The sequence below is a fragment of the Pseudomonas sp. IT-232MI5 genome (assembly GCF_949767845.1).
Classification (GTDB): Bacteria; Pseudomonadota; Gammaproteobacteria; order Pseudomonadales; family Pseudomonadaceae; genus Aquipseudomonas.
In genome coordinates this window covers 504,317-561,987 of sequence record NZ_CATKQE010000022.1, presented here as the reverse complement: position 1 = coordinate 561,987, position 57,671 = coordinate 504,317, and the positions used below count along the sequence as shown (strand labels likewise).

General features: G+C 60.2%; 45 protein-coding genes and 5 tRNA genes (2 of these 50 running past the window's edge). 31 read left to right on the top strand and 19 right to left on the bottom strand.

Annotation, left to right across the window (positions count from 1 at the left end; genetic code table 11):
* A protein-coding gene (locus tag ACM6JQ_RS15935; RefSeq protein ID WP_414894163.1) for a non-ribosomal peptide synthase/polyketide synthase crosses the window boundary here: on the top strand, positions 1–2,587 show its end. The gene continues 9,734 nt to the left of window position 1, outside the view; only the last 2,587 of its 12,321 coding nucleotides appear in the window; its start codon lies off the left edge, out of view; it ends in the stop codon at positions 2,585–2,587.
* 75 nt (positions 2,588–2,662) lie between these two features.
* On the top strand, positions 2,663–3,619 hold the full coding sequence (locus ACM6JQ_RS15930) for an alpha/beta hydrolase (protein WP_414894162.1): 957 nt from the start codon (positions 2,663–2,665) through the stop codon (positions 3,617–3,619).
* A gap of 1,055 nt (positions 3,620–4,674) precedes the next feature.
* Here the strand turns inward: ACM6JQ_RS15930 and ACM6JQ_RS15925 are convergent.
* From ACM6JQ_RS15925 to pvdM, 5 genes are all read right to left on the bottom strand, one after another.
* Entirely contained in the window at positions 4,675–7,155 is a 2,481-nt protein-coding gene (locus tag ACM6JQ_RS15925) for a TonB-dependent siderophore receptor (protein WP_007913351.1), read from the bottom strand.
* A gap of 114 nt (positions 7,156–7,269) precedes the next feature.
* A complete protein-coding gene (locus ACM6JQ_RS15920) occupies positions 7,270–8,919 on the bottom strand; it encodes a cyclic peptide export ABC transporter (protein WP_095111780.1) in 1,650 nt (549 codons plus the stop codon).
* A gap of 109 nt (positions 8,920–9,028) precedes the next feature.
* Positions 9,029–9,916 carry a formylglycine-generating enzyme family protein gene (locus ACM6JQ_RS15915; protein ID WP_007913354.1) on the bottom strand — a complete coding sequence of 296 codons (888 nt, stop codon included), beginning with the start codon at positions 9,914–9,916 and terminating at the stop codon, positions 9,029–9,031.
* Between the two features lie 37 nt (positions 9,917–9,953).
* Entirely contained in the window at positions 9,954–11,240 is a 1,287-nt protein-coding gene (locus ACM6JQ_RS15910; protein WP_095111779.1) for an aminotransferase class V-fold PLP-dependent enzyme, read from the bottom strand.
* Complete coding sequence (pvdM, locus tag ACM6JQ_RS15905; protein WP_095111778.1) at positions 11,237–12,607, bottom strand: pyoverdine-tailoring dipeptidase-like protein PvdM; 1,371 nt, start codon at positions 12,605–12,607, stop codon at positions 11,237–11,239. The genes ACM6JQ_RS15910 and pvdM overlap by 4 nt, the downstream gene beginning before the upstream one ends.
* Positions 12,608–12,814: 207 nt before the next feature.
* Between pvdM and ACM6JQ_RS15900 the strand changes: the two genes are divergently transcribed.
* Entirely contained in the window at positions 12,815–14,440 is a 1,626-nt protein-coding gene (locus ACM6JQ_RS15900; RefSeq protein WP_095111777.1) for a PvdJ/PvdD/PvdP-like protein, read from the top strand.
* A 181-nt stretch (positions 14,441–14,621) separates the two neighbouring features.
* On the opposite strand, the gene ACM6JQ_RS15895 is transcribed toward ACM6JQ_RS15900, so the two are convergent.
* From ACM6JQ_RS15895 to ACM6JQ_RS15885, 3 genes are read right to left on the bottom strand one after another with little or no spacing between them, the layout of a single operon-like run.
* Positions 14,622–16,016 (bottom strand): efflux transporter outer membrane subunit, encoded by a 1,395-nt coding sequence (locus ACM6JQ_RS15895; RefSeq protein ID WP_414894161.1) that lies wholly within the window; start codon positions 16,014–16,016, stop codon positions 14,622–14,624.
* Positions 16,017–16,023: 7 nt separating this feature from the next.
* Complete coding sequence (locus ACM6JQ_RS15890; RefSeq protein ID WP_414894160.1) at positions 16,024–17,997, bottom strand: MacB family efflux pump subunit; 1,974 nt, start codon at positions 17,995–17,997, stop codon at positions 16,024–16,026.
* Positions 17,998–19,161 (bottom strand): efflux RND transporter periplasmic adaptor subunit, encoded by a 1,164-nt coding sequence (locus ACM6JQ_RS15885; RefSeq protein ID WP_095111774.1) that lies wholly within the window; start codon positions 19,159–19,161, stop codon positions 17,998–18,000.
* A 321-nt stretch (positions 19,162–19,482) separates the two neighbouring features.
* Between ACM6JQ_RS15885 and ACM6JQ_RS15880 the strand changes: the two genes are divergently transcribed.
* The 7 genes from ACM6JQ_RS15880 (at position 19,483) to ACM6JQ_RS15850 (ending at position 30,205) form a co-directional block, all read left to right on the top strand.
* Positions 19,483–19,965 (top strand): sigma-70 family RNA polymerase sigma factor, encoded by a 483-nt coding sequence (locus ACM6JQ_RS15880; RefSeq protein WP_042704912.1) that lies wholly within the window; start codon positions 19,483–19,485, stop codon positions 19,963–19,965.
* Positions 19,966–20,096: 131 nt separating this feature from the next.
* Positions 20,097–21,431: a lysine N(6)-hydroxylase/L-ornithine N(5)-oxygenase family protein gene (locus ACM6JQ_RS15875; RefSeq protein ID WP_414894159.1), complete on the top strand. Its 1,335-nt coding sequence runs from the start codon at positions 20,097–20,099 to the stop codon at positions 21,429–21,431.
* A 577-nt stretch (positions 21,432–22,008) separates the two neighbouring features.
* Positions 22,009–24,708, top strand: coding sequence for a magnesium-translocating P-type ATPase (gene mgtA / locus ACM6JQ_RS15870; RefSeq protein ID WP_414894158.1), 2,700 nt, complete (start codon positions 22,009–22,011; stop codon positions 24,706–24,708).
* Between the two features lie 172 nt (positions 24,709–24,880).
* Entirely contained in the window at positions 24,881–25,597 is a 717-nt protein-coding gene (locus ACM6JQ_RS15865) for an MgtC/SapB family protein (protein WP_007913384.1), read from the top strand.
* A gap of 173 nt (positions 25,598–25,770) precedes the next feature.
* The gene (locus ACM6JQ_RS15860; protein WP_414894156.1) at positions 25,771–26,214 is read left to right on the top strand and encodes a chemotaxis protein CheY; all 444 of its coding nucleotides are present in this window, start codon (positions 25,771–25,773) and stop codon (positions 26,212–26,214) included.
* Between the two features lie 135 nt (positions 26,215–26,349).
* The gene (locus ACM6JQ_RS15855) at positions 26,350–26,976 is read left to right on the top strand and encodes a response regulator transcription factor (RefSeq protein WP_007913386.1); all 627 of its coding nucleotides are present in this window, start codon (positions 26,350–26,352) and stop codon (positions 26,974–26,976) included.
* 10 nt (positions 26,977–26,986) lie between these two features.
* Positions 26,987–30,205, top strand: a complete 3,219-nt coding sequence (locus tag ACM6JQ_RS15850) for a transporter substrate-binding domain-containing protein (protein WP_414894155.1) — start codon at positions 26,987–26,989, stop codon at positions 30,203–30,205.
* Positions 30,206–30,216: 11 nt separating this feature from the next.
* Here ACM6JQ_RS15850 and dkgB read toward each other — a convergent pair whose 3' ends face one another.
* Both dkgB and ACM6JQ_RS15840 read right to left on the bottom strand, forming a co-directional pair.
* Positions 30,217–31,020 carry a 2,5-didehydrogluconate reductase DkgB gene (dkgB, locus tag ACM6JQ_RS15845; protein ID WP_123374799.1) on the bottom strand — a complete coding sequence of 268 codons (804 nt, stop codon included), beginning with the start codon at positions 31,018–31,020 and terminating at the stop codon, positions 30,217–30,219.
* Positions 31,021–31,182: 162 nt separating this feature from the next.
* Complete coding sequence (locus ACM6JQ_RS15840) at positions 31,183–32,091, bottom strand: LysR substrate-binding domain-containing protein (protein WP_007913389.1); 909 nt, start codon at positions 32,089–32,091, stop codon at positions 31,183–31,185.
* Between the two features lie 104 nt (positions 32,092–32,195).
* Here ACM6JQ_RS15840 and ACM6JQ_RS15835 point away from each other — a divergent pair, with 104 nt between their 5' ends.
* The 4 genes from ACM6JQ_RS15835 to ACM6JQ_RS15820 all read left to right on the top strand — a co-directional run bounded on the left by ACM6JQ_RS15835 (position 32,196) and on the right by ACM6JQ_RS15820 (position 36,176).
* Complete coding sequence (locus ACM6JQ_RS15835; RefSeq protein WP_414894154.1) at positions 32,196–33,062, top strand: pirin family protein; 867 nt, start codon at positions 32,196–32,198, stop codon at positions 33,060–33,062.
* A gap of 86 nt (positions 33,063–33,148) precedes the next feature.
* The gene (locus ACM6JQ_RS15830) at positions 33,149–33,832 is read left to right on the top strand and encodes an isochorismatase family protein (RefSeq protein WP_038363568.1); all 684 of its coding nucleotides are present in this window, start codon (positions 33,149–33,151) and stop codon (positions 33,830–33,832) included.
* A 56-nt stretch (positions 33,833–33,888) separates the two neighbouring features.
* On the top strand, positions 33,889–34,515 hold the full coding sequence (gene ycaC / locus ACM6JQ_RS15825; RefSeq protein WP_414894153.1) for an isochorismate family cysteine hydrolase YcaC: 627 nt from the start codon (positions 33,889–33,891) through the stop codon (positions 34,513–34,515).
* A gap of 218 nt (positions 34,516–34,733) precedes the next feature.
* Positions 34,734–36,176 (top strand): mechanosensitive ion channel domain-containing protein, encoded by a 1,443-nt coding sequence (locus ACM6JQ_RS15820; protein WP_414894152.1) that lies wholly within the window; start codon positions 34,734–34,736, stop codon positions 36,174–36,176.
* Between the two features lie 3 nt (positions 36,177–36,179).
* Here ACM6JQ_RS15820 and ACM6JQ_RS15815 read toward each other — a convergent pair whose 3' ends face one another.
* Positions 36,180–36,761 (bottom strand): GNAT family N-acetyltransferase, encoded by a 582-nt coding sequence (locus ACM6JQ_RS15815; protein WP_007913394.1) that lies wholly within the window; start codon positions 36,759–36,761, stop codon positions 36,180–36,182.
* A gap of 129 nt (positions 36,762–36,890) precedes the next feature.
* On the opposite strand from ACM6JQ_RS15815, the gene xth reads away from it, so the two are divergent.
* Positions 36,891–37,685 carry an exodeoxyribonuclease III gene (gene xth / locus ACM6JQ_RS15810; RefSeq protein WP_007913395.1) on the top strand — a complete coding sequence of 265 codons (795 nt, stop codon included), beginning with the start codon at positions 36,891–36,893 and terminating at the stop codon, positions 37,683–37,685.
* A 101-nt stretch (positions 37,686–37,786) separates the two neighbouring features.
* Complete coding sequence (locus ACM6JQ_RS15805; protein ID WP_095111764.1) at positions 37,787–38,629, top strand: arylamine N-acetyltransferase family protein; 843 nt, start codon at positions 37,787–37,789, stop codon at positions 38,627–38,629.
* Here ACM6JQ_RS15805 and ACM6JQ_RS15800 read toward each other — a convergent pair.
* Genes ACM6JQ_RS15800 through ACM6JQ_RS15790 form a run of 3 tightly spaced genes read right to left on the bottom strand, consistent with a single transcriptional unit; the run spans position 38,611 to position 40,335 of the window.
* Complete coding sequence (locus ACM6JQ_RS15800; RefSeq protein ID WP_007913400.1) at positions 38,611–39,042, bottom strand: DUF4952 domain-containing protein; 432 nt, start codon at positions 39,040–39,042, stop codon at positions 38,611–38,613. The genes ACM6JQ_RS15805 and ACM6JQ_RS15800 overlap by 19 nt on opposite strands.
* Positions 39,043–39,792, bottom strand: coding sequence for a hypothetical protein (locus ACM6JQ_RS15795; protein ID WP_123374806.1), 750 nt, complete (start codon positions 39,790–39,792; stop codon positions 39,043–39,045).
* A gap of 48 nt (positions 39,793–39,840) precedes the next feature.
* Positions 39,841–40,335 carry a PAAR domain-containing protein gene (locus tag ACM6JQ_RS15790; protein ID WP_414894151.1) on the bottom strand — a complete coding sequence of 165 codons (495 nt, stop codon included), beginning with the start codon at positions 40,333–40,335 and terminating at the stop codon, positions 39,841–39,843.
* Positions 40,336–40,545: 210 nt separating this feature from the next.
* Here ACM6JQ_RS15790 and ACM6JQ_RS15785 point away from each other — a divergent pair, with 210 nt between their 5' ends.
* Positions 40,546–42,069 (top strand): nucleobase:cation symporter-2 family protein, encoded by a 1,524-nt coding sequence (locus ACM6JQ_RS15785; protein ID WP_034152785.1) that lies wholly within the window; start codon positions 40,546–40,548, stop codon positions 42,067–42,069.
* 229 nt (positions 42,070–42,298) lie between these two features.
* Here ACM6JQ_RS15785 and ACM6JQ_RS15780 read toward each other — a convergent pair.
* A tRNA-Asn gene (locus ACM6JQ_RS15780) sits at positions 42,299–42,374 on the bottom strand.
* Between the two features lie 220 nt (positions 42,375–42,594).
* Here ACM6JQ_RS15780 and ACM6JQ_RS15775 point away from each other — a divergent pair.
* Positions 42,595–42,825, top strand: a complete 231-nt coding sequence (locus tag ACM6JQ_RS15775; protein WP_007913405.1) for a hypothetical protein — start codon at positions 42,595–42,597, stop codon at positions 42,823–42,825.
* On the opposite strand, the gene ACM6JQ_RS15770 is transcribed toward ACM6JQ_RS15775, so the two are convergent.
* Both ACM6JQ_RS15770 and ACM6JQ_RS15765 read right to left on the bottom strand, forming a co-directional pair.
* The gene (locus ACM6JQ_RS15770) at positions 42,822–43,022 is read right to left on the bottom strand and encodes a hypothetical protein (protein ID WP_007913406.1); all 201 of its coding nucleotides are present in this window, start codon (positions 43,020–43,022) and stop codon (positions 42,822–42,824) included. The two genes, ACM6JQ_RS15775 and ACM6JQ_RS15770, sit on opposite strands and share 4 nt — an antisense overlap.
* Positions 43,023–43,247: 225 nt before the next feature.
* Positions 43,248–44,444, bottom strand: a complete 1,197-nt coding sequence (locus ACM6JQ_RS15765) for an amino acid aminotransferase (RefSeq protein ID WP_007913409.1) — start codon at positions 44,442–44,444, stop codon at positions 43,248–43,250.
* Between the two features lie 337 nt (positions 44,445–44,781).
* Here ACM6JQ_RS15765 and uvrB point away from each other — a divergent pair, with 337 nt between their 5' ends.
* Entirely contained in the window at positions 44,782–46,797 is a 2,016-nt protein-coding gene (gene uvrB / locus ACM6JQ_RS15760) for an excinuclease ABC subunit UvrB (RefSeq protein ID WP_007913411.1), read from the top strand.
* Between the two features lie 116 nt (positions 46,798–46,913).
* Here uvrB and ACM6JQ_RS15755 read toward each other — a convergent pair whose 3' ends face one another.
* Together ACM6JQ_RS15755 and ACM6JQ_RS15750 are read right to left on the bottom strand one after the other, a co-directional pair.
* Positions 46,914–48,404, bottom strand: coding sequence for an MDR family MFS transporter (locus ACM6JQ_RS15755; RefSeq protein ID WP_176472276.1), 1,491 nt, complete (start codon positions 48,402–48,404; stop codon positions 46,914–46,916).
* A 49-nt stretch (positions 48,405–48,453) separates the two neighbouring features.
* Positions 48,454–49,503 (bottom strand): HlyD family secretion protein, encoded by a 1,050-nt coding sequence (locus tag ACM6JQ_RS15750; protein ID WP_095111759.1) that lies wholly within the window; start codon positions 49,501–49,503, stop codon positions 48,454–48,456.
* A gap of 228 nt (positions 49,504–49,731) precedes the next feature.
* On the opposite strand from ACM6JQ_RS15750, the gene gltX reads away from it, so the two are divergent.
* From gltX to ACM6JQ_RS15690, 12 genes are all read left to right on the top strand, one after another.
* Entirely contained in the window at positions 49,732–51,213 is a 1,482-nt protein-coding gene (gene gltX / locus ACM6JQ_RS15745) for a glutamate--tRNA ligase (RefSeq protein WP_007913414.1), read from the top strand.
* A gap of 256 nt (positions 51,214–51,469) precedes the next feature.
* Positions 51,470–51,545, top strand: a tRNA-Ala gene (locus ACM6JQ_RS15740).
* A 79-nt stretch (positions 51,546–51,624) separates the two neighbouring features.
* A tRNA-Glu gene (locus tag ACM6JQ_RS15735) sits at positions 51,625–51,700 on the top strand.
* Between the two features lie 53 nt (positions 51,701–51,753).
* Positions 51,754–51,829, top strand: a tRNA-Ala gene (locus tag ACM6JQ_RS15730).
* 78 nt (positions 51,830–51,907) lie between these two features.
* A tRNA-Glu gene (locus ACM6JQ_RS15725) sits at positions 51,908–51,983 on the top strand.
* A gap of 182 nt (positions 51,984–52,165) precedes the next feature.
* The gene (locus tag ACM6JQ_RS15720) at positions 52,166–52,705 is read left to right on the top strand and encodes a TetR/AcrR family transcriptional regulator (RefSeq protein WP_007913421.1); all 540 of its coding nucleotides are present in this window, start codon (positions 52,166–52,168) and stop codon (positions 52,703–52,705) included.
* Between the two features lie 30 nt (positions 52,706–52,735).
* On the top strand, positions 52,736–53,569 hold the full coding sequence (locus tag ACM6JQ_RS15715) for an alpha/beta fold hydrolase (protein ID WP_007913423.1): 834 nt from the start codon (positions 52,736–52,738) through the stop codon (positions 53,567–53,569).
* 46 nt (positions 53,570–53,615) lie between these two features.
* A complete protein-coding gene (locus ACM6JQ_RS15710) occupies positions 53,616–54,065 on the top strand; it encodes an acyl-CoA thioesterase (protein ID WP_007913424.1) in 450 nt (149 codons plus the stop codon).
* Positions 54,066–54,221: 156 nt separating this feature from the next.
* Positions 54,222–55,181 (top strand): tRNA dihydrouridine synthase, encoded by a 960-nt coding sequence (locus ACM6JQ_RS15705; protein WP_414894150.1) that lies wholly within the window; start codon positions 54,222–54,224, stop codon positions 55,179–55,181.
* Positions 55,182–55,302: 121 nt separating this feature from the next.
* Positions 55,303–55,749 (top strand): Hsp20 family protein, encoded by a 447-nt coding sequence (locus tag ACM6JQ_RS15700; protein ID WP_007913433.1) that lies wholly within the window; start codon positions 55,303–55,305, stop codon positions 55,747–55,749.
* Between the two features lie 188 nt (positions 55,750–55,937).
* Positions 55,938–56,633 (top strand): DUF1266 domain-containing protein, encoded by a 696-nt coding sequence (locus ACM6JQ_RS15695; protein WP_095111758.1) that lies wholly within the window; start codon positions 55,938–55,940, stop codon positions 56,631–56,633.
* On the top strand, positions 56,630–57,671 hold the beginning of the coding sequence (locus tag ACM6JQ_RS15690) for a DUF805 domain-containing protein (RefSeq protein ID WP_414894149.1). The gene runs 1,661 nt beyond the window's last position; only the first 1,042 of its 2,703 coding nucleotides appear in the window; it begins with the start codon at positions 56,630–56,632; the stop codon falls past the right edge of the window. Before ACM6JQ_RS15695 ends, ACM6JQ_RS15690 begins: the two co-directional genes overlap by 4 nt.

The following is a 57,671-nucleotide window of genomic DNA, read 5'->3' as shown; positions in this document are numbered from 1 at the left end:
TCAGGCCATCGCCGAGTTGTATGAAATGGACGCCAGCAGTTGCGAACTGCACTTCATGTCGTTCGCCTTCGACGGTGCTCATGAGCGCTGGTTGAGCACCCTGTACAGCGGCGGTCGTCTGGTGATTCGCGACGGTTGCCTGTGGACACCGGAGCAGACCTATCAGGCGCTGCATGATTACGGCATCACCATTGCCTGCTTCCCGCCGGCCTATCTCAAGCAGCTGGCCGAGTACGCCGCGGCCAGCGGTATCGCGCCGCCACCAGTGCGCATCTACTGCTTCGGCGGTGATGCGGTGCCGGATCAGACCTTCGAGCAGGTCAAGGCTGCGCTGCGTCCGCAGTACTTCACCAACGGCTACGGGCCGACCGAAACCGTGGTCACGCCGATGCTCTGGAAAGTCCCGGTCAGCCAGCATTGCGAAGCCGCGTATGCGCCGATCGGCCGTGCGGTGGGCGCACGCTCGCTGTACGTGCTGGACGAGGATATGAACCCGCTGCCGCCAGGCTTTGCCGGCGAGTTGTACATCGGCGGCTATGGCGTCGCCCGGGGTTATCACGGCCGTCCGGAGCTGACTTGCGAGCGCTTCGTGCCCAACCCGTTCGCGGCGGGTGAACGCCTGTATCGCAGCGGCGACCTGGTGCGTTTGCGTGCCGACGGTGTGGTCGATTACGTCGGCCGTATCGACCATCAGGTCAAGGTCCGCGGCTTCCGCATCGAACTGGGCGAAGTCGAGGCCAGTCTGCGCCAGTTGCCGTCGGTCACCGACGCACTGGTGATCGCCCGCGACAATGCTTCCGGCAAGCAACTGATCGGTTATGTGGTCACTGCGACCGGCGAAGACATTGGCGATGAACTCAAGGCGGGTCTGCGCACCTCGTTGCCGGAATACATGGTGCCGGCGCAGATCGTTTGCCTGAGTGCTTTCCCGGTAACGCCTAACGGCAAGCTGGATCGCAAGGCGCTGCCGGAACCGGAATTCAAAACCGAAGAATACGCCGCCCCGCGCAATGAGCAGGAAAGCCTGCTCGCGGACATCTGGGCGCAGGTGCTGCAAGTCGAACAAGTGGGCATCAGCGATAATTTCTTTGAACTGGGCGGCGACTCGATTCTGAGTTTGCAGGTGATCTCCCGCGTCAGAAACCATCCGACGTTGCAGATGGATCTCAAGCTGCGCGACCTGATGCGTTATCAAACCATCGCCGGCATCGTCGAGCAGGAAGCGGCGAAGGAGGGCACGCCAAAACCGCAGGCGGACGTCACGCACGTCGCCGCCGAGGGTTTGTTCAATCTTCTGCCGATTCAGGAGTGGTTCTTTGCCGAAGGCATGGCCGAGGCGCATCACTACAACCAGTCATTGCTGTTGAGTGCGCGCCAGCCGCTGGACCTCGATGCACTGGAGCAGGCACTGGGCTGGATCGCGCAACATCACGACTCGCTGCGCCTGCGGTTCTCCCACGAAGGCGGGCGCTGGTTGCAGCGTTACTGTGACCTTAGTGAACAGGGCGAAGCGTTGCTCTGGCGCCGCGAGGCGGACAACAGCGAACAGGTCGAAGCCTTGGCCAACCTCGCCCAGCGCAGCCTGAAACTCGACGACGGGCCGGTCTGGCGGGTGATGCATGTTGCCTTGCCGGATGGCCAGGCGCGCCTGCTGGTGGTGATTCACCACTTGGTGGTCGACACCGTGTCGTGGCGAATTTTGCTCGACGATTTGAAAGTGGCATACGAGGCCTGCGTGCAGGGGCTCGAACCGAAACTGCCGATTCGCACCAGCAGTTACCGATCGTTCGCCGAGGCCTTGCAGGCGCAGGCGCCGGTGATTGCGGAGCAGGAACTGGCGTACTGGCGGGAGCAACTGGATCAGCCGGGCGTCGACCTGCCTTGCGACAACCTGCGTGGCAAAAACCTCGTGCGTCAGCAGGCGCAGGCGCGACTGAAACTGTCTCGCGAGCACACTGAACAACTGCTCAAACAGGCTCCGGCGGTATACGGCACGCAGATCAACGACCTGCTGTTGTCGGCGCTCAGTCGTGCCCTGTGCCGCTGGAGTCAACAACCGTCGGCGCTGATTCTGCTCGAAGGCCATGGTCGTGAAGACCTGTTCGAGTCCATCGACCTGAGCCGCAGCCTGGGCTGGTTCACTAGCATGTTCCCGGTGCGTTTGCGCCCCGACAGCGACGACATCGGCCAGTCGATCGTCAATGTGCAGGCACAGTTGGCAGCGGTACCGCAGAAGGGCATCGGCTATGGCGTATTGCGTCATCTGGCTGGGGCTGAGGTGGCGCGGCAACTGGCCGAACTGCCGCAAGCACGGGTTACGTTCAACTACCTGGGGCAGTTTGACCAGAGTTTCGACGAGCAGGCACTGCTGGTGCCAGCGCTGGAAGAAACCGGCGACAACTACAGCCTGAAAGCCAATCTGGGCAACTGGCTGGAAATTGTCGGCCAGGTCTATGACGGTCAGTTGGCCTTGCGTTGCATCTACAGCAGCCAGCGTTATCGCGCCGGCACGATGGATGCCTTGATGGACGATTTCCAGCGTGAGCTGGAGGCGTTGGTCGAGCATTGCATGGCACGCGTGGGCTGATCGCCACGCGCTCAGTCATCTCCGGGGGCGCTGCCGAGGTGCGCCCCTTTTTTTGCCGATACAAGGATTTTAGCGATGTCGTTACACCCTGATCTGGAAGCCTTTCTCGACCTGGCCCAAGACAGCCAGGACGCCGGCCTGCCGGCCATGCACCAAATGACCCCGAGCGAAGCCCGCGCGACTTTCGAGCAGACCACTGCGCAATTGCGCTGGCCGGCGCCGCAAGACCTGATGGTCAGCGAAATCGACACGTCGGCACGTGATGGTGCGCCGTTGGCACTGCGTCTGTATCGCCCCAATGCTGGGGCCTCGCCGATGCCGGTGCTGGTGTATTTCCATGGTGGTGGTTTTGTTGTCGGCAGCCTCGATTCGCACGACGGTGTGTGCCGCGAGTTTTGCCAGCGCACGCCGTGTGCGGTGTTGTCGGTCGGCTATCGACTGGCCCCGGAGCATCGTTTTCCAACGGCGCTGGAGGATGGCGAAGACGCTTTGTCATGGTTGGCGGAAAACGCCGTAAGTCTTGGCCTTGATGCCTCGCGCGTGGCGTTTGGTGGCGACAGCGCCGGTGCCACGTTGGCCACGGTGCTGGCGCTGCAGGCGGTGGTGCAACCGCACACTGTGGCCATCGCACCCAAGGCACAGTTGTTGTGCTATCCGGTGACCGATGCATCGCGCGTGCACGATTCGCGGTTGTTGTTCAGTGAGGGTTATCTGTTGGAGAACGATACGCTTGACTGGTTTTATCAGCATTACGCTCGCAGTCCGCAAGACTATCTGGATTGGCGCTTTTCGCCGTTGTTGGCGGAGGATCTGCGCGGTGTGGCGCCGGCGATTGTGTTGTTGGCGGGCTTCGATCCATTGTTTGATGAGGGGCAGGCTTATGCTGACAAACTGCGTGGGCAGGGGGTGAGTGTCGAGGTTGAGCACTGTCCGGGGCTGACGCATGATTTGCTGCGGATGGCTTCGGTGATGCCTGATGTTTTGCGGGTGCATGAACGCCTGAGCCGGGCGTTGGCGGGGGTGTTGGGGTGATTGGGGGGTGTTTGGGTTTTGGGTGAATATCCGTTGCTGCGGTAACGGCGGCTTAGGGTTCCGCCCTTACGGCGGGTCACCTTTTCCAAACGCCGAAAAGGTAACCCAAAAGGCTTGCTCCTACGTGCGGCCCGCTCGCTGAGGCTCGGGGTTCCTTCGCTCCGGTATCGATCCGGGCGCAGCGCCTACGGTTTGCTTCGCTGCACCTCCTCTCGCTGTGTTTGGCTGCGCCAAACGGTCGCTGCGCTCCCACGCCCGGATCAATCCCTCCACTCAGCCTTCCGACGTCGCCTTACAGATCAAGAGCAGGCGAGCTGACACTCGGCCTATTGAGTGGTGAAGAGCGGGTGTTTGGCTTTGGTTTTTTGGTGGATTCGCCCCTCATCGGAACGCCGCCCGCCCAGCCCTCTCCCGAGGGAGAGGGAGCCGATTTGTGGGCTTCTCAAAATCTGAGTTCGACTCGGTATTTCACGTCGATCTAGCTCTCCCAAACACTTCGGTCAGTCCCCTCTTTCTGGAGGGTGAGGGGCTGATTGGTTTGCTTTTTAGAGCCTGAGTTCAAAGCGGTATCGCAAGTCGGCGGAGTTCGCCCAATCACCTCGATCAGTCCCCTCTCCCTCTGGGAGAGGGCTAGGGTGAGGGGCTTTTGATGTGGCTTTTGATCTTGCTCTGGCTTTGGCTTTTGATTTTTTGTCCCTTCGGCAGGCCGAGCGGAGGTGTTCATCCGGGGGTAGGCGCGCAGCGCCGTGCGGCGCAGCCGCATACATCGAGAGGAGGTGCAGCGAAGCAAACCGTAGGCGATGCCCCCGGATGGACACCGTAGCGAGGGAACACTGAGCCTCAGCGAAGTGCCGTACGCCGGGGCAAAGCCTTTTGGGTTACCTTTTCGGCGTTTGGAAAAGGTGACTCGCTGTAAGAGCGAAACCGCCAGCGGCACCACCCGCAGCAACGGATATGCCCCCAAAACCCAAGGAGCATGGTCGGCCCCAAGGCCGCCAAGACTAACAGGCGAAAAAAAGCCCCGCCAAAGCGGGGCTCTCTCACATCACACCCAATCAGAAGTCAGCCTTGACCGACATCACGAAGTTACGCGGATCACCATAGAAGTTACCGAACCCTTCGGTACCAATGGTCGAGTAGTAACGCTTGTCAAACAGGTTGTTCCCGTTAAGCGCCACCGACCAGGTGTCATCGATACGGTAGCCAATGCGACCGTTCCAGACCGCATAACCGGCGCCATCAATGTTGTCACCGCCCAAAGGCGAAGTCCGGTAGTTGCCCGTCTGCGCGTTGACACCCGCACCGATTGTCACGCGATCCAGTGGCCCGCTCAGGCTGTAGTCACCCCACACACGCAGCAAGTGGCGCGGCACATAGGAGTTGTAAACCACGCCATCCTGAGTGGCGTCGGCATCTTCCAGCACCTTGGTCTGGGTGTAGGTGTAACCGGCGAGCAATTGCAGGCGGTCAATCACTTCACCGCTGACTTCAGCTTCGAAGCCTTGCGCGCGAACCTTGCCGGAGTTGATCGAGCAAGAACTGTCCTCGCAACGCGGGTCATCCTGGGCGGCATCTTTCTGAATGGTGCGGAACAGGTTGAAGGAGCTGTTCAGACGACCGTCGAACCACTCGCCTTTGATCCCCAGTTCGTAGCTCTGCCCGACCAATGGCTTGAGGGTGCTGCCATCAATGGTCTTGTAGGCGCCTTGCGGGGTGAAGATGTCGGTGTAGCTGGCGTAGGCAGTCAGGTTGTCATTGAGGTCGAACAGCACACCGGCGAACGGCGTAACCTGGCCGGTTTCGGTGGATTTGGTATCGACCTGGGTGCCTTCGCCACGGAAGTACTGCACCGAATCGGTATCGGACTTGTACCAGCTGACACGGCTGCCCAGGACCAGGGTCAGCGGATCAGCCAGTTTCAGGCGGGCGATCGAGTAGGCGCCGTATTGCTTGATGTGCATGTCCACCGGGCCGCCACGGGAGGCGTTGGCCAGGTAGTAGCTTTCGTCCGGTTGCGGGATGTGGTGGTTGGGGTCGAGCACGTTCTGCCGTTGTGGCAGCGCGGCGACGGCGTAGAAGTCATCCTTGTGCGAACGGCTGGCGTTGGCGCCGATGGTCAGTTCGTGTTGCTGACCGAAGGCGTCGAATTTGCCGTCGACATAGGCATCGAAGCCGTAATCGCGCTGGTCGTAGTCGTAAATGCTGCCCAGCATCAGGGTGTTCGATGCGGTGGCACCGACCGGTACCGCGCCGCTCGGGAAGGCGTATTCCATGTCCTGGGTGTTACGCGAGTACACCCCGGCGACTTTCAGCGACCAGTCGTCGTTGAACTGGTGTTTCAGGTCGGCGAAGTAGGTGGCGCGTTTGCTGCGCTGGTTGTTCCACGCGGTGTTCAGGCAGGTGGAGCGCTTGAGGTGCAGGTCGGAGCCGTCGGCGTAACGCGGCAGGCCGCCCCAGCACGGGGTGGCATCAACATCTTCCCAGGCGAAGCCCAGACCCAGGGTGGTATCGGGGCTGAGGTCGAAGTCCAGGGCGCCGTAGTAGATCTGATCCTTGCGGCTGGCCACGTCGTAGAAATATTGACGGGTCTGTTCGGTGACCACGGCGCGACCACGGATGGTCCCGGAGTCGTTCAGCGGGCCGCCGGTGTCGACCTGGCCACGATAGTTGTCCCAGGTGCCTGCCGACAGCGACAGTTGCGTGTGCGCAGTGTCCTGGCCGCGTTTGCGCACGAAGTTGACGCCACCGGCGGTGCCGCCTGCGCCTTTCATCATGCCGGCCGCGCCACGCAGGACTTCCACGCGGTCATAGATGGCCATGTCGCTGTTGAAGCTGTCGGCCTGCACGTAGCTGCTGCCGATATCCAGCGGCACGCCGTCGTACTGGTACTGGCCAGTCATACGGAAGCCGCGAGAGTAGAAATATTTGCCGCCCATGGGCGAGTCATACACGGTGATGCCCGGGGTCTTTTCCATCACCTGTTCGATGGTGTTGAGGTTCTGATCATCGAGCATCTTGCGGGTCATCACCGTGACCGACTGCGGGGTTTCCTTCAGCGAGTGCACGCCCTTGCCAATGGTCACGCCACCGGTGGTGTAGGAGTTGCTGCCCTCGGTGGTGGCGCCCAGGCGGCTGGCGTTGACGTTGGTCGGGGCCAGTTCCATCGCGCTGCCGGTGGCCGGGCCGAGGACGGTCACGGTGTTGCCGTCACGCTGGTAGCGGATGCCGGTGCCGTTGAGCATCGCCTTGAGTGACTCATCGTCCTGGTAGCGGCCGTTGAGTGCGCTGGAGCGCAAACCTTGCAGGCTTTCCGGGCTGTAGATGATTTGCAGGCTGGTCTGCTGGCCAAGGGTTTGCAGCGCCTGCGCCAGTGGTTGCGACGGGATGTTCAGGGTCCATTCCTGGGCCTGGACATACGGCGCTGCCGTGAGTGTCAGTGCCAGACCAAGGCCGGTGCCGGCCAGTCGAGTGCGTGTCGCGCCGTGCACCAGCAGGGCTCGAGTCAGAGGGCGAAGCATGAAACGGGATGCGGACATGAGGTTAAGACCTTGGCAGGTATAGTTGTTAATGGTTCTTATTCATCTCATTAAGACGAGGAAGCCGCGGCAAACCGGAAAATTATTTTTCCGGCCTGGCCGCGGCCGCGTCGATCAAGCGGTTTGCAGTTCGCTCTTGACCCTGCCGGCCTCCATGCGCACCAGTTGATCGGCGACGTCGAAGTAACGGTCATCGTGGGAAATGACGATGATGGTCTTGCCCAGACGTTTGAGGTCTGGCAACAACTCTGTGTAGAAAATACGCCGGAACGTCGGGTCCTGATCGGCCGCCCATTCATCGAACACCAGCACCGGCCGCTCTTCGAGCCAGGCATTGACCAGTGCCAGACGCTTGCGCTGGCCGGTGGACAAATCGGTGGTGCTGAACGCACCGTCGCGCACGCTGACCTTGTGCGCGATCTCCAGACGTTCGAGGTAGCGAGTCGCGTCCTGCGGGACTTCGCGGTCGCCCTGAATCAGATCGTCGAACAGGTAATAGTCGGCAAAAATCGTCGTGAAATTCTGCCGGTAGTCATCGCGGTTGAGCGCGGTGATCGGCTGATCGTTGACGCGGATCTCGCCTTCGGTCGGCGCATACAAACCCAACAACAACTTGATCAGCGTGGTTTTGCCGCAACCGTTTTCGCCGACGATAAACACGATGTCGCCCTGTTCAATACGCAGGTTCACCGGCCCCAGACGGAACGGCTCACTGCCTTCCACAGGCGGGAAGGCGTAACGCACGTTGTGCAGTTCGAGGCTGTTGACCGCGCCGGGTTTCTTGCCCTGATCTTCCAGCAGCAGGTGCGGTTCGGGTGAGGAGAATTGCTCACTCAGCTCGGCGATGCGGCGGAAGGCAATCTGCGCACGGCTGATGATCGGCAACGTGCTGACCAGATGCTCCAGCGGCCCCTTCATGTACAGCAGCACCAGGACGAAGCCGCTCATTACCGCTTTGTCGCCGCTGGGCCAGAAGGATTGCAGGGCCAGCGCCATGCCGATCACCACGAAGAACAACATCGAGCCGAAGGACTTGGCGATGACGAAGGTGTTGATGGATTTGATCTGGGTGTCGCAGATCTTCTCGGCGGTTTTCTGAATCCCGGCGACAAACATACGCTGGCGACGCGGGCGATGAATGCGCAGTTCCTTGGCACCCTCGGCAATCGCGTTGTAGTGTTTTTGCAGTTCGTCTTCGGAATCACGGGCGGCGTAGAAACCGCGCATGCCTTTGGCCCGGGCAATCGCCTGAATGGTCGTGCCGATGGCAATCGCCACCAGCATCATCAGGAACATCGGCCAGGACAGCATGGCCAGATAGCCGAGGCAGCCGAGGGTGACGGTCATGGATATCGCCAGCGGGGCAAACGCGAAAGCGAAGTCGCTGATGGTGTCGACGTCGTGGGTCAGCACCGGGATCAACCGGTGGCTGCGATAGCGTTCGATCTGGTCGATTGGCGCCGACAAGACCTTCTCCCCCAGCTCTTTGCGCAATTTGGCGATGATGTGCTGGCCGACGTAGTTGGTGCCGATGTCGGACAGGATCGTCGTCAGCAAGGCCAGCGCACAGAGGCCGGCGAAGATCATCACCACCGTGCGGGTCAGGCCGTCGTCGGAGTGCAGGGCATTGTTGATGGTTGCCAGCAGCACGGTGACGCTCAGGCCGCCGATCATGCCGAGCACGATGGACACAGAGACGATCAGGCGGAAGGGCTTGAGCAAGGCGAACAATTCGTTGATCGCCCCACGCGTAGGCTTGGTCATGGAGGATTCCTGCTTCGGTGCGGAGGGAGTGCCGGTACTAAAGGAAAACGAATGGTCACGGACTTTCTTTAAACGACCGCAGACGGGACTGCGGTCGTGGCGGGCAGGATCAGAGGTCGCGCACTACGCGAAACCCGAGCCAGTCGCCCTTGCTGGTTGGCCAGCTGCTGTTGCGGTTGCCGGAACGCGAGAACACCGGCGCCTCGCCCCAGTCGTTGCCACGCATGACTTGGCGTTCGCAGTTTTCCTGAGTCCATGGGCGACCGTCGTTCGGTACGCCGGAATAATCCTTGTGATAGCAGTCGGCGGTCCATTCGTAGACGTTGCCGTGAGCGTCGTAAACGCCGAAGGCATTGGCCGGGAATGTGCCGGCCGGGGAGGTGAAGTTGTAACCGTCGGCGGCGCCATAGGTGTTGGCGTGTTTGGAGATCTGGTAGTTGTTGCCTTCATCGAACGGGAAAGGGAAGGGCCCGCTGCTGCCGCCGCGTGCGGCGTACTCGCGGATCGATTCGCTTTGCAGGCGATAGGCATGACCGGTTTTTTTCGACAACCAATCGATGTAGCCCTGGGCTTCGGCGACGTTCATGCACACGGCCGGGTCGCGGGCAGTCTGTTTGAATTCCGGTTTGCCAGCGGTGCAGCGGCGGCCCGGGCGATCATCGAAGTCGTAAGGCTTGTTGCCGGTTTCGCGCACATACGCGTCCCACTCGCCGACCAGCACCTGAAAGCGGCTGATGGCGAACGGTTTGCTGAAGGTCACGTCGTGGCGCGGGCCTTCGTCCGGTTCGCGGCCGACTTCGTCATCCGGGGTGCCCATGGTGAAGGTGCCAGTCGGCAGCACGACCATTTCCGGGCAGTCCTTGCAGTCCTTGAACACTTTGCCCGGCGCCGGCGGCGTCGCCGCTTGAGCAGCACCGGGCAGCAGGCCGGCGCACAGCGCGGTCAGGGCCAGCGCGGGCAGGGCCTTGAAGGTGAAACAGGCGTGAGGCTTTTTCATGAGTCGTCTCTGTGAAAGGAAAACTGGAGTCGAGGGATCAGGCGCGCCGTTTTTTTTCGAGGAGGGCCATGAAACGCTCCACTTCGGCTTCGTTGTTGAGCAGGCCGGGCGCCGTGCGAATCACCGGGCCGACGTCGCGGCTGACCGCATCGCAGATCACCCGGTTTTGCATCAGGTAGGCGGCCACTTCGTCGCTGTCCTGGCCCTTGACCCGGAAGAACGTGAAACCGGCAGAAAATTTCGGCTCGAGCGGGGTCACCAGTTCGATGTCCGCGCGTTCGCGCAGGCGCTGTTTCAGATAGCTGTTGAGCTGATGAATGCGTGCCTGAACGTCGGCCTTGCCCAGTTGCAGGTGCAATTTGAACGCTTCGTCCACCGCCCAGCGATGCTCGAAGGCGTGATAGCCGCCCGGGGTCATGATGGTGGCGAAGGAAGTGGCTTCGGAGAACGTCGGCACGCTCGGGCTGACGTACTTCAGCTCTTCGCTGCGGCTGCATACGATGCCGGTGCCGCGCGGACCGAACATCCATTTGTGGGTGCCGGCGATAAAGAAGTCGCAGTTCATCTGCGGGAAACTCAGATCATCGACACCGAAACCGTGCACGCCGTCGACCACGTAGATCAAGCGGTCCTTGTCGTCACGTTGACGGTTGTGTTCATCGACCAGCCGCGAAATATCGCTGATCGGCAATTTCACGCCGCTGCCCGAATGCACCCAGGTCATGCCGAGTACGCGGGTCTCAGGGCGAATGTTGCGGTTGATCGTGTCGAGCACCTGATCCGTGGAAATGCTTTGCGGCGTTTCGAACAGCTTGAGTTTGCGCACCCGGGTGCCATCGCGGCGGCTGCGGAAATCGAGGATGTTGCGCGTGGAATAGTGTTCGTGTTCGGTGGTAAGGATTTCCTGATCCGCGCGCACCTGCACGCTGCCATAAATCATCGCCAGGCCTTCGGTGGTGCTGCCAGTGAGGGCGATCTGGCCGGGCTTGGCTTGCAGGTACTTGCCGGCCCAGACCCGCACGTTTTGCTGCAATTGTTCGTTGCTCCCCAGATCCCAATCCATCGCCAGTCCCGGATTCCGGTCGAGCGTGGCGCGATGGCGTTCGATGGCTTCGCGCACGGGTTTGGGATGGGAGGTGATCAGGAAGTTGGCGAAGTGGATCGCCTGCGGGTCCTGATCGAACAGCTGGCGCAATTGCGTCCATTTGTTCGCAGAAGCCACTGGCGAAGTCGTGGCCATTGCCGGCGCCGCGAGGCTGGCGCCGAATGGCAGGGCAGCCGCCATCACACCGGCCTGTTTCAGAAAGGTCCGGCGGTCAGTCATGGCTTGGCAGTGTCCTGACGGGAAATCAGCGCCGGTTTCGCGGCTTTCTGCACTTGATCCCAGACGCGCATGAAGTTGCCGCCCCACAGCTTGGCGATGTCCGCTTCGGAGTAGCCGCGCTGGATCAGTTCGGCGGTGACGTTGCGGATTTCGCCAACGTTCTCCCAACCCTTGATACCGCCGCCGTCGTTGAAGTCGGACGAGATGCCGACATGGTCGATACCGATTTTGCGCACCGTGTAATCGATGGCGTCGCCGAGATCCTTGAGGGTCGCTTTGGGCTCTTCTTCAAGGATGCCGTAGAGGCCGCTGGCGTACTGGCCGAGTTTCTGTTCCGACCAGGCGGTGATGATCGGATCGCCCGGCATCAGCGCCATGGCCAGGTTTGGCAGTGGCGGCAGATCGAAGCGTGCGCGCAGGGCGTTGAGTTTGTCCTGCGTGCCCTGGGTCAACGGTTTGAGGTACTGCGAGAAACCAACCACCTGAACCACGCCGCCGCTGTTCTTGATCAGTTGCAGTTCCTTGTCGCTGAGGTTGCGCGGAATATCCACTGCCGCACGCGGCGCCGAGTGCGAGGCCACCAACGGCGTGCGGCTCAACTGCGCAACCTGTTCCAGGCCTTTGGTCGACATCTGTGAAACGTCGATGATCACGCCCAGATCGTTCAAACGCTGCACCGCTTGCTTGCCGATATCGGAGAGACCGTCGAGGGCGTCCGGCGAGTCATTGAAGAACGGCAGCGGCCTCGACGAGTCCGCCCAGCTGTTGTTGCCGATGTAGCTGAAGCCGAACATGCGCATGCCGCGCCCGGCCCACAGGTCCAGTTTGCTCAGGTCGTTGCCCAGCGGATAGGCGTTGAGCATGCTGATGAAAATCGCAAACTTGCCTTCGCCATGCAGGCGGCGGAAATCATCCGGGGTGTAGGCGATGCCGACCTGATTGGGGAAGTCGCGGACCATGCCGGTGATGATCTTGTAACGGACTTCCTGCTGGTTGCGGGCTTCTTCGACAAAACCTTCGGTGGGGCGATGCGGGGCATTGGGGCCATTCCACATTTCCGGCCAGCCGAACACGGTCAGCGCAGCGCCCGACAAGCGCCCGCGATTGGCCTTGATCAGGTCGAACTGGCCGGAGCCGTCCTTGTCGGCTTCGTTGCCATGGGCGCCGAAACTCAGCGGTACGGTGATGTGGCTGTCGAACGAGAGGATGCGATCCTGCAACTCGGTCGCCTGCTTCATCACTTTTACCGGGTAGCCGGGGTTGTCCCGAAACCAGTAATCCCAGGCCAGAAACCCTGCGCCGGCGCTGATCGCCAAGGCCAGCGGCAGGCCGATAAATAGAGCCTTTTTCGAACGCGGTTTTGTCATTGCCATCTCATTCAGGTTCGCCGTCGAGGTGCAGGCGCAGGGGCCTTTGCTATCTGGGAGGAACGAGTGGCCGGGCGGGTAATTTAGTCGCGCGCAGGAAAAGCGCTGACGGCGCATCGCGATCTTTTGCCGGGGCCGTAAATTTCCCCGGCGAGCAAACGTTCTAGCTTGGATAAAGCCTGCTTCATGGCTGACACAGGTAGGGCAATGACGATCTCTCGACGCTGGTTCATGGCGGGCATGGCACTCACGGGCGCCGCGCTGCCTGCCGCTTTTTATGCACATCGTGAGCTGACCCGCGAGGAGTTTCCGATCACCCCGGGAGAGGCCACGGTCGACCTGGCCGATACGGCTGGTCAACAGTTGGCGGACAACCTGCGCGGCGTCTGGGATATCCGTTTCAGCGGCGCTGCGGCGGGGCTCGATGGCTTGCCACGCGAAGGCCTGGAGCTGTTTCTCGACATTGCCCACCGGGGTCGCGGCCTGCGTGGGTTTCTCGATACCGGTGCCAATCTGCGTTCAGCAGAACCTGCGCGTTATCAAGTGATCGGCGATCTGGCACCGGGCAACGGCGCCGAATTGTACTGGCGGCTGATGCGTACCGATGCGCCGCACGCGCCGCCGGTCTACGAATTCAAAGTCAAACTCGACGAAGTCTGGGCGGCATTCGGCAATGCCGGCAGTGGCACGTTCACCGGGCAAGTGTTGCGCCTGGATCGGCCGTTGGCGCTGCCCGAACTGGACAATCACTTCATCGCCATCAAGCGACGTTTTCCCGAGGCCCGCGAACGCACCGGGTTGAACCCGACGCTGTTGGCGTGGCTGGTCGCGCCGGAACATCGCCTGTTCCACCAGCTCTGGCACGCCAGCCGCGACAAGTGGCACAAACTCTCGGAGAAAAAACGCGACGCCCTGCGCGGTATCGGCTGGCAACCCGGCCCCCGTGACAAGGAGCGCGATGCCCGTGGGCCGAGCAAGGATCGCAATGGTTCGGGCATCGACTTCTTCTTCATGCACCGGCACATGCTCGGCAAGGCCCGTTCGATGCAGGATCTGCCGTCATGGCAGGCCTTCCCGATGCCGCAGCCGGAACTGGAGCGTGACCGCCAGGGCTTCGCCCGCTATTTCGACAATCACGACGGTGACGCGCTGCCGCCCACCTGGCTGACCGAAGGTGACGACGAGTACACCAAGTGGGTCAGCGACATCAAAGCGGCCGAGACCTACCACAGCAATTTCCAGGTGTGGGAATCGCAGTACCGCGACCCACGCTACCTGGCGAAACTCAGCCTCGGCCAGTTCGGCTCGGAAGTCGAACTGGGCCTGCACGACTGGCTGCACATGCGCTGGGCGTCGGTGGCGCGGGATCCGTCCAACAACATTCCGGTGCCGATGGCGCGCGATCAGGCGGACTTCGCGGCGCGCTGGTATGCGCCGGAAAACGACTTTCTCGGCGACCCGTTTTCCTCCCATGTGAATCCGGTGTTCTGGCGTTTCCACGGCTGGATCGATGACCGTATCGAAGACTGGTTCCGTGCACATGAGCGTTTCCACCCGGGAGAAGTCAGCCGGCTGGAAGTCAACGGTGTGCCGTGGTTTGCGCCGGGGCGCTGGGTTGAGGTCGACGATCCTTGGCTGGGGCCGGACACCCATGGCTGCAGCACCGTGCCGGGGTTGCAAATCGGCCGTTCGGTGGAAATGGACCCGGAAACCATGAAGCTGGCGTTGCGCATCACGTTTGGCGATGAAGACAACATGGCCGACCTGTTCCGCAAAGTGCCGCAGCGCCCGTGGTACGCGCGACATTTGAAAGTGAAAGGCCGGCAACTCTAAGCGCAAAAAAAATCGCAGCCTGGTGCTGCGATTTTTTTTGCCCCGAGAATTCAATCAGTCACGACGCGATCCCCGTGTAGGAGCTGCCGAAGGCTGCGATCTTTTGATCTTGACTCTTAAAAGCAAGATCAAAAGATCGCAGCCTCGTTGCACTCGACAGCTCCTACAAGAGATGTTGCTGTCAGATAACCTGCCAGCCACCGCCCAACGCTTTGTACAAGGCAATGCTCGCCTGCAGTCGCGACAAGCGCAGTTGCACATTCATATCCTGCGCCGCATACAAAGTGCGCTGGGTTTGCAGCACCGTCAGCAAGTCTTCGGCACCGGCCTGATAACGGCTCTGGGCGATGTCGAACGCAGTCTGCGCCTGGCTCAGCTCTTCGCTTTGCCACTGGCGCTGTTCGTCGAGGCCGCGAATGCTGCTCAGGGCTTTTTCCACGTCGGCGAAGCCATTGATGATCGCCCCTCGATAGGTTTCCAGCAGTTCGTCCTGACGCGCCTTGGCCTTGTCGCGCTCGGCGCTCAGGCGACCGTTGTTGAAGATCGGCGCGGTCAAGCCGGAAGACAGGTTGTAGAACGTGGTGCGCAGCAGGTCCGCCGCCAGATCGGCGCCGGTGCCGAGGCTGGCGGTCAAGGTGATTTTCGGCAACATGGCCGCGCGAGCGACGGTGACGTCAGCCTGAGCCGCTGCCAGTTTGGCTTCGGCGCTGGCGATGTCCGGACGCCGGCTCAGCAGATCGCTGGGCACGCCACTGGCGATATTCGGCCACTGCAACTGTTCGAACGACTGTTGCGGTGACGACAGTGTCTGCACTGGTTGGCCGAGCAGGGCGGCGAGGGTGATCAAGGCTTCGCGGGCCTGTTGTTGCACCAACGGCAATTTGCGCTGCTGTTCCGCTACCAGGCTTTTTTGCTGGGCCAGTTCCAGCGCGGTGGCGCTGCCGGCGTCGAAACGGGTCTGCACCAGGTGCAGGACGTTCTGCGCATTGGCCAGATTGAGTTCGGCAATGCGCGCCTGTTCGCGCAACGCCAAGGCTTGGGTGTAGCTGCTGGCCACGCCGCTTTGCAGGGTCAGCTCGACGGTGGCACGGTCGAATTCGCTGGCCTGGACGCCGAATACGGCGCTGTCGCGGGCCGCGCGTTTACCGCCCCAGAAGTCGATTTCGTAACTGGCGCTCAACTCGGCGTCGTAATAATCCAGCGAGCGATTATCCGGGCTGACGTCCAGCTGGCTATAGCCTTTGCCGTGCAACAGTTTCTGTCGATTGGCATTGAGCCCGGCCTTGATTTCCGGGAGCAGCGGGGCGCCGGCAATCGTCGCACTGGCCTGGGCTTGCCTGACTCGCGCAACAGCGGCGCCGAGGTCATGGCTGCCCAGTCGCGCCTGTTCGACCAGTCGATCAAGTTCGGGGCTGCCGAACTGCGTCCACCATTGGCGGTTGCTCTGCACGGCACCGGGCTGCTCAGGCGACTGCCACGCGGGCGGTGGCTGCACGCCGCTGTCGGGGCGCGGCGCAGGGCTGTTGCAGGCCGCCAGCAACAGGCTGGCGGCAAGGAGTGTCAGTGGCGCTTTCATAGATCGATCATTCACTGGTAAGGGCCGTGACCGGGTCGAGCCGGGCAGCCTTGCGGGCAGGCATGAAGCCGAAGAGGACGCCGGTGACCAGCGCGCAGGCGAAAGCACCGATGACGGCCAGCCATTGAAACGCGATCGCCACGCCGCTGAACCACAGCACGCCGCCGACCAGCATCGCCAGACTGATGCCAGCAATGCCGCCGACCACCGAGAGCATCACCGCTTCAGTGAGGAACTGGCGCAGGATGTCGCGCTGTCGTGCACCCGTGGCCATGCGGATACCGATTTCCCGGGTGCGTTCGCGCACGGTCATGAGCATGATGTTCATCACGCCGATACCGCCGACCAGCAAAGAGATTGCAGCAATGGCGCCGAGCATCAGCGACAGCGTGCCTTGCGTGCGTGCTTCGGCCTGAATCATTGCGGCGTTGTTGGTCAGTTCGAAATCCTTCTTGCCGTTGTGCCGCCGCAGCATCGCCTGTTCGATCGCCTGCTCGGCGTCTTTGACCTTGCGTGCGTCCTTGGCGGCGATCACCACGTATTCCGGATTGCGGCTGCCGAACAGGCGCGTGCTGGCCGCCGAGTAGGGCACGGCGATGCGGTTGTCGCTGTCGGAATCGCCGGAGCTCGAGCCCTTTTCCGCAAGAACGCCGAGCACCTGAAACGGCACGTTTTCGATCAGGATGTACTGGCCGATCGGGTCGGCGACATCCTTGAGCAGCTTGTCGCGCACTTTGGTACCGATCACCGCCACGGCGGCGGCGCTGTCTTCATCGGCCTGGGTGAAGTAACTGCCCTGAACCACCGGCCAGTTGAAAATGCTTGGAAAATTGGTGTCGTTGCCACCGACGTAGCTGCTGTGGTCGGCGTTGCCGAAACGCACGCCAGCGGTCGAGCCGTTGACCGGCATGATCCGTTCCACCTGGGGCAGGGCGGCCAGCTCGGCGACGTCGTCGAGGGTGATGATGCCCGGTGGCGTGCGCGGGTTGGGCGCGGCGCCGCTGAGGTAAATGATGTTGGAACCGAAGGCGCCCATCTGTGCCATCACCTGGCGTTTGCTGCCTTCGCCCACCGCCAGCATCACCACCACCGAGGCCACGCCGATGACGATCCCCAGCAGTGTCAGCGCAGTACGAAAACGATTGATCCACATGACCCGCCACGCCGCTTGCACGGCGTCGACCAGTTCACCTTTCCAGGCGCCGGTCTCGGTGCTGCCGGTGCTCAGGCGCTGGCGCAGATCCACGGCTTGCAAGGCGCCGGGGTTGGCGCTGCGTGGTGGCGCTGACGGCTGTTCGGCGGTGTCGCTGATGATCAGCCCGTCACGAATCTCGATGATGCGTTTGGCCCGCTGCGCGACTTCGCGGTCGTGGGTGATGAGAATCACCACATGGCCCTGACCGGCGAGTTCGTCGAGCAGGGTCATGACCTCGGCGCCGCTGTGGCTGTCGAGGGCACCGGTGGGTTCGTCGGCGAGAATGATGTGGCCGCCGTTCATCAACGCCCGGGCAATCGACACCCGCTGTTGCTGACCGCCGGAAAGCTGATGCGGGCGGTTGCCGGTGCGGCTGCCCAGGCCGAGCCGCTCCAGCAAGGCACTGGCCCGGGCGTGGCGTTCGGCGGCCGGGGTGCCGGCGTAGATGGCCGGCATCTCGACGTTTTCCTGGGCGGAGCCGGACGGAATCAGGTGATAACCCTGGAACACAAAACCGAACGCTTCGCGGCGTAGCCAGGCCAGTTCATCGGTATCGAGCTGGGCGACATCTTCGCCGGCGAAGCGATATTCGCCGCTGGTAGGGCGGTCGAGACAGCCGAGAATATTCATCAAAGTCGATTTGCCGGAGCCGGATGCGCCGACGATGGCGACGAACTCGCCAGCATGAATCGACAGGTCGATACCGCGTAATACTTCCACCAGCGGGCTGTCATTGCCGCCGTAGGATTTGCGGATCTGCCGCAGGTCAATCAGAGGGGTTTGCATTCAGCCTCCGCTGCCGGTGGCCGGCGCGCTGAGGATGTGATCGCCTTCGACCAGGCCTTCAAGCACTTGTGTGCGCAAACGGTCGCTGATGCCGGTGCGCACGTCACGTGCCTGGATTTCGCCGTTGGCGGCGACGATCTGCGCCCGTTGCCACTGCGGCCGTGAGCCGGGTTGCAGGGCGGCGGTCGGCACGGTGAGGGTGTCCTGTGCCTGTTGCGCAACGAAGAACACCTGCGCGGTCATGTCGGTCATCAGGCTGTTGTCAGCGTTGTCGACGTCGAGCAACACGGTGTAGAGCACCACGCGTTCGCTGCCGCTGCGACCGCTGGTGGGGCTGCCGCCCTGATTCTGTTCGAGCGGGCGCGGTGGCACTGGCAGAATCTGCCGCACCGTGCTGCTCCAGCGTCGGCTACCGCCGCTGAGGGTGGTGAAGTAGGCGGTCATGCCGGGTTTGACGTGACCGATGTCCGCTTCGGAAACCTCGGCCCATACGGTCATCGGCGAGAGCCTGGCGATGCGCAGGATCAGCGGGGTTTGCTGTTGCGCATTGAGTGTCTGGCCTTCCCGGGCGCCGACGGCCACGACTGTGCCGCTCATCGGTGCATAAATGCGTGTGTAGCCAAGTTCCGCTTCGTCACTGCGCAGGCTGGCCTGAGCCTGACGGATCTGCGCCTGGAACATGTCGATGCGGGCCTGTGTCGCGCGCACTTCGGCGCGAGCCGTCTGCACGTCTTCTTCACGGGTGGCACCACCGGCGGCGAGCTTTTGCTGGCGCTGGTATTTCTGTTGCGCGAGATCGTGCTGGGCGCGTTGCTCCTGCAGCTGCGCCTTGAGGTTCTCGATGGAAAACCGCCCGGCATCCAGTTTGGCCTTTTGCGTGGAGGGGTCGATCTCCACCAGCAACTGGCCTTCCTTGACCGTATCGCCAGCCTCGACATGAATCTTCTGAATCTGCCCGGAGGCCTGCGCACCGACATCCACGTAACGGCGTGGCTGCAACGTGCCCAGTGCGGTCACGCTGTTTTCGATACTGCTGCGAGTCACTTGCACCGTGGCGAGGGCGTCGCGCCCCGGCGGCAGGACTTGCCACGCGGCAACGGCGATCACGGGAATCAGACAAAGGGCGGCGAACAAGGCGCGTCGGGCGGGGCGGGGACGTTTCATGCAGGGTTCCGGCCAGTGGGTTCGGCCCGTCATTCGGCCAGTACACAGGCGTGCAGGGGCGCTGAACGCTGTCGCATGGCACGACAGATACGGGGAGCTGTCCTGTAAACGATGCATGGGCAAGGGAATTTAAGCGCCCACACATCATGTAACAGGTGTCCGGGCAGGACTATTTGGTCGGGATGTGGAATCAGCTCTTTAAATCTATATGAGAATTACTATAAATTACGCACCTCAAGTTGCCACTATCTTGCTACTGCCAATTCCGTGGCGGGATCAGTGTGCTCAAGGACAGGAACTGCATCGATGCGGTCGGGAGTCATGTTGGAAAACTACTATCGTGAGCTGGTGTGTTTCCTTAACGCCAAGCTGGGCAACCGTCAGGTGGCCGAAGATGTGGTGCATGACGCTTATGTGCGGGTGCTGGAGCGTTCCAGCGACACGCCGATCGAACAACCGCGGGCCTTCCTTTACCGCACGGCATTGAACCTGGTCATCGATGATCATCGGCGCAACGCCTTGCGCCAGGTCGAATCACTCGATGTGCTGGACAGTGAAGAACGCTATTTCACCCCGTCGCCCCATGGCACGCTTGACCACGGCCAGCGTCTGGAGATGCTCCAGCGCGCGCTGGCCGAGTTGCCGCCGCGTTGCCGTGAAAGTTTTCTGCTGCGCAAGATCGAAGGTCTGTCCCATCCGGAAATTGCCGAGCACCTCGGGATTTCCAAGGCGTTGGTAGAAAAACACATCGTCAACGCCATGAAACATTGCCGCTTGCGGATTAAACAATGGGATGCCCATTGATCCTTGCTGGTTAAATTTCCGTTCATCGTCCTCGTTCCTACTCAACAGACGACCTGCTGACCTGATTCAGGCCGGTCAGGCCACCCAGGCTTTATCCCCGCGTTGAGGGGTTCATCCAGAGGACACTGGAAATGACACAGGCAATTGCATCGCCCATCGTTCACGACCTGATCGGCGTCGGTTTCGGCCCTTCGAACCTGGCGCTGGCCATCGCTCTGCAAGAGCGCGGGCCGACCCACGGCGAGCTGGATGTGCTGTTCCTCGACAAGCAGGCCAACTACAGCTGGCACGGCAACACCCTGTCGACGCAGAGCGAGTTGCAGATTTCCTTCCTCAAGGATCTGGTGACCCTGCGCAATCCCACCAGCCCGTATTCGTTCGTCAATTACCTCAAGTACCACGGTCGTCTGGTCGACTTTATCAACCTCGGCACGTTCTATCCGTGCCGCATGGAGTACAACGATTACCTGCGCTGGGTCGCCGGGCAGTTCACCGAGCAGAGCCGTTACGGCGAAGAAGTGCTGACCATCGAGCCGGTGCTGCACAACCAACAGGTTGAGGCGCTGCGCGTGATTTCCCGTGGCAGCGACGGCCAGCAGCATGTACGGACCACCCGTTCGGTGGTGGTCAGCGCCGGTGGCACGCCGCGCATTCCGGAGGCGTTCAAGGCACTGAAAGGCGACACCCGTGTGTTCCACCATTCGCAATACCTGTCGCAAATGGCCAAGCAGCCGTGCGTGAACAATCAGCCGATGAGCATCGCGATCATCGGTGGCGGGCAGAGCGCAGCAGAAGCCTTTATCGACCTGAACGATTCGTTCCCGTCGGTGCAGGTCGACATGATCCTGCGCGGCTCGGCCTTGAAGCCTGCCGATGACAGCCCGTTCGTCAACGAAGTGTTCTCGCCGGAGTTCACCGACCTGGTGTTCCAGCAGAACAGTGCCGAGCGCGAACGTCTGGTCAACGAGTACCACAACACCAACTATTCGGTGGTCGACATCGACCTGATCGAACGCATCTACGGCATCTTCTATCGGCAGAAAGTCTCGGGGATTGCCCGCCACGCGTTCCGCACCCTGACTACCGTCGAGAAAGCCACCGCCACCGACAACGGTATCGAACTGGCTGTGCGCAACAACGCCACCGGCGAAGTCACCGTGCGCAACTATGATGCGGTGGTATTGGCTACCGGTTACGAGCGGCAGATGCACCGCAAACTGCTGGCACCGCTGGAAGAATACCTCGGCGACTTCGAGGTCGATCGCAACTACAAACTGATCACCGACGAACGCTGCAAGGCCGGCATCTACATGCAGGGCTTCTGCCAGGCCAGCCATGGTCTGAGCGATACGCTGTTGTCGGTGTTGCCGATTCGCGCGGACGAGATTGCCGGCTCGCTGTATGAGCATGGCAAGAACTGTGGGCATCGTTCGATGGCGGATCTGTTGTTGGCGACTGCCAGCTAACGCCGATTTCCAGGCCAGATCGTTCCCACGCTCTGCGTGGGAATGCCTCAACAGACGCTCCGCGTTCGGCCTTCGATAGGGACGCGGAGCGTCCCGGGCTGCATTCCCACGCAGAGCGTGGGAACGATCATCCTGAACCCTTCCTGAACATCCCCCACATTCCCCGACACACCTCCTTTTGCCGGTTTACTCTCACATCATCGGGGCGTAAGCTTCGCGCGTTTTCATCAATAGCGGAGACCCACAGTGGGTACTTGTTCGAGTGACAGTTGTCGGCCGGTCTCGGTAACCGGCAGATTCTCGGCAAGATAACGCGCAGCCTTTCTCTGCCGTTGTCTCGCCGTAACAGCGAGCAGCGGCATCCCGTGCATGACCCGTCCTGGGCCATGTCTGGACGTTCCTTCTCATCGACGCTGAACAGAGCGTGATTGCGACTTTATCGTCGTGATCGCAGCCCTATCGACACGCCTGTCGTTTCTGACCGGCGCGCCAGGCCTTGCCGTGCCGGTTGTTCCGGCGGACGAGGCGCGGCCGTACCTGCTTGACGGTTTCCCGGCTGACCATAGGGGCAACAGCCATGAAACTTACGCTCAAGGAATTCTTCGCAGGTTTTCTGCGGACCCGCCACATCGCCCGGCACTTCCGTCGCCTGGCGCTGCTGGAATCGATCAACGACACCACGGTCAGCCGTGAAGTCCCGCCCACGTTAGCCAACACGTTGGTCGATGCCGCGCAGTGCGACAGCGGTGTATTGCTGTCGTCATTGGGCACGCACTCCGATGGCCTCACTGATTTCGAAGTCGATGCGCTGCGTGCGCAATACGGTCTCAACGAAGTCGAACATGAGCAGCCTCTGCCGTGGTGGACGCACCTGTGGCACTGCTACAAAAACCCGTTCAACCTGCTGCTGACGTTGTTGGCGGTGATCTCGTGGCTGACCGAAGACCTCAAAGCCGCCGTGGTGATTTTTTCCATGGTGGTGCTGTCGACGCTGCTGCGCTTCTGGCAGGAAAGCAAATCCAACCAGGCCGCCGACGCGCTGAAAGCCATGGTCAGCAACACCGCCACGGTGATGCGCCGTGATGCGCCGCGCAGCGAATTGCCGATCAAGCAACTGGTGCCGGGCGATCTGATCGTGCTCTCGGCCGGTGACATGATTCCTGCTGATTGCCGCGTGCTCAGCGCCAAGGATCTGTTCGTCAGTCAAGCGGCGATGACCGGTGAATCGATGCCGGTGGAAAAATTTCCGCGTCAGGCTGATCGCGACACGCGCAATCCGCTGGAGCTGGACAACATCCTGTTCATGGGCACCAACGTAGTGTCCGGCACCGCTGTGGCGGTCATTCTGACCACCGGCAACAGCACCTATTTCGGTGCTTTGGCCCAGCGTGTCGGCGCCACTGATCGCGCAGTGACTTCGTTCCAGCAAGGCGTGAATAAAGTCAGCTGGTTGTTGATCCGTTTCATGTTCGTCATGGCGCCGCTGGTGCTGTTCATTAACGGTTTCACCAAGGGCGACTGGACTGAAGCGCTGCTGTTCGCGCTGTCGATTGCCGTTGGCCTGACCCCGGAAATGCTGCCGATGATCGTCACCTCGACGCTGGCCAAAGGCGCGGTGTTTCTGTCGCGTAAAAAAGTCATCGTCAAACGTCTTGATGCGATTCAAAACTTCGGCGCCATGGACGTGCTGTGCACCGACAAGACCGGCACCCTGACCCAGGACAAGATCTTCCTCGCGCGCAATGTCGATGTCTGGGGCGCAGATTCCGATGACGTGCTGGAAATGGCTTACCTCAACAGCTACTACCAGACCGGTCTGAAAAACCTGCTCGACGTCGCGGTGCTGGAACACGTGGAAGTCCACCGTGAACTGAAAGTCGGCACGGCGTTTCGCAAGGTCGATGAGATCCCGTTCGACTTCAATCGCCGACGCATGTCGGTGGTGGTCGAAGGACGTGGCCAGCCACATCAACTGATCTGCAAAGGTGCGGTGGAAGAAGTATTGGCGGTGTGCAGCCGCGTGCGGCACGGCGAAGTCGATGAAGCCTTGAGCGATGAATTGCTGACCCGGATTCGTCAGGTCACCGCAGCATTCAACGCTGAAGGCTTGCGCGTGGTGGCCGTGGCCGCACGCTCGATGCCGGAAGGTCGCGACACTTACAGTCTGGCTGATGAAAATGAACTGACGCTGATCGGCTATGTGGCGTTCCTCGATCCGCCGAAGGAAAGCACCGCGCCAGCGCTCAAGGCTTTGGCTGAACACGGTGTGGCAGTGAAGGTGCTGACCGGTGATAACGAACTGGTCACCGCGAAGATTTGCCGCGAAGTGGGCCTTGCGCAACAAGGTCTGCTGCTGGGCAACGACGTCGAGCGCATGAGCGATGCTGAACTGGCCGTGGCCGTGGAAACCACCAATGTCTTCGCCAAGCTAACGCCGTCGCACAAGGAGCGCATCGTGCGCATCCTCAAAGGCAATGGCCATGTGGTCGGCTTCATGGGCGACGGCATCAACGACGCGCCCGCGCTGCGTACCGCCGACATCGGCATTTCCGTGGACAGTGCGGTGGACATCGCCAAGGAAGCCGCCGACATCATCCTCCTGGAAAAGAGCCTGATGGTGCTGGAGGAGGGCGTGCTCGAAGGGCGGCGCACCTTCGCCAACATGCTCAAGTACATCAAGATGACCGCCAGCTCCAACTTCGGCAACGTGTTCTCGGTGCTGGTCGCCAGTGCGTTCATTCCATTCCTGCCAATGCTGCCGATGCACCTGCTGGTGCAAAACCTGCTCTACGACATTTCGCAGATTGCGATTCCATTCGATAACGTCGATGAGGAAATGCTGAAAAAACCGCAACGCTGGCAGCCGGGCGATGTCGGGCGCTTCATGCTGTTCTTCGGCCCGATCAGTTCGATCTTTGACATCACCACGTTCGCCTTGATGTGGTACGTGTTTGACGCCAACACCCCGGATCACCAGACCCTGTTCCAGTCCGGCTGGTTCGTGGTCGGGTTGCTGACCCAGACGCTGATCGTACACATGATCCGCACGCCGAAGATTCCGTTCCTGCAAAGCCGCGCCGCCATGCCGCTGCTGGCGATGACCGGGATCATCATGGCGGTCGGCATCTTTCTGCCGATGGGGCCGCTGGCGCACTACTTCAAATTGCAGGCGCTGCCATCGCTGTACTTCGTGTTCCTGCCGGTGATTCTGCTGGCGTACATGGCGCTGACCCAGGCGGTGAAAGGCTTCTACATCCGCCGGTTCGGCTGGCAATAACAGCAACACCGCTGCCCCTCTGTAGGAGCTGCCGAAGGCTGCGATCTCTTGATTCTGCTTTTTTTAGATCAAAAGATCGCAGCCTTCGGCAGCTCCTACAGGAGTGTTCGTTTCACCTGGATTTCGAGCAAACCCTACCTAAGGGATTGTTGTGTTTTTAAGAGATTTGACTATGCAAGCCATCAACAACCTCAACCTCGATTCGCTGCTCGACACCCTGGTCAGCCTCAGCGCTGCGTTCATTCTCGGTGGTCTGATCGGCTTCGAGCGCCAGTACCGGCAACGCACTGCCGGCCTGCGCACCAACGTGCTGGTCGCGGTCGGTGCAGCGATTTTCGTCGACATGGCCAACCGGCTCGCCGGTGCTGAAGGCGCGGTGCGCGTGGTCGCCTACGTGGTCTCCGGCATCGGTTTCCTCGGCGCCGGGGTGATCATGCGCGAAGAGGGCAACGTGCGCGGCCTCAACACCGCTGCAACGTTGTGGACTTCAGCAGCGGTCGGCGCCTGTGCCGGTGCCGACCTGCTTGCCGAAGCGGTGCTCGGCACACTGTTCATTCTGGCCGCCAACACCTTGCTGCGGCCAATCGTCAACAACATCAACCGCCAGCCCTTGGACGTGGTTTCGGCTGAAGTCACCAATATCGTCTATGTCATCGCCCGGCGCTCCCAGCAAACCGCCGTGTTCGCGTTGCTCGAAGCCGAGCTTGAACGCAGCAACTACCCGGCCAGCGACGTCGATGTGCATGCGTTCGGCGCCGATGAAATCGAAATCGAAGCGACGCTGGCGACGACGTCGGTCGATGGTGATGAACTGGATGCGCTGGTCGCAAGAATCTCGACGTCGGCATTGGTGGTGCAGGCGTTCTGGAGTCCGAGTACCACCGAATAAAGCGCTCTTCATCTTCAAGGGGTTTCAGTCGGTCACTAAAACGTCGAGTGAGGGGGCTGGCTCGTTGAGCCTGCGATGAATAGCCGTATTTTTCGGAATATTCCTACAGAACCCGCCGTAGGGCTTGCGTAGTCTTGCCACACCCAGAAAACGCAAATCCCGGGAGATTGACCATGATCACGAAAACCCTGCGCATCCTGATCGCCGACACGCAGCATTTCCACCGGATGAAAATCGAACGTCTGTTCAACAGCCTCGATTACTACCGCGTGGCTCCGGCACAGAGCCTCACCGAATTGCTGACGCTGGTGGACTACGGTTGCGAGCCGTTCGATGTGGTGGTCATCAATGCCGAGCTGGCCGCAGGTTCGCTGGATCTGCTGGGGTTTTTCCTGGATAACCCGCAAGTTTGTCAGGCGCTGATCTACAACGAATCCACCGCGCCATTACAACAGGCCTCGGGTTTCGCCCAGGAAAATGTGCAAATCAGCCATTTGGCACTGCCCTCAAAACAGTCGATCAGTCAGTTGATGGCGCTGGTCGATACACCCGCGAGACGGCAGCTTTTGTCAGCCTGCCAGCCATATTCACCGCTAAAATTCGCTGCTCATGCATAAAAAAACACTGGCCGCAACTGTCAGGTCTGACAGGTGATTTGCTCGCCGTTCCATGTAACAGTCCCGGCGCAGCCACTGAGTCTGGATCAGCCCCCATCGGTGGCCTGTTCGTCAGACTTTGCACCGGGAGTGGCCATGAAGTCAGCGCTGATCGTCGACGATCATCCAGTGGTGCGCGCCGCCATCCGGATCGTGTTGCAAGCTGCAGGATTCAAAGAGATCTACGAGGCGTCCCAAGGCAACGAGGTGGTGTCGCTGATTCGGGAACACCAGCCTCGATTGGTGATACTCGATCTGAACTTGCCGGTACTCGGTGGGCTGGAGGTTCTTGCCCGGATCAAGGCCAATGATTTTGCTTGCCGCGTGCTGGTGTTCAGCACACACGAACCCATGTTCTATCAGGATCGCTGCGTGCGTGCCGGGGCCATGGCCTACGTGACCAAAACCAATCAACTGGAGCAATTGCGCAACGCCATTCGGGCGGTGATGTCGGGGCATACCTATTTTTCTACGCTCCCGGACATTTTCAGCACGCTGAATGCCGTGCAAACCACGGAGAAACAGATGATCGATCAGCTCTCCGATCGTGAGTTGAGCATTTTCCAGCAACTGGGGCAGGGCAAGTCCAACAAGGCGATTGCTGAGGACATGCACCTGAGCCACAAAACCGTCAGCACCTATAAAACCCGTCTGATGAAAAAGCTCGGGGTCCGCTCAGCGGTGCACTTGCGCGATTTCGCCAAGCGCAATCATGTGATCTGAGCGAGCGGACATGAAGCAGGGATGGCAGATTTTCTGGCTGTGGCTGAGTCTGATAGCCACCTGCTGGGCGAGTGACACGCCACAAGTGCTGCAAGTGCTGACCCGCAGCGGGCCGGAAAACAACCAGTTGCGCCTGGACGAACAGGACCGGCAATGGCTGCGTCAGCACCCGGTACTGCGCATGGGCGTTTCTGGTCCGGATTACCCACCGTTCGAGATCACTCGCAATCAGCATGAACTCGAAGGGTTGACCGCCGATTACGCTGATCTGCTGGCGCAGTTGCTCGGTGTGCGCATCGAAGTGCAGCGTTTTGCCAACCGCGATGCCGTGATGGCGGCACTCAAACGCGGTGATCTTGATCTGCTGGGCACTTCCAACAGTTTTGAAGCCGCCGACCCGGACTTCATTCTGTCCCGTGCTTACGCCGAAGATCAGCCGATGCTGGTGACTCGGCTCGAAGAGCGGTTGCCGAGCGATCTGGCCGGCAAGCGTCTGGCCATGGTCGAGGACTATCTGCCACTGGCCAGCGTACAAGCGTTCTATCCCCAGGCCAGCGTGCAGCGCTACCCTTCGGCGATGGATGCGCTCGGGGCGGTGGCATTCGGCGCGGATGACGTGTATCTGGGCGACTTCATCAGTGCCAACTACCTGATCAACACCAATTATCGTAACGACCTGCAGTTGGCCGGCCCGGCGGGACTGGACGCCAATTCGTTCGGTTTTGCCCTGTTGCGCAGCGACGCGCGTCTCAAACGCATCGTCGATAAAGCGTTGACCGCCATCCCCATGGAGCGCCGGCAACGTATCGAGCAACGCTGGAGCGCAGGCCTTGCCGAAATGGCTGAACAGTCGCGGGTGCAACTCAGTGCCAGCGAGCAGGAGTGGCTGGACCAGCATCCGGTGGTGCGCGTCGGTGCCATCGAAGATTTCGCACCGCTGACTTTTTTTGATGCCGATGGCCGTTTCAGCGGGCTGTCGGCGCAACTGCTGAGCCTGATCAGCCAGCGTAGCGGGCTGAACTTCGAAGTTGTGCGCGGAACGTCGCTGGATCGCCAGATCGAACAGCTCAAGGCCGGTGAACTCGATGTATTGCCGGTGGTGACGCCGAGCAGCGAGCGCGAAACCGAACTGCAATTTACCCGCGCCTATCTGAACAATCCGTTTGTGCTGGTCAGTGCAATCACCGTGCAGGGACCGCTCAACCTTGATGATCTGAACGATAAACGGCTGGCGATTTATCGCGGCCATCCGTTACGCGGATATTTATTGGAACGGGTGCCGCGCATCCGTCTGATCGAAGTCAAAAGCCCCGCCGAAGGCATGGCGTTGATCGCCAAAGGCCAGGTCGACGCCACGGTCAGCTCGTTGCTGGTAGCGCGCTTTCTGATCGCCCGTCACTACCGCGAGCGTCTGCGCATCAGCGGCACGGTCGGTGATCAACCGGCGCGCATTGCGCTGGCGACGGCGCCGCACATGCCGGCACTGCATTCGATCCTGAACAAGGCTTTACTGAGCATCGCCCCGCAACAGATGGACGAATTGGTTGAACGCTGGAGCCACGATGTGGTTGTGGATGACAGTTACTGGTTACGGCATCGTCGCGAAATTCTGCTGGGCTTTGCCGGTGCCGCGGTGTTGCTGACGCTGGCGCTGGCCTGGATCGTTTTTCAGCGCCAGCAGATTCGTCGGCGCCAGCAATGGTTGCAGCAATTGCAGGAAGCCAAGGAGGCGGCGGACGACGCCAATCGGGCGAAAACCACGTTTCTGGCGACCATGAGCCATGAAATCCGTACACCGATGAACGCCTTGATCGGCATGCTTGAACTGGCCTTGAAGCGCGCCGAGGAAGGCCAGACCGATCGTTTGGCCATTCAGGTGGCCTCCAATGCCGGGCAACAATTGCTGGCGCTGATCGGCGACATTCTCGACATCGCGCGGATCGAGACCGGGCATTTGTCCCTCGCGCCGGAACGCGCCAACCTGCGCGAACTGGTGGTGTCGGTGTGTCGGGTGTTTGAAGGGCTGGCGCGCCAGAAGCGTTTGTTGTGGCACATCGAACTTGATGCTCGCAGCGATGTTGACGTGCTGATCGACCCGACGCGCTTCAAACAGGTGCTGTCGAATCTGTTGAGCAACGCGATCAAGTTCACCGAGGAGGGCGAGGTCAGTCTGCGGCTGGTGGTGACCGCAATGGTCGCCGAACACCTGGCGGTGAAGGTACTGATTGAAGACAGTGGGGTGGGGATCAGCGACGACGATCGGCGACGGCTGTTCAGCCCGTTCGTGCAGGCGGGCGCTGATTCGCAAGCGGCCCGCAGCGGCTCCGGACTGGGTCTGGTGATCAGTCGCAGCCTCTGCGAAATGATGGGCGGCACGCTGCGACTCGACAGTGCACAGGGTGAAGGAACGCAGGTCGAAGTCAGCCTCGAGCTGCCGCTGTTGGAAGCCCTCGCTCAGGCCCCGGCGCCGTCCTACACACTGATCGCCGCTACGTGTTCATTGAGTGTTCTGGTGGTGGACGATCATCCGGTGAACCGCTTGCTGCTGTGCTGGCAGTTGACTGAACTCGGCCATCGCACGGTCGACACCGTGAACGGCGATGAAGGGCTGGAGCGCTGGCGTGCACAGGCGTTCGATGTGGTGATCACCGATTGCAACATGCCGCGGCGCAACGGTTATCAACTGGCGCAGGCCATTCGTGATGAAGAAGCAATGGCTGGTCGCGAACCCTGTCTGATCCTCGGCTTTACCGCCAACGCTCAGGTTGAGGAGCGCACGCGCTGCCTGAATGCCGGCATGGACGACTGTCTGTTCAAACCGATCCGCTTGCACGACCTGGCGCAGGCATTGACGGCGGCCAGTCATTGCGACATCGCGGCTGCCCCCGGCGAAACGCCGGTGTTGGCGGAAATCGACCTGAGCACCCTGGAGCAAATGGCCGGGGATGATCATGCCCTGATCGAACAGTTGCGCAAGGAAGTGTTGAACAGTTTGCAGCTCGATCTGCAACGCCTTGATGATTTGCAGCCTGAGCAGGATCGCGCAGGGCTGCGTGAGCTCACTCATCACATCAAGGGCGGGGCGCAGATGGTGGGCGCAGCGCGGGTAGTGGCGGCGTGTGTTGATCTGGAGCTGGCGAGTCAACAGGCGCAAGCGGCAACGCTGGGCATCGCGGTCGAGACGTTGCGCGAGGCCATGGCCAGCCTCGCGCAACGTCTACACATCTGACGCGTGTCGGGTCAGTCCCAATCAGGCGCGATGCCTTTCGGGCTGGTCAGGCGATGGCCGCGATCGAGTGTGGCAATCAGCGCCATATCGGCGTCGCTTAGCGTCAGCGCGGTGGCAGCAAGATTGCTTTGCAGGTTGTCACGTTTGGTCGACGACGGGATCACCGCGTAGCCCGACTGCATCGCCCAGGCCAGGGTGACTTGTGCCGGCGTCGCCTGCAGGCGTTCGGCGATCTGCTGGAGCAACGGATCTTTCAACACTTCACCGTAGGCGAGGGTCATGTACGAGGTGATGTGGATTCCTTGGCTGCGGGCAAACTCGACTACCTTGCGGTTCTGCAGGTACGGATGCAGTTCGATCTGATTGGTTGCGATGTTGTCGGCACCGACGGCCGCGATGGCCTGTTTCATCAAGTCGATGGTGAAGTTGGACACACCGATCTGCCGGGTCAGGCCCAGGCGCTTGGCCTCCAGCAGCGCGCCCATGAATTCTTCGACCGGTACCTGGTTTTCCGGCGATGGCCAGTGAATCAAGGTCAGGTCGAGGTAGTCGGTCTGCAATTTCTGCAGGCTCTCCTTGAGGCTGTCGATCAAACGATCCTTGGCGAAGTTGGCGACCCAGATCTTGCTGGTGAGGAACAGCTCGTCGCGTGGGATGCCGCTGGCCGCAATGGCCGCGCCGACATCGGCTTCGTTTTCGTAGATTTGCGCGGTGTCGATGACCCGGTAGCCGAGTTCAAGGGCGGTGCTCACCGAATCGATGACCACTTGGCCTTGCAGACGAAACGTACCAAGACCGAAAGCGGGTACAGACATGAAAGACTCCAGGGTTGCAGTGGGAATGGGCAGGAGTATCCGTGTCTGAATCGTTGAGAAAAACCGCTGGTGGGGCAAAGCACTGTTGATCAGAAGTCATGAATCTTTTCCAGGATTTGTGTTGTCCGGGCTGGCCTCTTCGCGAGCGGACGCACCACCGATTCAGGCAATGTCACTGTGGGCAAACTCCTCGCCGAGAAAATCAATCAACGTGCGCACCGACGGTAACAACCCGCGCCGCGACGGAAAGATCGCATGCACCACCCCGCACTTCGGCGCCCAACCCGGAATCAGCTCGACGACGCGTCCGGCGGCAATATCCTCACGCACCACCACACTCGGCAAGTGCGCCACGCCAACCCCGGCAATCACCGCCTGACGCAACGCGATCAAATCATCGGTGACCATCCGCGGCGTGTGGCGGATCAGCGCCGTGTGGTCATTCGGCCCCAGCAACTCCCATTGATATTCACGCTGCGCCGCGCCCCAATGCAGGCTCGGCAAACCATTGAGGTCAGCGGGCGAGGGCGGTGACGACAGGCGTTCGACAAACTGTGGGCTACCGACCACCGATTGCGTGCTGTTGCCCAGCACCTTCATGACCATGTCGGTGTTCTCCAGCGGCGGAAAGCGCACGCGCAAAGCAATGTCGAAGCCTTCGTGCAGCAGATCGACGCGGCGATTGGTGCTCTCGATGAACAACTCCACCAGCGGGTACTTGAGCATGTAACGCGTGAGCATCGGCCCGACCCACGAGTTAAGCAGCGCCGTCGGGCAACTCAGGCGCACCAGGCCCTGCGGTTCGGAGCGATTGCGCTCGATCAGCTCGGCGGCGCTTTCGGCTTCGACGCGCATGGCCAGGCAGCGCTGGTAATACGCCTGGCCGATTTCGGTCAGCGAGCAATGGCGGCTGGTGCGGTGCAGCAGGCGTACGCCGAGGCGCTCTTCCAGTTCGGAAATACGCCGGCTGAGTTTTGATTTGGGCATGTCCAGTGCGCGCCCGGCAGCGGCGAAACCGTGGTGTTCGACCACTTGGGTGAAGTAGTAGAGGGTATTGAGGTCTTCCACCATCGTTCTCCAGATAGAACGCTAAGGCTGATTTTTGCAGTCTAGTGCATTAATGGTCATGGATTTAAGCTTAATCCATCGCCTCACTCACCCCATTGGAGACAACCATGAAAAACATCATCGGTATCTACACCAGCCCGCGCGGCCATTGGGTCGGCGATGGTTTCCCGGTTCGCACGCTGTTTTCCTACGACAACCTGGGCAAACACATCAGCCCGTTCCTGCTGCTCGATCACGCTGGCCCTGCCGATTTCACCCCGACCTCCGAACGGCGTGGCGTTGGTCAGCATCCGCACCGTGGTTTCGAAACCGTGACTATCGTTTATGAAGGCGAAGTGCAGCACCGCGACTCGACCGGTAGTGGCGGCGTGATCGGCCCGGGCGATGTGCAATGGATGACCGCGGCTTCCGGGATCCTCCACGAGGAGTTCCATTCGGAAAACTTCGCCAAAACCGGCGGCAAACTGGAAATGGTCCAGCTGTGGGTCAACCTGCCGGCCAAGGACAAAATGGCCGCGCCGGGCTACCAGACCATTCTCGACAGCGACATCCCGAGCATTGCGCTCAAGGAAAATGCCGGCCGCTTGCGGCTGATCGCCGGTGAGTTCAAGGGCCACAAAGGCCCGTCGCGCACCTTCACACCGATCGACGTGTGGGACTTGCGAGTGAACGCCGGCAAGTTGCTGACGCTGGATCTGCACGAAGGCCGCAACACCGCGCTGGTGGTGCTCAAAGGCTCGGTGCAGGTCAACGGTGTGGAATCGGTGCGCGAAGGGCAGTTGGCGCTGTTCGAGCGTGACGGCCATCAGATGACGCTCGAAGCCAGCCAGGACGCGGTGGTTTTGCTGCTCAGCGGCGAGCCGATCGACGAACCGATCGTCGGCCACGGCCCGTTCGTGATGAACACCGAGCAGGAAATCCATCAGGCGTTCGCCGACTTCCAGTCCGGCCGCTTCGGCCAGATGCACGCTTAACGCACCACCACTCCGCTCTACACAGGATGCGTAGGCCGGTTCGCAGGCCAGGGATGGCTGTCGCCTATAGAAAAGAGGACACGCACATGAACACTGTCAATGCAGCGAACTTCGACGGCCAGAAACCGACCATCGATGCCAGCGACGCAGCGATGTTGCTGATCGACCACCAGAGCGGTCTGTTCCAGATCGTCAAGGACATCGACGTGCCGCAATTGCGCGCCAATGCCGTTGCGCTGGCCAAAGCCGCGACCCTGTTGAAGATGCCGGTAATCACCACCGCCTCCGTGCCGCAAGGGCCGAACGGGCCGTTGATCCCGGAGATTCACGAAGCGGCGCCGCATGCGCAATACGTGGCGCGCAAAGGCGAAATCAATGCCTGGGACAATCCGGAATTTCACGCAGCGGTCAAAGCCACCGGCAAGAAGACGTTGGTGATCGCCGGAACCCTGACCAGCGTGTGCCTGGCGTTCCCGTCCATCGCCGCCGTGCACGAAGGCTACAGGGTGTTTGCCGTGGTCGACGCGTCCGGCAATCACTCAAAACTCGCCACTGATCTGACCGTTGCCCGTTTGGCCCAGGCCGGGGTGGTGCCGATCGACATCATGGCTACGCTTTCCGAGCTGCAAGGCTCGTGGAACCGTCCCGATGCCGAACAGTGGGCGGCGGTCTACGCCCAGGCCATGCCGCATTATCAATTGCTGATCGAGAGCTACCTCAAGGCTCAGCAAGTCGCGAACGAACACGAAGTGCTGGATTCCCAGCGCTGATCGAGTCCCCTGAGGCCGGCCCCCGTCGGCCTCTACCACCCGCGAGGATTACTGCTATGACCACTCAATACAAACGTCTGGACAAGAACAACGCCGCAGTGCTGCTGGTCGACCACCAGGCCGGGCTGCTGTCGCTGGTACGCGATATTGATCCGGACAAGTTCAAGAACAACGTGCTGGCACTGGCCGATCTGGCCAAGTACTTCAAGCTGCCGACGATCCTCACCACCAGTTTTGAAACCGGCCCCAACGGCCCGCTGGTGCCGGAGCTGAAAGCGCTGTTCCCGGACGCGCCGTACATCGCCCGTCCAGGCCAGATCAACGCTTGGGACAACGAGGATTTCGTCAAGGCAATCAAGGCGACCGGCAAGAAGCAGTTGATCATTGCTGGCGTGGTCACCGAAGTCTGCGTGGCGTTTCCGGCGCTGTCGGCACTGGAAGAAGGCTTTGATGTGTTCGTGGTCACCGATGCTTCGGGTACGTTCAACGAACTGACCCGCGATTCGGCATGGAATCGTATGTCCAGCGCTGGCGCGCAATTGATGACCTGGTTCGGGCTGGCCTGCGAACTGCACCGCGACTGGCGCAACGATATTGAAGGGCTGGGCACGCTGTTCTCCAACCACATCCCGGACTACCGCAACCTGTTCACCAGCTACAGCACCCTGACTAACGGTAAATAACCCAGGCCTTACGCAATACCTGTAGGAGTGAGCCTGCTCGCGATAGCGGTGGGTCAGTCAAAGAGATTTCGACTGATACCCCGCCATCGCGAGCAGGCTCACTCCTACATGGGTTTTGTGGTGTTTTTGCGGGCGTGTTCATGCTGTGAAATCAATTGCTCCTACACTGTCCCAATCTGTGCGATCTTCTCGCGATTGGCCTTCGTCGGAGTTGTTTGATGCTGTCTCTGCTCACCGAACATCCGTTATTTTGCGCGTTGATCCTGATCCTTCTCGATCTCGGTCTGTGGCGCTTGATCAGCTCCCATGGCAGCGAGTGGAAACTGCTGGTGCGGGTGCTGATTTTCGCCTTGTTCAGCGTGTTGCTGTTCAACGAAGGCCTCAACCCGATGGAGCCCGCACCGTGGGCCGACAACGTGCCGCTGCACCTGGCAGCGACCGGGTTGCAGATTGGCTGGTGGCTGTTCGGCGCACGCACCCTGACGGTGTTGATCGGCGCGGTGATGATGCAACGGGTCGGGCACACCGGGCGGCTGTTGCAGGATTTGCTCGGCGCGGTGATTTTCCTCATCGCGATCATTGCCGCGCTGGCGTACGTGCTGGATCTGCCAGTCAAAGGCGTGCTGGCCACCTCCGGAGCGTTGGCGATCATCGTCGGTCTGGCCTTGCAGAGCACGCTCAGCGATGTGTTCTCCGGGATCGTCCTCAACACCACCAAGCCCTATCAACTGGATGACTGGATTTCCATCGACGGCACCGAAGGCCGGGTCACCGACATCGACTGGCGCGCCACACGCCTGCAAACCAGCCAGGGCAGCATGGCGGTGATTCCCAACTCACTGGCGGCCAAAGCCAAGATCATCAACTTCAGTCGGCCGAGCAATATGTTCGGTGTCGCGGTCAGCGTGCAGGTCAGCCCGCACGCGCGGCCCAATTCAGTGATCGATGCGCTGGAGCGGGCGATGCAGGGCTGTCGTCAGTTGCTCGATACTCCCGCGCCCAGTGTGGCGCTGAAAAGCTCCGGCAGTAGCGGTGCGGAATACGAGATCAGCGGTTTCGTCGCCTCGATGGGCGAGAAGCGTGTGGTGCGTAATCAGCTGTTCGATCTGGCCTATCGGCACTTGCAGGCGTCCGGGGTGAGTTTGCTATCGAGCAATGAAAACGGTGCGCCAGCCAACCTTTCGCGGCCACGGGCATTGCTCGACAGCTCGCCGATTTTCTCGACGTTGCGCCAGGAAGAGAAAGAAACCTTCAGCCAGAACATGACCCTGCAAACCTTCCGTGCCGGCGAGGCGATTCTTGAGGCGGGGGAGGTCAGCGATCACTTGTTCATTATCGAGTCGGGTGTGGTCACGGTGACCTTGACCCGCCATGGCACGCCGTTCGAGTCCGGGCGCATGGGCCCCGGCGAAGTGATCGGCGAGGCCGGCATACTTTCCGATTCTTCTGTGCCGGCCAAGTTTGCCGCGAAAACCTTCTGCGCCCTGTACCGCATCGAGAAGACTTACCTGAAGCCGTGTCTGGACGCTCGCCACGATATCAGCGATGCCATGAAAACCTTGCTCGATTACCGCCTGCACAAGGCGCAATCGCTGACCGAGGAAGCGCCGGTGGTGGTGGCGAAAAAAGGCTTTCTACAATGGCTGCGCAATCGCGCCTGAGCATTACCGGTTGCCGGCGAGTTTCTGCTCCAGGTGCAAGCGTACCTGCGGCCACTCGTCGTCGATGATGCTGAAACGTACCGAGTTGCGCTTGCGTCCGTCCGGCATGATCCGCTCGTGGCGGACGATACCTTCCTGTTGCGCGCCAAGGCGCAGGATCGCGTTACGTGACTTCTGGTTGTTCTCGTCGGTGGTGAACTGCACGCGCACGCAATCGAGCACGTCGAAGGCGTGGCGCAGCATCAGGTATTTGGCTTCGGTGTTGACGAAGGATTTTTGCCAGCTCGCGGAAATCCAGCTGCTACCGATTTCCAGCTTGCGATTGAGCGGGTCGATCTTCCAGAAACGTGTAGAGCCGATCACTTCGCCGCTCTCTTTGAGCACAATGACAAACGGCAGCACCGAGCCGGCGTCACGGCCATCGAGGGCTTTTTTCAGGTAGCTGTCGACGGTGCTCGCCGACGGCACGACCGTGACGGTGAGGTTCCACAATTCGCCGTCAGCGGCAGCGTGGAGCAGGGCAGCGGCATCTGAATACTGGAGCGGGCGCAAAAGGATGCGCTGACCTTGCAGCGTGGTTTGCATGGGATTCAGGTCTCGGCGGAGCGGGCGAATGGCGAGCGCCTATTACGCCGCAGCGGGTGGATCCGATGCAACCGGCGCGATGTTCACGAGGTCAGAATTTTCACAGCCCATGGGCAGGAGCCTCAGCCGATGAAAAACCTGCGGATCGCCACCTACAACGTCAACGGCCTGCGCGCACGTTTGCCGAATCTGCTGGATTGGCTCAAGCGCGAGCAACCGGACATCGCCTGCCTGCAAGAACTCAAGTCTGTCGACACGGCATTCCCCGCCGCAGAGCTGGAGGCCGCCGGCTACGGCGCGATATGGCAGGGCCAGGCTTCGTGGAACGGCGTGGCGATTCTCGCCCGCGACGCGCAACCGCTGGAAAGTCGTCGCGGTTTGCCCGGCGATCCGGATGACAAGCACAGCCGTTATCTGGAAGCGGCGGTGCACGGCGTGCTGGTCGGCTGCCTGTACCTGCCCAATGGCAACCCGCAACCGGGACCGAAATTCGATTACAAACTGGCCTGGTTCGAACGGCTCATCGCGTATGCGAAGGATTTGCAAAGCAGCGATCACCCGGTGGTGCTGGCCGGCGACTACAACGTCGTACCCACCGACATGGACATCTACAACACCCGTTCCTGGCTCAAGGATGCGCTGCTGCAACCTGAGAGTCGCGAGTGTTATCAGCGCTTGCTCGATCAGGGCTGGACCGATTCGCTGCGGCATCTGTATCCCGAGGATCGGCTCTACACCTTCTGGGACTACTTCCGCCAACACTGGCAAACCAACTCCGGTCTGCGCATCGATCATCTGCTGCTCAACCCGGCGCTGAGTCCTTATCTGCATGAAGCCGGCGTAGACGCATGGGTGCGCAACGAACCGCACGCCAGTGACCATGCGCCGACGTGGATCCGTATCGGTTCACGCAAGAAACGCTAGCAGGCGATTGGCGAAATCAATTGTCGAAAACAGTGCCGGATCCCGTATACATGGCGACCATCAACGCAGTGACCTGCGGCCCCATGCATAAGGATCGAGCAATGAGTGAGCCACGCCTGACGAATCGGAAGCTGTACCTGCAACGTCTGGGTTTTGAAACGCCACCGGAACCGACACTTGCGACCCTGCGTCTGCTGCAATTGCGTCATACCGGCGTGTTTCCGTTCGAGAACCTGGCGACGATCAGCGGGGCGCCGGTGTTGATCGATCTGCCGTCCATTGAAGAAAAAGTCTTGCTCGGTGGGCGCGGTGGTTACTGCTATGAACTGAATAACCTGTTCTTTGCCCTGTTGCTGGAACTGGGGTTCGACGCTCGGGCCATCAGCGGGCGCGTGGTAATGAATCAGCCCGAAGGCAGCTGGACAGCGCGTACACACCGTTTGAGTCTGGTGACCATCGACGATGTGCGCTACATCACCGATGTCGGTTTCGGTGGCATGGTGCCGACCGCGCCGCTGCTTCTCGATACCGAGACTGAGCAAGCGACCCCTCACGAACCTTATCGCATTGAAAAACAGGCCGACGGCTACATGCTGCGTGCCAAGGTGGCGGGTGAGTGGCGATCGATGTACCTGTTCGATCTGCAACGCCAGGAAGACATCGATTACACCATCGGCAACTGGTACGTCTCGACACATCCCGAGTCACCGTTTACCCAACGTCTGATGGTCGCGCGTACCGGCGATGGCTGGCGCAAGACGCTGAACAACGGCAGTTTCGCCATTCATCGCATGGGCGCCGAGAGCGAGCGGCGTGAGGTCGCGGACGTCGAGGATCTACTCGATCTGATTGAGGTTGAGTTCGGGATACGGGTCGCGAGTCCACAGTTGTTGAGGCCGGTGCTCGGACGCCTTATCCAGCCTGGTCAGGGATCCTCAGCGTAAGCATCGACCTGGATCGTGAAGCGATTGATCTTGGCCCACGACTCCCGTTGCCTGACCTCTGTTTCCTCTGAGCCAATGCTGATGAGGTAGTTGATGCCTGTTGCTGGATCTCTGAAGCCATTTTGGGTCGAGTCCCAGACACAACAGGCGCGCGTGATCGGCAAAATCCCGAAGTGCTGTTCAAGGTACTGTTCGGCTTTCGAAGCATTGGCCCCGGATACTTCATAGCTGGCTGAAAATGGCTGGCCCATGCGGTCAAGCGCCTGTTTGCAGCCTTTGAATTCAACAAACGATGGCTTGTCTGCGAGCTTCGAAAGAAAGTCATCACAGCCAAAGTCGGCACTGGCACTGGCACTGCTGGCAATGACCAGCAGCAGCGCGGGTATCCATCGGATAAGTAGCAACCGTTTCAATTATTTCTCCACCAGCAATTCACCGACATATTTCCCGCCTTCACCTTTGACTCGCCGGCAGATCAGGTAGTCGTAGATGTCGTTCCATTTTATCAACTCATAAAAGGTGACACAGCCGTCGGACAAATGACCGACATGGATGTAACGACTGCTGTTGCCTTTTGTACCTTGCAGTTCGATTGGAAACCAGACGTCGGTGCAATGCAGATTACCTTGTACCTTGTAGCCATCCGTGGAGATATTTCCGTGGGAGCGGTCAGGCGCCATGATCCGATGGCGTCCGGGTGGGATCGGGGTAAATTCGCCGCCCCACTGGCTGTTCAGCGTCACCTTCGCCGTTTTGCCATTGAAGCTGACCTGTGCCCATTGCTGCAGCAGTTTGCCTTTGAACTCCGAGACCGCATGGGCCGGTGCACCGGTGTACTTGACCTTGACGGTGGCAGGCGCCGTTGGCGGGGTGTCCATCAGGTACTTCAAGGCATTTTCGGTTTTCAGGCTGGCCGTCTGCCCGACGAACTCCGAATTGCCGTCGGCGATCCGGAAGTAGGTTCGACCACCGGACTCCTTGGTGAAGGTCACTTTGGTGTATTCGCAGAGGGCGACGAGCGTGCCTTTAGGTTCGAGTTTTACACTCAGCCAGCCGTTTTCGTCAGCCCGTTTGGTGTATTTGGTGACAACGACTGCGGGATGCGTACTGCCACTCTGCCGGTTCGAGGGAGCCCGGTTATTGTTGAGTATTGCCTGCGCCATGCTGGTTACAACTCCCTTCAGGTGAATTCAGCCACTGGTTTTTCCTGCTCAGGCCAGGTCGTCAGGCTCCAGATGCAGCAGTTCGCTCGCTCGGGTCGAGACTCTCTGGGTCAGTCCGCGCTCATTGGTGATGCCGCGGATTACCTTGCCGGACGCGGTGGTGATTTTGTAAGCGAAGTCCGGGACAGGCTCGCCGCCGGCGTCCAGCAACGTGAACTGTTCGTCGAAACCGAGGTTGATCGGCGGAACGGGGCTGATCGCAGCGCCACCGCCGCTCTGGCCAATGATGACGGTGCCGGAACCGCCGACGATAACGTCGCCATGGCTACCAAGACTGCCTTGGGTGGCGGCGTTTTTACCGTTGATGAAGACGGTTGCGGAAATGTTGCCGCTGATGGAACTGCCGCAAGAGGCTGTGTCGCCGAGGCGCGCGGCTGGCAAACCATCGAAGAATACGTCGGGAGAGCCGGCAACTATTTTCTGCGCCGCATGGGCAGGGCAGGTTGTGGCGTCTGTGGCGCGTGCAGCGGGTTTTCCACTCATGGTGACTTCCTTTTCTTGCCCGGCGGGGGGCATCCGTTGATCCGTACGGCATGGCTTTTGATCGCGCCACGTGATGAGGGGGTACTCAAGTCATCAGGCCGTTTGAGTGACGAGTAACCCGCCCCGGATATTTTGTATACAAAAGCATGGACACTTGTCGCGAGTTTTGAATACAGTGTGCGCATAACAAAAACCAGGGAACCCCCCACCATGAAAACGCCCCATGTTTCACACCAACGGCCCGAGGACGAAAATCTCGGGGTCGGCGCGAATATGGCTTACGGCCTGCAACATGTTCTGACCATGTACGGCGGTATCGTTGCGGTGCCACTGATCATCGGCCAGGCGGCCGGCCTGTCGCCGGCGGACATCGGTTTGCTGATTGCTGCTTCATTGTTTGCGGGGGGGCTGGCGACGCTGCTGCAAACCCTGGGTCTGCCGTTTTTTGGCTGTCAGTTGCCGCTGGTGCAGGGTGTGTCGTTCTCCGGCGTGGCGACCATGGTCGCAATCGTCAGCAGTGGCGGGGAGGGCGGCTTCCAGTCGGTGCTCGGCGCGGTGATAGCGGCGTCCTTGATCGGGTTACTGATCACGCCGGTGTTCTCGCGAATCACCAAGTTCTTTCCGCCCTTGGTCACCGGTATTGTGATCACCACCATCGGCCTGACGCTGATGCCGGTGGCCGCACGCTGGGCGATGGGCGGCAACAGTCACGCGCCGGACTTCGGCAGCATGCAGAACATCGGTCTGGCGGCGGTGACGCTGGTATTGGTGCTGTTGCTGAGCAAGGTCGGCAGCTCGACCATCTCGCGTCTGTCGATCCTGTTGGCCATGGTGATCGGCACGGTGCTGGCGGTGTTCCTCGGTATGGCGGACTTCTCCAGCGTCACCACCGGGCCGATGTTCGGCTTCCCGACGCCGTTCCATTTCGGCATGCCGACCTTCCACTTCGCCGCGATCCTGTCGATGTGCATCGTGGTCATGGTGACCCTGGTGGAAACGTCGGCAGACATTCTGGCGGTCGGTGAAATCATCGGCACCAAAGTCGATTCCAAACGTCTGGGCAATGGCCTGCGGGCGGACATGCTGTCGAGTATGTTTGCGCCGATTTTCGGTTCGTTCACCCAGAGCGCCTTCGCCCAGAACGTCGGGCTGGTGGCGGTGACCGGAATCAAGAGCCGCTATGTAGTGGCGACTGGCGGCATCTTTCTGGTGATTCTTGGCCTGCTGCCGTTCATGGGCCGGGTTATCGCAGCAGTGCCGACTTCGGTGCTTGGCGGCGCCGGTATCGTGCTGTTCGGTACGGTGGCGGCGAGCGGTATCCGCACGCTGTCCAAGGTGGATTACCGCAACAACGTCAACCTGATCATCGTCGCCACCTCGATCGGTTTCGGCATGATCCCGATTGCTGCGCCGAACTTCTACGATCACTTCCCAAGCTGGTTCGCGACCATTTTCCACTCGGGCATCAGCTCGTCGGCGATCATGGCGATCCTGCTCAACCTGGCGTTCAACCACTTCACTGCCGGTAACTCGGATCAGCAGTCGGTGTTTGCGGCGGCGGAAGAGCGGACCCTGCGCTATCGCGATCTGGCGGCGCTGCGTGAAGGCGATTACTTCAGCGACGGTAAGCTGCATGACTGCGATGGCAAGGAAGTGCCGGTGATCGAGCCTGATGACCACGATCATGGGCAGGGTGCGCCGAAGGTGCAGGTGAAAAGCAGTGAGCATGTCTGACCGCTGTAGCTGAATAGAAAAGGGTCGATCTGTTAACCGCAGATCGGCCCTTTTTCATTTCAAGATCAAAAGATCGCAGCCTTCGGCAGCTCCTACACAGATCTCATACTCCGCCGATTCTGCGGATGAACGCTGAATCTGTAGGAGCTGCCGAAGGCTGCGATCTTCTGATCTTTTCGAGCGCCCACAAAAAAGCCCCTGAATCTTTCGATTCAGGGGCTTTGCTATTTGGCTCCACAACCTGGACTCGAACCAGGGACCCAATGATTAACAGTCATTTGCTCTACCAACTGAGCTATTGCGGAATTGGTGCGTATGTTACTGATTCAAAAAGAGAAGTCAAGCATGGGCTGAAAATTTAAATGAATTCTCGGGACGGACGATGACTTGTCAGCGATTGGCGGTTACCAGAACCGCAGCAGAGGTCTACCATGGCTGCCCGGAAGTGGTCACACGCGCTGCCGGCCATTTGCCGAAAAAGGTCCGCGTCATGAACCGTTTGTCCTGTAACAGCGAGGTGTTCGCATGAGCATCGCGCAAATCAGCCTGCCCAAAGGCGTCGGTCCCCACGCCGAAAAACTCTTTGATGCAATCACCCAGGCCAGCACCGCTGAGGAATTGAACCGCGCCGGTGGCAAGGCCGAAGGCTTCGTCCTGGGCCTTGAAAGCACCAAGGCGATCAAAAGTCAGATCGCCGAATCGCTGTACGTCGTTTATGACGATGCCGCGAGTCAGCGTGCGAGCGAACTGGCTTAACTGCCGAAGGTGATGGTGCCCATCATCAGTTTGGCGTAAGCCGCGGTGGCCGCCAGTTGCACCAGCCACAGCGCCAGACCACCGAGAAACACCCCGGACGCTACTTGCAGCACCAGGCTTTTTTCGCGTTTGGCTGAGGCGCGGGGGATGAAGTCATCCAGATCGTCACGGTCGGCGCGCAGGTTGTCGTTTTTCATTTGGCTTCTCACAAAATACTCGGATAAACACAAAACCCTGTAGGAGTGAGCCTGCTCGCGATAGCGGTGTGTCAGACAGTGATGCTTCGGCTGAAAAAACGCTATCGCGAGCAGGCTCACTCCTACAATGGGATTTGTGTGCAGTTTAGAGGGTATGGGGATTGTTTCGTGGCAATAAAAAAACGGGAAGCCCCAAGGCTTCCCGTTTTTCATCACGCAGCGAAATCAGATGACCTGAACAATCGCATCCGTTACTGCCTTGATGTTGCTCTGGTTCAGCGCTGCCACACAGATACGACCGGTATCCAGGGCGTAGATGCCGAACTCGTTGCGCAGGCGATGCACTTGCTCAGTGGTCAGGCCGGAGTAGGAGAACATGCCGCGCTGACGACCGACGAAGCTGAAGTCGCGGCCCGGGGCTTTCTCGGCCAGCAGGGCAACCATCTGCTCGCGCATGCCACGAATGCGCAGACGCATTTCAGCCAGCTCGGCTTCCCACTGTGCGCGCAGTTCCGGGCTGTTCAGCACGGCCGCTACGATGCTTGCGCCGTGGGTCGGCGGGTTGGAGTAGTTGGTGCGGATCACGCGTTTGACTTGCGACAGCACGCGCGCGCTTTCTTCTTTCGATTCGCTGATGATCGACAGGGCGCCAACGCGCTCGCCGTACAGCGAGAACGACTTGGAGAACGAGCTCGAAACGAAGAAGGTCAGGCCGGATTCAGCGAACAGGCGCACGGCAGCGGCGTCTTCGTCGATACCGTCGCCAAAGCCCTGGTAGGCCATGTCGAGGAACGGTACGTGACCTTTGGCTTTAACCACGTCCAGCACGTTGTTCCAGTCCGCCGGGGTCAGGTCGACGCCGGTCGGGTTGTGGCAGCAGGCGTGGAGGATAACGATCGAGCCGTTCGGCAGGGCGTTGAGGTCTTCGAGCATGCCGGCACGGTTTACGTCGTGGGTGGCAGCGTCGTAGTAACGGTAGTTTTGCACCGGGAAGCCGGCGGTTTCGAACAGGGCGCGGTGGTTTTCCCAGCTCGGGTCGCTGATCGCGACGACGGCGTTCGGCAGCAGTTGCTTGAGGAAGTCGGCACCGATTTTCAGTGCGCCGGTCCCGCCGACAGCCTGAGTGGTGATGACGCGACCGGCGCTGATCAGCGGCGAGTCGTTGCCGAACAGCAGCTTTTGCACGGCCTGGTCGTAGGCAGCGATGCCATCGATCGGCAGGTAACCGCGCGAAGCGTGTTGAGCGACGCGAATCGTCTCGGCTTCGATCACGGCGCGCAGAAGTGGAATTCGCCCCTCTTCGTTGCAGTAAACACCCACGCCCAGGTTGACCTTGGTGGTCCGGGTATCGGCGTTGAATGCTTCGTTGAGGCCCAGGATTGGATCGCGGGGTGCCATTTCGACAGCGGAGAACAGGCTCATTATTGCGGCGGCTCTGAATGGAGAGTGGAGGGACGTGTCGCGCTCCAGCCGGATGCACTAGAGCGGTGCACAAACGGGGAGCTAGTATAGAGGCCATTACAGAACAATGGCGACAGGCGATTCGGCTTTTAGGGTAAGTTTTTCCGATTATTTCTTGACCGTTAGTCGACTGCCCGTGTCAGAGTCTTTACCGGATGTAGGGCGTTTGCCTTGAAAGGTGAGGCAATCGCCACCACATTGAGCACAATCCAGGTTTTTTCTTGCGCGACATCGGTCGTTTGCGGTCGTCCCCGTGGTGTTCCGCTTTGCTCGGAATGCCGCGATCCCAGAGGTGTATATGTCCGAATTCCAGCTCGTCACCCGCTTCGAGCCCGCCGGCGACCAGCCAGAAGCCATCCGCCAATTGGTGGAGGGCATCGAGGCCGGGCTGGCGCACCAGACGCTGCTCGGTGTGACCGGCTCGGGCAAGACCTTCAGCATCGCCAATGTCATTTCGCAGATACAGCGCCCGACGCTGGTATTGGCGCCGAACAAGACCTTGGCCGCGCAGTTGTACGGCGAGTTCAAGGCGTTCTTCCCGAACAACGCCGTCGAATACTTCGTTTCCTACTACGACTACTATCAGCCGGAAGCCTATGTGCCGTCGTCCGACACCTTCATCGAGAAGGATGCGTCGATCAACGACCACATCGAGCAGATGCGTCTGTCCGCGACCAAAGCGCTGCTCGAGCGCAAGGACGCGATCATCGTCACCACGGTGTCGTGTATCTACGGTCTGGGCAGCCCGGAAACCTATTTGAAGATGGTGCTGCATGTCGATCGCGGCGACAAACTCGATCAGCGTGCGCTGCTACGGCGTCTGGCCGACCTGCAATACACCCGCAATGACATGGATTTTGCCCGCGCGACCTTCCGGGTACGCGGCGATGTGATCGATATCTACCCGGCGGAATCCGATCTGGAAGCGATCCGTATCGAGCTGTTCGATGACGAAGTCGAAAGCATTTCCGCGTTCGACCCGCTGACCGGCGAAGTCATCCGCAAGATGCCGCGTTTCACCTTCTACCCGAAGAGCCACTATGTGACGCCTCGGGAAACCCTGCTCGACGCCATCGAACATATCAAAGTCGAATTGCAGGAACGCCTCGAATACCTGCGCAGCAACAACAAACTGGTCGAAGCCCAGCGGCTGGAGCAGCGCACCCGTTTCGACCTGGAAATGATCCTCGAACTGGGTTACTGCAACGGTATCGAAAACTACTCGCGCTATCTGTCCGGGCGTCCGGCCGGCGCTGCGCCGCCGACGCTCTACGATTACCTGCCGGCCGATGCCTTGCTGGTGATCGACGAATCCCACGTCAGCGTGCCGCAGGTCGGCGCGATGTATAAGGGCGACCGTTCGCGCAAGGAAACCCTCGTCGAATACGGCTTCCGTCTGCCGTCGGCACTGGATAACCGGCCGATGCGTTTTGACGAGTGGGAAGGGGTCAGCCCACAGACCATTTTTGTCTCGGCGACCCCGGGCAATTACGAAGCCGAGCACGCCGGGCGCGTGGTCGAGCAAGTGGTACGGCCGACCGGTCTGGTCGACCCGCAGGTTGAGGTGCGCCCGGCGCTGACTCAGGTCGACGATCTGCTCTCGGAAATCAGCAAACGCGTGGCGGTCGAAGAGCGGGTGCTGGTCACCACGCTGACCAAGCGCATGGCCGAAGACCTTACCGATTACCTTGCCGACCACGGTGTGCGCGTGCGTTATCTGCACTCGGACATCGACACGGTTGAGCGGGTCGAGATCATCCGCGATCTGCGTCTTGGCACTTTTGATGTGCTGGTCGGGATCAATTTGCTGCGTGAAGGTCTGGACATGCCGGAAGTGTCGCTGGTGGCGATTCTCGATGCGGACAAGGAAGGTTTCCTGCGCTCCGAGCGTTCGCTGATTCAGACCATTGGCCGCGCGGCGCGTAACCTCAATGGTCGGGCGATTCTCTATGCCGATCGCATGACCGGTTCGATGGAGCGCGCGATCGGCGAGACCGAGCGGCGTCGCGACAAGCAGATCGCCTTCAACCTGGAAAACGGCATCACCCCGCGCGGTGTGATCAAGGACGTCGCCGACATCATGGAAGGCGCCACCGTGCCGGGCTCGCGCAGCAAGAAGCGCAAAGGCATGGCCAAGGCCGCCGAAGAGAACGCCAAGTACGAAGCCGAATTGCGCTCGCCGAGCGAGATCACCAAACGCATTCGTGCGCTGGAAGAGAAGATGTATCAGCTGGCGCGGGATCTGGAGTTTGAAGCGGCGGCGCAGATGCGCGATGAGATTGCCAAACTGCGTGAGCGGCTTTTGGCTGTGTAAGGAGGATCGTTCCCACGCTCTGCGTGGGAATGCAGCCCCGGACGCTCCGCGTCCGCTGTGACGCAGAGCGTCACCGGAGTCATTCCCACGCGGAGCATGGGAACGATCAGTTGCAGTTAGTGTGACTCCCCAGCCTTCAGCCCTTGCGGCAATTTCTTGGTCAACAAAATCGCCAGCATACTGATCCCCAGCGCAATCCCGACAAAGTGAAACGCATCGTTGTAAGCCATGATCGCCGCCTGTTGATGGACGATTTCACTCAGTTTGCCCAGCGCCGCCGTGTCACTGCCAAACCGATCCGTCATCGATGCCAGCCGCTCAGCCACCTGCGGATTGGTCGGCACCACCGCCTCACGCAAATAATCGAAGTAAGTCTTGGTGCGCGCATCCAGCAGCGTCGCCAGCAAAGCAATGCCGATCGCACCGCCGAGGTTACGCAGAATATTGAACAGACTCGACGCCGACCCCGCGTCCTGCGGCAGGATGTACGCCGTGGCAATCAGCGAAATCGTCACCATGATCAACGGCTGCCCCAGCGCCCGAATGATCTGAATCTGATTGAACTGCGGCCCGGCAAAGTCCGGGTTGAGCACCCCCGAAGAAAAACTCGCCAGCCCGAACAGCCCAAAGCCGATCGTGCACAGCCATTTCGGCGAAACAAATTTCATCAGCTTCGGCACCAGCGGAATCAGGAACAGCTGCGGCACGCCCATCCACATGATCACTTCGCCGATCTGCAGGGCGTTGTAGTTCTGGATCTGCGCCAGATACAGCGGCAACAGATAGATCGAACCGTACAACCCGACACCCATGCCCAGGCTGGAAATACTCGACAAGCCAAAGTTGCGATTGCGCAGAATGCCAAGGTTGATCAGCGGATTCGGTTTGGAAATCTGCACGATCACAAAGGTAATCAGGCTGAGCAGGGCGATGCTGCCCAGGGTCACGATCAGGCTCGATTCGAGCCAGTCCTTGCGATGGCCTTCTTCAAGAAAGACTTGCAGGCAACCGAGGCCGACTCCCAGCGTGAGGATGCCGGTGTAGTCGGTGCTTTTCAGCAGTTCCCAGTGCGCTTCTTTCTTCTCCAGTCCGTACATCAGTCCGGCGATCATGATCAGGCCCGGCGGGATGTTGATATAGAAAATGTACTCCCAGCCCCAGTTTTCCGTGAGCCAGCCGCCCAGCGTCGGACCGATTGATGGCGCGAACGTGGCGGTCATGGCGAACATCGCCATGCCTTTGGCGCGGTGGTGTTCGGGGAGTTTGATCAGGGTCAGGGTGAACGCCAGCGGGATCAGCGCGCCACCGGTGAAACCCTGCATGGCGCGAAAGACGATCATGCTCTCCAGGCTCCACGCCATCGAGCACAGCAACGACGAAGCCAGAAAACCCAGCGACACCCACACCGCCAGCCGCCGCGCCGACAACAACTGCACCAGCCACGCGGTCAGCGGGATCATGATGATTTCCGCGACCAGATACGAGGTGGAAATCCACGAGCCTTCTTCCAGCGTCGCCGACAAGGCGCCCTGAATATCCTTCAAAGAAGAGTTGGTGATCTGGATGTCGAGCACGGCCATAAAGGCGCCGAGCATCACGCTCATCACCGCAATCCAATCGCGCCGGGTCGGTTCGCCGACCGGGCGGATCAGCGAATCACCGGCCATTGTCCGGGGCGTCTTTGATGTTCACGGTGGCGGTGACGGACATGCCCGGACGGATCTTGCCGTGCAGCGGGTTGTCGGCCTTGAACGTCAACTTCACCGGAATTCGCTGCACGACTTTGGTGAAGTTGCCGGTGGCGTTGTCCGGTGGCAGCAGGCTGAACTGCGCGCCGGAAGCGGCGAACAGACTGTCGACCCGCGCTTCGATGGGGGTGTCGCCGTAGGCGTCGAAGGTCAGCTCGGCTTTCTGGCCGGGTTGCATATGGCCGATCTGGGTTTCCTTGAAGTTGGCCTGCACCCAGATATCTTCGTCCGGGACGATCGACAGCAGATAGGCACCGGCCTGCACCACTTGGCCGTTGCGCGCGGCGCGCTGGCCGACGAGACCGCTGATCGGTGCGTGGATTTCACTGCGGGTCAGGTTGAGTTCGGCTTGCGCGAGATCGGCGCGAGCGTTGGCGATCTGCGCGTCGAGGCGTTTGATTTCGGCGTTCAGGGCGTTGACTTGCTGACGCTGGCCTTGTGCGTCGGCTTGCGCCTTGGCCACTTGCGAGCGGGCAATGTGGGCGTCGGCGGAGAGGGTGGTCACGCGTTCTTCGGAAACGTAACCGGGTTTGCGCAGGGTTTCGGCGCGCGACAAATCCATCTGCGAGCGGCCAAGTGTCGCTTGGGTGGTCGCCACTTGCGCATCGCTGGCGGCGATCAGGCTCGATTGCTGGGTCAGTTTGCTTTGTGCTTGCAGGCGCTCGGCTTCGCGGGTGGCGAGGGCGGCATTGGCGCGATCGATGGCCAGGCGGAAATCATTCGGTTCCAGGCGCACCAGTAGCTGGCCTTTTTCCACGTGCTGATTGTCCTGCACCAGCACTTCATCGATGCGCGCGCTCAATTGGCTCGACACACGGGTGATTTCGCCCTGGACATAGGCGTTGTCGGTGCTTTCATAAAAGCGTCCCTTGAAAAACCAGTGGGCGAAGAAGCCCCCGGCAATCAACAGGACCAGCAGCAGGAAAATCAACAGGCGACGCTTGAGTTGGGCAGGCATGGGCAAACTGTAGTCGAGGAATTGTAAGGAAAGTTATCAGCAGGCGAATCTGGCATACAGCCGATAAACGGTAAATGCCATCCGCTGATATTTGCCCATTCACCACGGCTTACGGGCGTTCCAGAGGCAAACTTGGCTTAAATGCCCTGCCTGCTGGAGCGGGGCGGGTGTCGCCTGTTACCATTCGCCGCTTGATTGTTTTGCTTTTCATTCTTTTCGAGACATGCCATGACCACCGTCCGCACTCGCATCGCGCCATCGCCTACCGGGGATCCCCACGTAGGTACCGCTTACATCGCATTGTTCAACTACTGCTTTGCCAAGCAGCATGGCGGTGAGTTCATCCTGCGCATCGAAGACACCGACCAGTTGCGTTCGACCCGCGAGTCCGAACAGCAGATCTTCGACGCCCTGCGCTGGCTGGGCATCGACTGGAGCGAAGGCCCGGACGTTGGCGGGCCGCACGGCCCGTACCGGCAGAGCGAGCGTGGCGACATCTATCAGAAGTACTGCCAGCAACTGGTCGACATGGGCCATGCGTTCCCGTGCTTCTGCACCGCTGAAGAGCTGGATCAGATGCGCGCCGAGCAAATGGCGCGCGGCGAAACGCCACGCTACGACGGCCGCGCGCTGCTGCTGTCGAAAGAAGAAGTCGCCGCTCGTCTGGCCGCTGGCGAACCCCACGTGATCCGCATGAAGGTGCCGAGCGAAGGCGTTTGCGTGGTGCCGGACATGCTCCGTGGTGATGTCGAGATCCCGTGGGATCGCATGGACATGCAAGTGCTGATGAAGACCGACGGCCTGCCGACGTACTTCCTCGCCAACGTCGTCGACGATCACCTGATGGGCATCACCCACGTCCTGCGCGGCGAAGAATGGCTGCCATCGGCACCGAAACTGATTCTGCTGTACGAATACTTCGGCTGGGAGCAACCAGAGCTGTGCTACATGCCGCTGCTGCGTAACCCGGACAAGAGCAAGCTGTCCAAGCGCAAGAACCCGACTTCGGTGACGTTTTACGAGCGCATGGGCTTCATGCCGGAAGCGATGCTCAACTACCTCGGTCGCATGGGCTGGTCGATGCCGGACGAGCGCGAGAAGTTTTCGCTGCAGGAAATGGTCGACAACTTCGACCTCAAGCGTGTTTCGCTGGGCGGGCCGATCTTCGACATCGAGAAGCTGTCGTGGCTAAACGGCCAGTGGCTGCGTGATCTGCCGGTGGAAGAGTTCGCCGCACGCGTGCAGAAGTGGGCGTTCAATTCCGAATACATGATGAAGATCGCGCCGCATGTTCAGGGTCGCGTCGAAACCTTCAGCCAGGTTGCACCGCTGGGCGGGTTCTTCTTCGCTGGTGGCGTTAACCCGGATGCCAAGCTGTTCGAATCGAAGAAGCTTTCGGGTGATCAGGTTCGCCAGTTGATGCAGTTGATCCTGTGGAAGCTGGAAAGCCTGCGTCAGTGGGAGAAGGACAACATCACTGCGACCATTCAGGCGGTGGTCGAATCGCTGGAGTTGAAACTGCGCGATGCGATGCCGCTGATGTTCGCTGCGATCACTGGTCAGGCGAGTTCGGTGTCGGTGCTCGATGCGATGGAAATCCTTGGCCCGGATCTGACCCGTTATCGTCTGCGTCAGGCGATCGACCTGCTGGGCGGCGTGTCGAAGAAAGAAAACAAAGAGTGGGAAAAACTGCTGGGCGCTATCGCCTGATAACTTAACCCCCCTGTAGGAGCTGCCGAAGGCTGCGATCTTTTGATCTTGATCTTTAAACGGCAACGTCAAAAGATCGCAGTCTGCGGCAGCTCCTACAGGGGCATGCTTTATCCCAAGTCCCGGATTTACGGGGGAGGGCGGTAAGTGATTGTTATGCCGACGAAAAACTTTGAAAAATTTCAAAAATAAGTTTGACAGGCTTTCGATACGCCCTTAAGATTCGCCCCGTCCTCAGCGATGACATCAACGATGAGGGGCTATAGCTCAGCTGGGAGAGCGCTTGCATGGCATGCAAGAGGTCAACGGTTCGATCCCGTTTAGCTCCACCAATTTACACTTCAAGGTCTGGCCACACCGGCCTTGAAGCGATCAACACTCAGCGTTGATCAGTTGTATAGAAGGGTTTGCGTCCCCTTCGTCTAGTGGCCTAGGACACCGCCCTTTCACGGCGGTAACAGGGGTTCGAGTCCCCTAGGGGACGCCAGTTTTACAGAAGCGATGTTGCAAAATGTCGCTCCGCCGCGAGGCGAAAAATCCGGGGCTATAGCTCAGCTGGGAGAGCGCCTGCATGGCATGCAGGAGGTCAGCGGTTCGATCCCGCTTAGCTCCACCAATTTACACTTCAAGGTCTGGCCACACCGGCCTTGAATCGATCAGTTCTCAGCGCTGATCAGTTGTATAGAAGGTTTGTGTCCCCTTCGTCTAGTGGCCTAGGACACCGCCCTTTCACGGCGGTAACAGGGGTTCGAGTCCCCTAGGGGACGCCACGATTACCCGCTCTGCGGGATTTTATAAGGGTCATTCAATTATTGAATGGCCCTTTTGTTTGTCTGGCGTTTGGCCAATTCTCCTTTTTCCTTACACTGTGCATCAGACCAGCGGTCATATCCTTGACTTGCAGAATATTATTATGCGAATAATATTCTAGTCGTAATATTCGGAGGCAACGATGAACGATAAAAAAGCTCAAACCCGCGAACGCATCCTCAAGGCTGCCAGCGCTGCACTGATTCAGCGTGGCCCGGCGGACCCTAGCGTGGGCGAAGTGATGGGCGCAGCCGGCCTCACCGTCGGTGGCTTCTATGCGCACTTCGAAAGCAAGGACGCAATGATGCTCGAAGCGTTCAAGCAATTACTCGGTCGCCGCCGCGACCTGATTGCCGACATGGATGCCGAATTGACCGGCGAAGAGCGCCGCGCCTTGGTTGCCGCGTTCTATCTGTCGCGCAAGCACCGTGATTCCAGCGATGCCGCGTGCCCGATTCCAGCTTCGATTGGCGAGTTGGGTCGTTTGCCGGAATCGTTCCGCATCGCGCTGAACGAACACCTGGAGTTGATGATCGCGCAGTTGGCGTCCAGTCCCGAGGACACCGACAAAGCCCTGGCCGACGTGGCCTTGATGGTGGGTGGTCTGGCGCTCGCCAGGGCGCTGGGTCCGGGAGATTTATCCGATCGATTGCTGCGCGCTGCCAAGTCGGCGGTGCGTTGACCTGAAGGCAGCACGCCTGAGGAGAGAGCGATGAACACGTTGAAGTGGGTTCGTGGCGTTAATGGCACCTTGGGCTGGATTGCACCGCAACGAGTGGCGAGCAAAATGCGCCTGGCGTTCATGACGCCGCGTTCGCTGCCGCTGCGGGATTGGGAGTTGCCGTTGTTGGCGAGCTCTGAACGGATCACCTTGCGCTTTGGCCTCTCGGCGCTGCGCTGGGGTCAAGGCCCGACGGTGCTGCTGATGCACGGTTGGGAAGGGCGGCCAACCCAGTTTGCCGCGCTGATCACTGCACTGGTCGATGCCGGTTACACCGTTGTGGCGCTCGATGGTCCGGCCCATGGTCGTTCGCCGGGGCGTGAAGCCAATGTCGTGTTGTTCGCTCGGGCAATGCTCGAAGCCGCTGCCGAATTGCCGCCACTGCAAGCGGTGATCGGTCACTCCATGGGCGGCGCCAGCGCCATGCTCGCTGTGCAACTGGGCTTGCGCACCGAAACCCTCGTCAGCATCGCCGCACCTGCGCGAATTCTTGGTGTGCTGCGCGGTTTTGCCCGCTACGTCGGTATGCCGCCGCGAGCGCGTTCCGCCTTCATCCGCCAGGTCGAGCAAGATGTCGGGATGCGCGCCGCTACGCTCGACGTTGCCCACTATCAACTGGATATGCCCGGCCTGATCGTGCATGCCGAGGACGACAACTTCGTCTCGGTCAAAGAGTCGCAACTGATCCACGAATCCTGGTTCGACAGCCGCTTGCTGCGGCTTGAGGGCGGCGGTCATCAGCGCGTGCTGGCCGACCCTCGCGTGGTTGATGGCGTGTTATCACTGCTGGCCGGCCGCAGCCTCCAGGCGCGCCAATCAGCCTGAGCTCCGTTACACTGCCCCGGTTGAATACATTGACCGGGAGTGGGGCATGGGCTGGGATCGGGCAACGCCGTTTACCATTGATCTGCAAGTAGGCGCCGAGGATATCGACGGCTTGGGCCACGCGAACAACGCGGTGTACGTGACCTGGCTGGAGCGTTGCGCCTGGCGCCACTCGCAGCGTCTGGGTCTGGATCTGGTCGAGTATCGGCGCCTGGATCGGGCGATGGCCGTGGTTCGTCACGAGATCGATTATCTGGCTGCGGCCTATGAAGGCGACGAACTGCAATTGGCGACCTGGATTGTCGATTGGGATCAGCGCCTGAAAATGACCCGGCATTTCCAGCTCAAGCGCCCGAGCGACAACACCACGCTGCTGCGTGCGCAAACCACTTTCGTCTGTATCGAGCTGTCCACGGGCAAGCCCAAGCGCATGCCGGCCGAGTTCATCGAAGGCTATGGTCCGGCGATCCAGATCCCGGAATCTGCGAAAATCTAATGTAGGAGTGAGCCTGCTCGCGATAGCGGTGTGTCAGCCAACATATGCCTCACTGACACACCGCTTTCGCGAGCAGGCTCGCTCCCACAAGGTTTCTGCGAATTCCTGCGATATCCAGTAAACTGCCGCACGTTTTTCTTCAAGTAGTGTTTTCCCATGCAAATTGCTCTGGCACCCATGGAGGGGTTGGTCGACGACATTCTCCGCGACGTGCTGACCCGCGTTGGCGGCATCGACTGGTGCGTGACCGAATTCATTCGCGTCAACGACCAGTTGCTCACTCCAGCCTACTTTCACAAGTTCGGCCCTGAGCTGCTCAATGGCGCGCGTACCGCATCCGGCGTGCCATTGCGCGTGCAATTGCTCGGCTCCGATCCTGTATGCCTGGCGGAAAACGCTGCACTGGCCTGCGAACTCGGCTCCGAAGTGATCGACCTCAACTTCGGCTGCCCGGCCAAGACCGTTAACAAATCCCGGGGCGGCGCCGTGCTGCTCAAAGAGCCGGAATTGCTTAACCAGATCGTCGAACACGTGCGCCGCGCCGTACCCGCGCACATTCCCGTGACCGCGAAAATGCGCCTCGGCTTCGACAGTCCCGACGGTTCGCTGGTCTGCGCCACGGCATTGGCTGAGGGCGGCGCCGAGCACATTGTGGTTCACGCCCGTACGAAAATGGACGGCTACAAACCGCCCGCACATTGGGAGTGGATTCCGCGTGTGCAGGACGTGGTCAAAGTCCCGGTGTTCGCCAACGGCGATATCTGGAGCGTCGAAGACTGGCGTCGTTGCCGCGAAATCAGTGGCGTGGAAGACATCATGCTCGGCCGCGGACTGGTGTCGCGTCCGGATCTGGCCAGGCAAATCGCTGCCGCCCGCGGTGGCGAAGAAGTGGTCGAGATGACCTGGGCCGAGCTGATGCCGCTGATCCAGGACTTCTGGCTGCAAGCCAAAGCGCAGATGACTGCACGTCAGTCGCCGGGCCGTTTGAAGCAATGGCTGGCCATGCTGACGCGCAATTATCCCGAGGCCACTGAGCTGTTTACCGTGCTGCGTCGTGAAACTGAGCCGGATCATGTCTCGCGTTTACTCGGTCTGCCGGTTGCCGAAGCGGCCTGAAAAAAATCTGCAAATAATCTCTTGAAATCATTTCAGTGGTCCCTATTTAAGGGTTACGCGATGCCGAATTCGGGTCGCGGAGTCAAAAAACCTTGCTGATTGTTTTCAGGAGATTTGAACCATGAGTACTGCATTTTCCCTCGCACCACTGTTCCGTTCCTCGGTGGGTTTCGACCGTTTCAACGACCTGTTCGAAACCGCCCTGCGCAACGAGCCGGGCAGCAGCTATCCACCTTACAACGTGGAAAAACACGGTGATGACCAGTACCGTATCGTCGTTGCGGCGGCCGGTTTCCAGGAAGAAGACCTGGAACTGCAAGTCGAAAAAGGTGTGCTGACCATCAGTGGCGGCAAGCGTGATGCCAATGAAGGCGTGACCTTCCTGCATCAGGGCATTGCCCAGCGTGCTTTCAAGCTGTCCTTCCGTCTGGCCGATCACATCGAGATCAAGGCTGCGGATCTGAGCAATGGTCTGCTGAGCATCGACCTGTTGCGCGTGATCCCGGAAGAGGCGAAAGCCAAACGCATCCCGATCAACGGGACGCAGAAGCCGGCGTTGCAGCACTGAGTCACGTGCCGCAACACAATCGTCTGAACGGACGATGAGCCGCTGAATGAAGGCCCCGATACGTCGGGGCCTTTTTTGTGGGCGAAAGAAAACCGTTGTTCGACTTTGCCGCTGGCGGCGGTTTCTCTACAATCCGCGGCAGTTTTGCCGACCCCCATTCCTCACCGGTCGGCCTGGAGCCTTTTTTCATGGACGAGATTCAACAGCGCTGGCTGTGCGCTTTGTCTGCGCCAATGGCGGCGATCAATACCGGCGCCAGCTACGACGACCCGGCCTTCTGCAACGATCGCTACATCGACCTGAAAGACAGCTGGGGTATCGACGACCGTGGGCAATTGTTCGACATGCTCGAACGGATGACCGACGACGGCCATGCCAAGCACCTCAGCGCGGCCTATTTGGCTTGGCAGCGTTGTCTGCCAAGTGAATGGCAGGCCTTGCTTGAAGATCTCACTCCCCGCGAACGCATCCTGCATGAGTTTGCCAGTCGCACGTTCGGCAGTTGTGGGCCGGGCGGGATTTTGTCCTGGGACTATGGCCGCATGGGCTTTCTCTTGCGTTGCGCGGTGCGCAATCAGTGGATCGATCTGGACGAAAGCAACTGGCTGCACAGTCGTTTGGCCCTCAGAGCGCAATTTCACTACGGCAGCTGGATGGCTTACTTCGATGGCTTTGTGGTGGGCCGGACGTTTTGGTCGTGCCTGAGCGCCAGCGACGATGAGCTTGCGCGTGCGCTGGATCGACAAGGCGCCAACGCCCTTAACGTGCGGATTGCCCGCGGTCTTGCCGAGAACATCCCTCAGTTCCTAGCTGATTTGCCGTGGCACATGGAAATTGATTTGCCGCCGCGCCCGGCATCGCTCAAGGAGTTCGACTGGTCATGAGTTGCTGGATCCGCTTGGGCATCGAGCCTACTAACGACGAAAACCTGATTCGCAACGCCTACCGCGCACGTTTGCCGGCGCATCACCCGGAGACCGATCCGCAAGGGTTTCAGGCGCTGCGCATGGCCTACGAAAACGCCCTGCGTCTGGCGCGTGAAGATGAGGAAGAAGAGCCCGAGGACGAGTACGAGTCCCAAGCCTCAGAACAGACTGTCGTTGAGGTCCCTCCAGTATTCGGGGAGTTCTGCGAGCTGCTGGATGATCCTGCGCGCCGGTTCAATTTCGCCGCGTGGCAGGCCTTTGTCCGAGGGCTGGATGAGCTGTCACTGGACGTGCTCGATGAACTCAGTTGGGGGCTTTACCACCGGCTGGCCGACGCCGGCCCGTTGTCGTACCGCTGCGCGAATCTGTTGGCCAAACGTATGGCCTGGGATCAGCAGTTGCTGGATCTTGCGTTCGACGACGCCCATCAGGTCGAATCCTTTCTACAGCGAATCGCAACGCCTGACCCGTTCGACACGGATCTGATGGGAACTTGGTCAGAGGCAGCCCAGACCGAATCGCTGTGGTACGCCCGTAGCCTCGATTTCATCTTCACCCAGCGCCCACTCCATGAGTTCGCCGACTTCGCCAGTCAGCACACCTGTCTGCCGTTGCCGAATGATGCCGCGTTCCTCAAGCGCCTGTTGGTGCAGTTCACTCAGGCAGGCATCGGCGGGCCGACGTTTTTGCAGTGCTGTATCGAACAGCAGCTTGCCGCACCGGATGATGTCGACTGGCTTTACCTGTTGGCGTGCCAGAACAGTCTGCTGGGGCGAGACGATCAGGCATTGCCGTGCTGGATCCGGCTGTGGAATGAGCATCGCCATCCGATGGCGGAAAGTCGTCTGCTGGAGCTGTGTGCCAAGCGCCAGCCGACTTTTCTGCCGCTGCTGATTCAGGCATTCGATCGCCTGCAGGGTATTTCGGACTGGCCAAAGGATCTTGGCGATGATGGCCAGGTGTATGGCTGTCCGTCACAACACCCCGAGACGCTGA

Excerpts from the sequence above, each read along its gene's own strand:
- ACM6JQ_RS15770 (WP_007913406.1), bottom strand. The coding sequence starts at position 43,022 with ATGAAAAACGACAACCTGCGCGCCGACCGTGACGATCTGGATGACTTC.
- ycaC (WP_414894153.1), top strand. The coding sequence starts at position 33,889 with ATGACCACTCAATACAAACGTCTGGACAAGAACAACGCCGCAGTGCTG.
- ACM6JQ_RS15705 (WP_414894150.1), top strand. The coding sequence starts at position 54,222 with ATGCAAATTGCTCTGGCACCCATGGAGGGGTTGGTCGACGACATTCTC.
- ACM6JQ_RS15785 (WP_034152785.1), top strand. The coding sequence starts at position 40,546 with ATGAAAACGCCCCATGTTTCACACCAACGGCCCGAGGACGAAAATCTC.
- ACM6JQ_RS15925 (WP_007913351.1), bottom strand. The coding sequence starts at position 7,155 with ATGTCCGCATCCCGTTTCATGCTTCGCCCTCTGACTCGAGCCCTGCTG.
- ACM6JQ_RS15920 (WP_095111780.1), bottom strand. The coding sequence starts at position 8,919 with ATGACCAAGCCTACGCGTGGGGCGATCAACGAATTGTTCGCCTTGCTC.
- ACM6JQ_RS15865 (WP_007913384.1), top strand. The coding sequence starts at position 24,881 with ATGCAAGCCATCAACAACCTCAACCTCGATTCGCTGCTCGACACCCTG.
- ACM6JQ_RS15875 (WP_414894159.1), top strand. The coding sequence starts at position 20,097 with ATGACACAGGCAATTGCATCGCCCATCGTTCACGACCTGATCGGCGTC.
- uvrB (WP_007913411.1), top strand. The coding sequence starts at position 44,782 with ATGTCCGAATTCCAGCTCGTCACCCGCTTCGAGCCCGCCGGCGACCAG.
- ACM6JQ_RS15830 (WP_038363568.1), top strand. The coding sequence starts at position 33,149 with ATGAACACTGTCAATGCAGCGAACTTCGACGGCCAGAAACCGACCATC.
- ACM6JQ_RS15850 (WP_414894155.1), top strand. The coding sequence starts at position 26,987 with ATGAAGCAGGGATGGCAGATTTTCTGGCTGTGGCTGAGTCTGATAGCC.
- ACM6JQ_RS15715 (WP_007913423.1), top strand. The coding sequence starts at position 52,736 with ATGAACACGTTGAAGTGGGTTCGTGGCGTTAATGGCACCTTGGGCTGG.
- xth (WP_007913395.1), top strand. The coding sequence starts at position 36,891 with ATGAAAAACCTGCGGATCGCCACCTACAACGTCAACGGCCTGCGCGCA.
- gltX (WP_007913414.1), top strand. The coding sequence starts at position 49,732 with ATGACCACCGTCCGCACTCGCATCGCGCCATCGCCTACCGGGGATCCC.
- dkgB (WP_123374799.1), bottom strand. The coding sequence starts at position 31,020 with ATGTCTGTACCCGCTTTCGGTCTTGGTACGTTTCGTCTGCAAGGCCAA.
- pvdM (WP_095111778.1), bottom strand. The coding sequence starts at position 12,607 with ATGACAAAACCGCGTTCGAAAAAGGCTCTATTTATCGGCCTGCCGCTG.
- ACM6JQ_RS15855 (WP_007913386.1), top strand. The coding sequence starts at position 26,350 with ATGAAGTCAGCGCTGATCGTCGACGATCATCCAGTGGTGCGCGCCGCC.
- ACM6JQ_RS15880 (WP_042704912.1), top strand. The coding sequence starts at position 19,483 with ATGTTGGAAAACTACTATCGTGAGCTGGTGTGTTTCCTTAACGCCAAG.
- ACM6JQ_RS15840 (WP_007913389.1), bottom strand. The coding sequence starts at position 32,091 with ATGGTGGAAGACCTCAATACCCTCTACTACTTCACCCAAGTGGTCGAA.
- ACM6JQ_RS15895 (WP_414894161.1), bottom strand. The coding sequence starts at position 16,016 with ATGAAAGCGCCACTGACACTCCTTGCCGCCAGCCTGTTGCTGGCGGCC.
- ACM6JQ_RS15885 (WP_095111774.1), bottom strand. The coding sequence starts at position 19,161 with ATGAAACGTCCCCGCCCCGCCCGACGCGCCTTGTTCGCCGCCCTTTGT.
- ACM6JQ_RS15910 (WP_095111779.1), bottom strand. The coding sequence starts at position 11,240 with ATGACTGACCGCCGGACCTTTCTGAAACAGGCCGGTGTGATGGCGGCT.
- ACM6JQ_RS15815 (WP_007913394.1), bottom strand. The coding sequence starts at position 36,761 with ATGCAAACCACGCTGCAAGGTCAGCGCATCCTTTTGCGCCCGCTCCAG.
- ACM6JQ_RS15930 (WP_414894162.1), top strand. The coding sequence starts at position 2,663 with ATGTCGTTACACCCTGATCTGGAAGCCTTTCTCGACCTGGCCCAAGAC.
- ACM6JQ_RS15915 (WP_007913354.1), bottom strand. The coding sequence starts at position 9,916 with ATGAAAAAGCCTCACGCCTGTTTCACCTTCAAGGCCCTGCCCGCGCTG.
- ACM6JQ_RS15860 (WP_414894156.1), top strand. The coding sequence starts at position 25,771 with ATGATCACGAAAACCCTGCGCATCCTGATCGCCGACACGCAGCATTTC.
- ACM6JQ_RS15765 (WP_007913409.1), bottom strand. The coding sequence starts at position 44,444 with ATGAGCCTGTTCTCCGCTGTCGAAATGGCACCCCGCGATCCAATCCTG.
- ACM6JQ_RS15890 (WP_414894160.1), bottom strand. The coding sequence starts at position 17,997 with ATGCAAACCCCTCTGATTGACCTGCGGCAGATCCGCAAATCCTACGGC.
- ACM6JQ_RS15900 (WP_095111777.1), top strand. The coding sequence starts at position 12,815 with ATGACGATCTCTCGACGCTGGTTCATGGCGGGCATGGCACTCACGGGC.
- ACM6JQ_RS15750 (WP_095111759.1), bottom strand. The coding sequence starts at position 49,503 with ATGCCTGCCCAACTCAAGCGTCGCCTGTTGATTTTCCTGCTGCTGGTC.
- ACM6JQ_RS15775 (WP_007913405.1), top strand. The coding sequence starts at position 42,595 with ATGAGCATCGCGCAAATCAGCCTGCCCAAAGGCGTCGGTCCCCACGCC.
- ACM6JQ_RS15720 (WP_007913421.1), top strand. The coding sequence starts at position 52,166 with ATGAACGATAAAAAAGCTCAAACCCGCGAACGCATCCTCAAGGCTGCC.
- ACM6JQ_RS15835 (WP_414894154.1), top strand. The coding sequence starts at position 32,196 with ATGAAAAACATCATCGGTATCTACACCAGCCCGCGCGGCCATTGGGTC.
- ACM6JQ_RS15795 (WP_123374806.1), bottom strand. The coding sequence starts at position 39,792 with ATGGCGCAGGCAATACTCAACAATAACCGGGCTCCCTCGAACCGGCAG.
- ACM6JQ_RS15805 (WP_095111764.1), top strand. The coding sequence starts at position 37,787 with ATGAGTGAGCCACGCCTGACGAATCGGAAGCTGTACCTGCAACGTCTG.
- ACM6JQ_RS15710 (WP_007913424.1), top strand. The coding sequence starts at position 53,616 with ATGGGCTGGGATCGGGCAACGCCGTTTACCATTGATCTGCAAGTAGGC.
- ACM6JQ_RS15700 (WP_007913433.1), top strand. The coding sequence starts at position 55,303 with ATGAGTACTGCATTTTCCCTCGCACCACTGTTCCGTTCCTCGGTGGGT.
- ACM6JQ_RS15820 (WP_414894152.1), top strand. The coding sequence starts at position 34,734 with ATGCTGTCTCTGCTCACCGAACATCCGTTATTTTGCGCGTTGATCCTG.
- mgtA (WP_414894158.1), top strand. The coding sequence starts at position 22,009 with ATGAAACTTACGCTCAAGGAATTCTTCGCAGGTTTTCTGCGGACCCGC.
- ACM6JQ_RS15695 (WP_095111758.1), top strand. The coding sequence starts at position 55,938 with ATGGACGAGATTCAACAGCGCTGGCTGTGCGCTTTGTCTGCGCCAATG.
- ACM6JQ_RS15790 (WP_414894151.1), bottom strand. The coding sequence starts at position 40,335 with ATGAGTGGAAAACCCGCTGCACGCGCCACAGACGCCACAACCTGCCCT.